Source organism: Embleya sp. NPDC059213 (assembly GCF_042754445.1).
Lineage (GTDB): Bacteria > Actinomycetota > Actinomycetes > Streptomycetales > Streptomycetaceae > Embleya.
In genome coordinates this window covers 1-56,953 of the sequence record NZ_JBHZAV010000001.1, presented here as the reverse complement: position 1 = coordinate 56,953, position 56,953 = coordinate 1, and the positions used below count along the sequence as shown (strand labels likewise).

Annotated in this window: 49 protein-coding genes, 2 pseudogenes and 1 riboswitch; of the genes and pseudogenes, 26 read left to right on the top strand and 25 right to left on the bottom strand. The window is 71.1% G+C overall.

The genetic code is table 11. The features are described 5' to 3' along the window. Positions 1-183: 183 nt before the first annotated feature. From ACFXMF_RS00255 to ACFXMF_RS00230, 6 genes are all read left to right on the top strand, one after another. On the top strand, positions 184-1,239 hold the full coding sequence (locus ACFXMF_RS00255; protein ID WP_379989009.1) for an ABC transporter substrate-binding protein: 1,056 nt from the start codon (positions 184-186) through the stop codon (positions 1,237-1,239). Beyond that, positions 1,236-2,264: an ABC transporter substrate-binding protein gene (locus tag ACFXMF_RS00250; protein WP_379989011.1), complete on the top strand. Its 1,029-nt coding sequence runs from the start codon at positions 1,236-1,238 to the stop codon at positions 2,262-2,264. The genes ACFXMF_RS00255 and ACFXMF_RS00250 overlap by 4 nt, the downstream gene beginning before the upstream one ends. 7 nt (positions 2,265-2,271) lie before the next feature. Further along, entirely contained in the window at positions 2,272-3,192 is a 921-nt protein-coding gene (locus ACFXMF_RS00245; protein ID WP_379989012.1) for a siderophore-interacting protein, read from the top strand. A 137-nt stretch (positions 3,193-3,329) separates the two neighbouring features. Next, on the top strand, positions 3,330-4,430 hold the full coding sequence (locus ACFXMF_RS00240) for a Fe(3+)-siderophore ABC transporter permease (protein WP_379989026.1): 1,101 nt from the start codon (positions 3,330-3,332) through the stop codon (positions 4,428-4,430). 170 nt (positions 4,431-4,600) lie between these two features. After that, entirely contained in the window at positions 4,601-5,644 is a 1,044-nt protein-coding gene (gene fepG / locus ACFXMF_RS00235) for an iron-enterobactin ABC transporter permease (RefSeq protein ID WP_379989027.1), read from the top strand. A gap of 112 nt (positions 5,645-5,756) precedes the next feature. Then, positions 5,757-6,626 carry an ABC transporter ATP-binding protein gene (locus ACFXMF_RS00230; RefSeq protein ID WP_379989013.1) on the top strand — a complete coding sequence of 290 codons (870 nt, stop codon included), beginning with the start codon at positions 5,757-5,759 and terminating at the stop codon, positions 6,624-6,626. A gap of 247 nt (positions 6,627-6,873) precedes the next feature. Here the strand turns inward: ACFXMF_RS00230 and metE are convergent, their stop codons facing one another. Together metE and ACFXMF_RS00220 are read right to left on the bottom strand one after the other, a co-directional pair. Beyond that, a complete protein-coding gene (gene metE / locus ACFXMF_RS00225) occupies positions 6,874-9,192 on the bottom strand; it encodes a 5-methyltetrahydropteroyltriglutamate--homocysteine S-methyltransferase (protein ID WP_379989014.1) in 2,319 nt (772 codons plus the stop codon). 175 nt (positions 9,193-9,367) lie between these two features. Then, a riboswitch (cobalamin riboswitch) is annotated at positions 9,368-9,533 on the bottom strand. An 840-nt stretch (positions 9,534-10,373) separates the two neighbouring features. Further along, on the bottom strand, positions 10,374-11,375 hold the full coding sequence (locus ACFXMF_RS00220) for a LacI family DNA-binding transcriptional regulator (protein WP_379989016.1): 1,002 nt from the start codon (positions 11,373-11,375) through the stop codon (positions 10,374-10,376). 190 nt (positions 11,376-11,565) lie between these two features. On the opposite strand from ACFXMF_RS00220, the gene ACFXMF_RS00215 reads away from it, so the two are divergent. After that, the gene (locus ACFXMF_RS00215) at positions 11,566-13,311 is read left to right on the top strand and encodes an amidase (protein ID WP_379989017.1); all 1,746 of its coding nucleotides are present in this window, start codon (positions 11,566-11,568) and stop codon (positions 13,309-13,311) included. Positions 13,312-13,872: 561 nt separating this feature from the next. On the opposite strand, the gene ACFXMF_RS00210 is transcribed toward ACFXMF_RS00215, so the two are convergent. The 4 genes from ACFXMF_RS00210 to ACFXMF_RS00195 form a co-directional block, all read right to left on the bottom strand. Beyond that, positions 13,873-14,595: a hypothetical protein gene (locus tag ACFXMF_RS00210; protein ID WP_379989018.1), complete on the bottom strand. Its 723-nt coding sequence runs from the start codon at positions 14,593-14,595 to the stop codon at positions 13,873-13,875. A gap of 373 nt (positions 14,596-14,968) precedes the next feature. Continuing rightward, on the bottom strand, positions 14,969-15,844 hold the full coding sequence (locus tag ACFXMF_RS00205; RefSeq protein WP_379989019.1) for a hypothetical protein: 876 nt from the start codon (positions 15,842-15,844) through the stop codon (positions 14,969-14,971). Between the two features lie 832 nt (positions 15,845-16,676). Beyond that, on the bottom strand, positions 16,677-17,327 hold the full coding sequence (locus tag ACFXMF_RS00200) for a hypothetical protein (RefSeq protein WP_379989020.1): 651 nt from the start codon (positions 17,325-17,327) through the stop codon (positions 16,677-16,679). 202 nt (positions 17,328-17,529) lie between these two features. After that, positions 17,530-18,453, bottom strand: coding sequence for an MBL fold metallo-hydrolase (locus ACFXMF_RS00195; RefSeq protein WP_360305829.1), 924 nt, complete (start codon positions 18,451-18,453; stop codon positions 17,530-17,532). Positions 18,454-18,693: 240 nt separating this feature from the next. On the opposite strand from ACFXMF_RS00195, the gene ACFXMF_RS00190 reads away from it, so the two are divergent. Beyond that, on the top strand, positions 18,694-19,329 hold the full coding sequence (locus ACFXMF_RS00190) for a response regulator transcription factor (RefSeq protein WP_360305831.1): 636 nt from the start codon (positions 18,694-18,696) through the stop codon (positions 19,327-19,329). On the opposite strand, the gene ACFXMF_RS00185 is transcribed toward ACFXMF_RS00190, so the two are convergent. Beyond that, the gene (locus ACFXMF_RS00185; RefSeq protein WP_379989021.1) at positions 19,304-20,401 is read right to left on the bottom strand and encodes a sensor histidine kinase; all 1,098 of its coding nucleotides are present in this window, start codon (positions 20,399-20,401) and stop codon (positions 19,304-19,306) included. The genes ACFXMF_RS00190 and ACFXMF_RS00185 overlap by 26 nt on opposite strands. Positions 20,402-20,788: 387 nt before the next feature. Here ACFXMF_RS00185 and ACFXMF_RS00180 point away from each other — a divergent pair, with 387 nt between their 5' ends. Further along, positions 20,789-21,601, top strand: coding sequence for an AfsR/SARP family transcriptional regulator (locus ACFXMF_RS00180; RefSeq protein ID WP_360305835.1), 813 nt, complete (start codon positions 20,789-20,791; stop codon positions 21,599-21,601). Positions 21,602-21,619: 18 nt separating this feature from the next. Here ACFXMF_RS00180 and ACFXMF_RS00175 read toward each other — a convergent pair whose 3' ends face one another. Beyond that, entirely contained in the window at positions 21,620-22,048 is a 429-nt protein-coding gene (locus tag ACFXMF_RS00175) for a nuclear transport factor 2 family protein (protein ID WP_360305837.1), read from the bottom strand. A gap of 227 nt (positions 22,049-22,275) precedes the next feature. Between ACFXMF_RS00175 and ACFXMF_RS00170 the strand changes: the two genes are divergently transcribed. Genes ACFXMF_RS00170 through ACFXMF_RS00160 form a run of 3 tightly spaced genes read left to right on the top strand, consistent with a single transcriptional unit; the run spans position 22,276 to position 24,890 of the window. Next, positions 22,276-23,061: an SDR family NAD(P)-dependent oxidoreductase gene (locus tag ACFXMF_RS00170; protein WP_360305839.1), complete on the top strand. Its 786-nt coding sequence runs from the start codon at positions 22,276-22,278 to the stop codon at positions 23,059-23,061. Then, a complete protein-coding gene (locus ACFXMF_RS00165) occupies positions 23,061-23,801 on the top strand; it encodes an SDR family oxidoreductase (RefSeq protein WP_360305841.1) in 741 nt (246 codons plus the stop codon). The genes ACFXMF_RS00170 and ACFXMF_RS00165 overlap by 1 nt, the downstream gene beginning before the upstream one ends. Before the next feature lie 51 nt (positions 23,802-23,852). Then, positions 23,853-24,890: an LLM class flavin-dependent oxidoreductase gene (locus tag ACFXMF_RS00160; protein WP_379989023.1), complete on the top strand. Its 1,038-nt coding sequence runs from the start codon at positions 23,853-23,855 to the stop codon at positions 24,888-24,890. 36 nt (positions 24,891-24,926) lie between these two features. On the opposite strand, the gene ACFXMF_RS00155 is transcribed toward ACFXMF_RS00160, so the two are convergent. Then, a complete protein-coding gene (locus ACFXMF_RS00155) occupies positions 24,927-25,493 on the bottom strand; it encodes a hypothetical protein (RefSeq protein WP_379989024.1) in 567 nt (188 codons plus the stop codon). Between the two features lie 9 nt (positions 25,494-25,502). Next, positions 25,503-26,354, bottom strand: coding sequence for an SAM-dependent methyltransferase (locus tag ACFXMF_RS00150; RefSeq protein WP_379989025.1), 852 nt, complete (start codon positions 26,352-26,354; stop codon positions 25,503-25,505). A gap of 175 nt (positions 26,355-26,529) precedes the next feature. On the opposite strand from ACFXMF_RS00150, the gene ACFXMF_RS00145 reads away from it, so the two are divergent. After that, positions 26,530-27,489 carry a TIGR03619 family F420-dependent LLM class oxidoreductase gene (locus ACFXMF_RS00145; protein ID WP_360305849.1) on the top strand — a complete coding sequence of 320 codons (960 nt, stop codon included), beginning with the start codon at positions 26,530-26,532 and terminating at the stop codon, positions 27,487-27,489. A gap of 48 nt (positions 27,490-27,537) precedes the next feature. Here ACFXMF_RS00145 and ACFXMF_RS00140 read toward each other — a convergent pair whose 3' ends face one another. Next, a complete protein-coding gene (locus tag ACFXMF_RS00140) occupies positions 27,538-28,281 on the bottom strand; it encodes a TetR family transcriptional regulator (RefSeq protein WP_360305851.1) in 744 nt (247 codons plus the stop codon). A gap of 66 nt (positions 28,282-28,347) precedes the next feature. Between ACFXMF_RS00140 and ACFXMF_RS00135 the strand changes: the two genes are divergently transcribed. Continuing rightward, positions 28,348-29,856, top strand: coding sequence for an MDR family MFS transporter (locus tag ACFXMF_RS00135; RefSeq protein WP_360305853.1), 1,509 nt, complete (start codon positions 28,348-28,350; stop codon positions 29,854-29,856). A 187-nt stretch (positions 29,857-30,043) separates the two neighbouring features. Here the strand turns inward: ACFXMF_RS00135 and ACFXMF_RS00130 are convergent, their stop codons facing one another. Both ACFXMF_RS00130 and ACFXMF_RS00125 read right to left on the bottom strand, forming a co-directional pair. Beyond that, positions 30,044-31,246 (bottom strand): acyltransferase family protein, encoded by a 1,203-nt coding sequence (locus tag ACFXMF_RS00130; RefSeq protein WP_379989611.1) that lies wholly within the window; start codon positions 31,244-31,246, stop codon positions 30,044-30,046. Beyond that, positions 31,243-32,136, bottom strand: coding sequence for an NmrA/HSCARG family protein (locus tag ACFXMF_RS00125; RefSeq protein WP_360305857.1), 894 nt, complete (start codon positions 32,134-32,136; stop codon positions 31,243-31,245). The genes ACFXMF_RS00130 and ACFXMF_RS00125 overlap by 4 nt, the downstream gene beginning before the upstream one ends. A 521-nt stretch (positions 32,137-32,657) precedes the next feature. Here ACFXMF_RS00125 and ACFXMF_RS00120 point away from each other — a divergent pair. From ACFXMF_RS00120 to ACFXMF_RS00100, 5 genes are all read left to right on the top strand, one after another. Further along, positions 32,658-32,813: a hypothetical protein gene (locus ACFXMF_RS00120; RefSeq protein WP_379989612.1), complete on the top strand. Its 156-nt coding sequence runs from the start codon at positions 32,658-32,660 to the stop codon at positions 32,811-32,813. A gap of 175 nt (positions 32,814-32,988) precedes the next feature. Further along, on the top strand, positions 32,989-34,416 hold the full coding sequence (locus tag ACFXMF_RS00115; RefSeq protein WP_379989624.1) for an NF041680 family putative transposase: 1,428 nt from the start codon (positions 32,989-32,991) through the stop codon (positions 34,414-34,416). Positions 34,417-34,694: 278 nt separating this feature from the next. Continuing rightward, positions 34,695-35,678, top strand: a complete 984-nt coding sequence (locus ACFXMF_RS00110; protein WP_379989613.1) for a DUF6081 family protein — start codon at positions 34,695-34,697, stop codon at positions 35,676-35,678. Between the two features lie 63 nt (positions 35,679-35,741). Next, the gene (locus ACFXMF_RS00105) at positions 35,742-36,164 is read left to right on the top strand and encodes a DoxX family protein (protein ID WP_360305861.1); all 423 of its coding nucleotides are present in this window, start codon (positions 35,742-35,744) and stop codon (positions 36,162-36,164) included. A 2-nt stretch (positions 36,165-36,166) separates the two neighbouring features. Beyond that, entirely contained in the window at positions 36,167-37,324 is a 1,158-nt protein-coding gene (locus tag ACFXMF_RS00100; protein WP_360305863.1) for an acyl-CoA dehydrogenase family protein, read from the top strand. Positions 37,325-37,421: 97 nt separating this feature from the next. Here the strand turns inward: ACFXMF_RS00100 and ACFXMF_RS00095 are convergent, their stop codons facing one another. The 4 genes from ACFXMF_RS00095 to ACFXMF_RS00080 all read right to left on the bottom strand — a co-directional run bounded on the left by ACFXMF_RS00095 (position 37,422) and on the right by ACFXMF_RS00080 (position 41,278). After that, the gene (locus ACFXMF_RS00095) at positions 37,422-38,396 is read right to left on the bottom strand and encodes an aromatase/cyclase (protein ID WP_379989614.1); all 975 of its coding nucleotides are present in this window, start codon (positions 38,394-38,396) and stop codon (positions 37,422-37,424) included. 32 nt (positions 38,397-38,428) lie between these two features. Further along, positions 38,429-38,695, bottom strand: a complete 267-nt coding sequence (locus ACFXMF_RS00090) for an acyl carrier protein (RefSeq protein WP_360305867.1) — start codon at positions 38,693-38,695, stop codon at positions 38,429-38,431. Between the two features lie 94 nt (positions 38,696-38,789). Next, the gene (locus ACFXMF_RS00085; protein ID WP_360305869.1) at positions 38,790-40,010 is read right to left on the bottom strand and encodes a ketosynthase chain-length factor; all 1,221 of its coding nucleotides are present in this window, start codon (positions 40,008-40,010) and stop codon (positions 38,790-38,792) included. Further along, positions 40,007-41,278: a beta-ketoacyl-[acyl-carrier-protein] synthase family protein gene (locus ACFXMF_RS00080; protein WP_360305871.1), complete on the bottom strand. Its 1,272-nt coding sequence runs from the start codon at positions 41,276-41,278 to the stop codon at positions 40,007-40,009. The genes ACFXMF_RS00085 and ACFXMF_RS00080 overlap by 4 nt, the downstream gene beginning before the upstream one ends. Before the next feature lie 544 nt (positions 41,279-41,822). On the opposite strand from ACFXMF_RS00080, the gene ACFXMF_RS00075 reads away from it, so the two are divergent. The 3 genes from ACFXMF_RS00075 (at position 41,823) to ACFXMF_RS00065 (ending at position 44,727) form a co-directional block, all read left to right on the top strand. After that, positions 41,823-42,344: a hypothetical protein gene (locus tag ACFXMF_RS00075; protein WP_379989615.1), complete on the top strand. Its 522-nt coding sequence runs from the start codon at positions 41,823-41,825 to the stop codon at positions 42,342-42,344. Between the two features lie 451 nt (positions 42,345-42,795). After that, positions 42,796-43,812, top strand: a complete 1,017-nt coding sequence (locus ACFXMF_RS00070) for an ATP-binding cassette domain-containing protein (RefSeq protein WP_379989616.1) — start codon at positions 42,796-42,798, stop codon at positions 43,810-43,812. Between the two features lie 186 nt (positions 43,813-43,998). Beyond that, positions 43,999-44,727, top strand: coding sequence for an ABC transporter permease subunit (locus tag ACFXMF_RS00065; RefSeq protein WP_379989617.1), 729 nt, complete (start codon positions 43,999-44,001; stop codon positions 44,725-44,727). Positions 44,728-45,509: 782 nt separating this feature from the next. Here ACFXMF_RS00065 and ACFXMF_RS00060 read toward each other — a convergent pair. Then, positions 45,510-45,878, bottom strand: a complete 369-nt coding sequence (locus ACFXMF_RS00060) for a hypothetical protein (protein WP_379989618.1) — start codon at positions 45,876-45,878, stop codon at positions 45,510-45,512. Here ACFXMF_RS00060 and ACFXMF_RS00055 point away from each other — a divergent pair. Continuing rightward, positions 45,853-47,097 carry a 2,4-dienoyl-CoA reductase gene (locus ACFXMF_RS00055; protein WP_379989625.1) on the top strand — a complete coding sequence of 415 codons (1,245 nt, stop codon included), beginning with the start codon at positions 45,853-45,855 and terminating at the stop codon, positions 47,095-47,097. The genes ACFXMF_RS00060 and ACFXMF_RS00055 overlap by 26 nt on opposite strands. 73 nt (positions 47,098-47,170) lie before the next feature. Beyond that, on the top strand, positions 47,171-47,869 hold the full coding sequence (locus ACFXMF_RS00050; RefSeq protein WP_379989619.1) for a type 1 glutamine amidotransferase domain-containing protein: 699 nt from the start codon (positions 47,171-47,173) through the stop codon (positions 47,867-47,869). 133 nt (positions 47,870-48,002) lie between these two features. On the opposite strand, the pseudogene ACFXMF_RS00045 reads toward ACFXMF_RS00050, so the two are convergent. Further along, positions 48,003-48,224 (bottom strand): annotated as a pseudogene (locus ACFXMF_RS00045) (hypothetical protein); the annotation flags it as partial. A gap of 101 nt (positions 48,225-48,325) precedes the next feature. On the opposite strand from ACFXMF_RS00045, the gene ACFXMF_RS00040 reads away from it, so the two are divergent. After that, positions 48,326-49,177 (top strand): aldo/keto reductase, encoded by an 852-nt coding sequence (locus ACFXMF_RS00040; protein ID WP_379989620.1) that lies wholly within the window; start codon positions 48,326-48,328, stop codon positions 49,175-49,177. A 46-nt stretch (positions 49,178-49,223) separates the two neighbouring features. Here ACFXMF_RS00040 and ACFXMF_RS00035 read toward each other — a convergent pair. The 6 genes and pseudogenes from ACFXMF_RS00035 to ACFXMF_RS00010 all read right to left on the bottom strand — a co-directional run. After that, positions 49,224-49,795: pseudogene (locus ACFXMF_RS00035) on the bottom strand (Tn3 family transposase); the annotation flags it as partial. A 119-nt stretch (positions 49,796-49,914) separates the two neighbouring features. Further along, the gene (locus ACFXMF_RS00030) at positions 49,915-50,889 is read right to left on the bottom strand and encodes an alpha/beta hydrolase (protein ID WP_360305883.1); all 975 of its coding nucleotides are present in this window, start codon (positions 50,887-50,889) and stop codon (positions 49,915-49,917) included. 327 nt (positions 50,890-51,216) lie between these two features. Then, entirely contained in the window at positions 51,217-51,678 is a 462-nt protein-coding gene (locus tag ACFXMF_RS00025) for a zinc-binding dehydrogenase (RefSeq protein WP_379989621.1), read from the bottom strand. Positions 51,679-51,936: 258 nt separating this feature from the next. After that, the gene (locus tag ACFXMF_RS00020; RefSeq protein ID WP_360305885.1) at positions 51,937-53,352 is read right to left on the bottom strand and encodes an amidase; all 1,416 of its coding nucleotides are present in this window, start codon (positions 53,350-53,352) and stop codon (positions 51,937-51,939) included. Next, on the bottom strand, positions 53,349-54,740 hold the full coding sequence (locus ACFXMF_RS00015; RefSeq protein ID WP_379989622.1) for an MFS transporter: 1,392 nt from the start codon (positions 54,738-54,740) through the stop codon (positions 53,349-53,351). The genes ACFXMF_RS00020 and ACFXMF_RS00015 overlap by 4 nt, the downstream gene beginning before the upstream one ends. Positions 54,741-54,793: 53 nt before the next feature. Next, a complete protein-coding gene (locus tag ACFXMF_RS00010; protein ID WP_379989623.1) occupies positions 54,794-55,984 on the bottom strand; it encodes a CaiB/BaiF CoA transferase family protein in 1,191 nt (396 codons plus the stop codon). Between the two features lie 130 nt (positions 55,985-56,114). Between ACFXMF_RS00010 and ACFXMF_RS00005 the strand changes: the two genes are divergently transcribed. Next, complete coding sequence (locus ACFXMF_RS00005) at positions 56,115-56,804, top strand: TetR/AcrR family transcriptional regulator (RefSeq protein WP_360305891.1); 690 nt, start codon at positions 56,115-56,117, stop codon at positions 56,802-56,804. The last annotated feature ends 149 nt before the right edge of the window (positions 56,805-56,953 follow it).

Sequence of the window (56,953 nt, the reverse complement as noted above, 5' to 3'; positions counted from 1 at the left end):
TGCCGGTTGCGCGTGAATCGGACGGACCTTGGCTCGAATCGGCCGGCGCGGCGTTCGGTGTCCGATTCACGACAAGGTTTGGCGTGTGCCCGACATCGGGTGTTGCGGGATGAGATCACCTCGCGTATTCATAGGCAAGGCTTACCTAACCTTCCCTGTGGTTCCTGTCCTCCGGAGACGCCGATGCCAACGACCGCACCCGCGCTGCGCCGCACCCCGCCCCGACCGCCCGACGCCCTCGTCGGCGACCCGGAACGGGCGCGCGTCACCCATGAACCGACCCGGCGTCGGTTCGGCTTCGGGGCGGGCGCGCTGACCCTGGCGGGGCTGCTCGCCGCGTGCGGCGGCACCACCGAGGGCGCCGCCGAGCCGACCGGCACGGCCGGCGACACGATCCGCTACACCTACGGCGGCGCCGACCGCGTGTTGCCCCGCACGCCCCGACGGGTGGTCACCATCCAGGGCCGCATGGACCTCGAACTCGCCCTGCTCGCGGGCTACCCGGTGATCGGTTCGGGCAACGCGTGGATGCCCGGCGCCCGCGTGGGCTCGCAGTTCCAAGGCATCACGGTGCCCGACATCGCCACCGTCGGCCTCGGCGACGGTCTTCAGGTCGACTACGAACAGATCCTGCGACTGGACCCCGACCTGATCGTGATGCCGCAATACGGCTACGAGGTGGACTGGTACGGCAACAAGCGGCTGGAGCAGATGGCGCCGATCCTGGGCGTGTCCGAGGACCCGGTGGACTGGCGGCGGGCGAGCACCGAGCAGTTGACCCTGCTCGGGCGCGGTGAACAGGCGCGCACCCACGTCGCGGCCTACGACGAGAAACTCGCCCGACTGCGACCACGGCTGACCGACCGGCTCGGCGGCCGCAGGATCGTGTTCGGCGTCGTCGCCGGCGGCGCGTTCTCGGTGTGGACCCGCTCGATCACCATGTCGGTGGCGCGCGAGGTCGGGTTGGAACCGATGTTCTGGAACGCGGCCGACGAGAACAACAGCTTCGAGCTGTCCCTGGAGCGGTTCGACCGCCTGGCCGCCGCCGACGTGATCATCCGCCAGGCGGTCGAGCCGGCCGAGGCCGCCGCACTCGACGCGCAACCCACCTGGCAGCGCATACCGGCGGTCGCGAACCGCAAGGTCGTGACCATGGACGGCCGCTACAACGCCGGGCTGGTGCTGACCGCCACCGGCTTCCTCGACGTGCTCGCCCGCGCCGCGGATCTGTACGCATGAGCGCGACCGTCACCGCGACCCCCACTCGCCCGACGCCCGCCCGCCCCGGGGCGAGCGACACGCGACGGACACGCGTCACCGGCGAGTCGACCCGACGTCGATTCGCGCTGGGCGCCGGGACGTTGTCGCTGAGCGCACTGCTCGCCGCGTGCGGCGGCACCGAGGAGACGAAGGACGCGCCACCGGCCGCGACCACCCTCGACTTCTCCTACGAGGGCCGCAGCACGCGTATCCCGGCCGATCCGGGGCGCGTGGTCGTGCTGGATCCGCGCACCGGTGTCGAGTTCGCCGCCATGGCCGGATACCCGATGATCGGCGGCTACCGCATCGACGGCCGCAACCACCTCTCCGACCGGCTGCCCGCGAACTTCCAGGTGTTGCAGGGCAATGTCCGCGAGCCCAACGCCGAGGCGATCCTGGCGCAGCGGCCGGATCTGCTGGTGGTCGGCGCCGACTGGTGGAAGTTCTACCAGGACAAGAAGCTGTTGACCCAGGACATCGCCCCCGTGCTCGTGGTCAGCGGCGGCTTCAGCCCGTTCTGGCGCCGCTACAGCCAGGAGCAGTTGACCCTGCTCGGGCGCGGCGACCTCGCCCGCCGACTGCTCGCCGACTACGACGCGCGCCTGGCCCGAGCCCGCGCCGAGGTCGGTCCCCTGTTGGCGGGCCGCAAGGTGCTCATCGGCGGGGCCGACGACACCAACTTCTGGGTGCAAAGGCGCAGCTTCTACCTGAGCGTCGCACTGGAGCTGGGCATGGACGTGATGTTCCATCAGCCCGACCGCGACCCGAACAAGCCGTTCAACGACTTCTACGGTCCCGAGCAGATCGACGTCTTCGCCCCGGCGGACCTGATCATCTGGAAGGACCCCGACGCGCCGGCGACGCAGGCCAAGACGTGGCAGCGGCTGCCCGCCGTGCGGGCCGGGCGGGTCGTACCGCTGAACTACGACACCACCGCCGGCCTCGTCCTGACCGCGACGGCCCTGCTCGACGAACTCGTATCCGCCGCGAAGGTGTTGGGGTGACCACGTGATGAACGACCCGCTGTACCGGGGAACGGTGCTGGAACACACCCACCTCACGCCCGGCATGATCCGGATCGTGTTCGGCGGCGAGGGACTGCGCGCCTTCGAGAGCACCGGCGTCGGCGACGAATACCTGCGCCTGCACTTCCCGTTCCCCGACACCGGCGAACCGGCACTGCCGGACGTGAACCCGGGCGGGAGTCGCGGGGAGGCCGGGCCCGGCGCCGACGAGGCCGACCGGTACGCGCAGACCCGGCGCTACACGGTGCGGCGCTTCGACGCGGAACGCGGCGAGGTCACCATCGACTTCGTCGTCCACGACGGGGGTGTGGCAAGTGCGTGGGCACTCGCCGCCCGGCCGGGGGACCACGTGGGCATCGGCACACCGCGCGGCCTGTACGCCCCGCCGGCCGAGACCGTCTGGCAGATCCTCGCCTGCGACGCCGCCGGCCTGCCCGCACTGGGCCGACTCGTCGAACAACTCCCGGCCCGAACGCGGGCCCGGGTGATCGTCGAGGTCGCGGACGCCGGCCACGAGCAGGTTTTCGACAGCGCCGCCGACGTCGAGTACGTATGGCTGCACGGCAGCGGCAACGGCGCCGCACCCAGTCGGCTGGCCCAGGCGCTGCGCGCGATGACGCTGCCCGAGGGCCCCGGCTACGTGTGGGCCGCGGGCGAGACCCGTGCACTGCGCGAGATCCGCCGCCACGTGCGGCACGAACTGGGGCTGCCCGCCCGGATGTACAAGGTGATCGGCTACTGGACGCACAACGCGGAGGAGTGGGACGAGCGGTACGCCGGCCTCGACCCCGAGGTGAAGCGGCGCTTGGAGACGGCCTTCGACGCCGTGCACGAGGAGCAGCCCGAGGAGGAGATCGAGAACATTCTCGACGAGGTCGAGGCCACGTTGGAGGGTGTCGGGCTGTGAACGCACCACGGGGCGCGCGGATCGCGCCCGCGGGGTCCGGCGGGCCGGTCGAGACGGTCGACGCCGCCGAGCCGGTCGGACCGGTCGGACCCGTTGAACCCGTCGGACCGGTCGAACCCGTCGAACCGGTCCGGGACATGGCCCCGGGCGAGGCGGCTTCGGCGGGCCGGGATACCGCTACGGCCTCGGCGGCGCCGGCCGCGCCCACGCGCGCCGGAGCGGAGCGCGGGCCCGTGGCGGGCTCGCCCGTGCGCCGCGGCCTGTGGCTGATCGTGGCCACCGCCGCACTCGTACTCGTGATCCTGATGAGCGTCGCGATCGGGTCGAAGAACATCCCGCTCCCGACCGTGTGGGACGCGCTGTTCCACTACGACGGCTCCAACGACCACGTGATCGTCCGTGACCTGCGGCTGCCTCGCACCCTGCTGGGGGTGCTCGTCGGCACCGCGCTGGGCGTCGCCGGCGCGGTGATCCAGGCGGTCGGCCGCAATCCGCTCGCCGACCCCGGCATCCTCGGTGTCAACGCCGGTGCCGGCTTCGCGGCGGTCCTGGCGATCGCCGTGTTCGACATCACCGACCTGCGCGGCTACATCTGGTTCGCGTTCCTGGGCGCGATCGCGACCACCGTCGCGGTGTACACGATCGGCTCGCGCGGTCGCGGCGGCGCCACCCCGGTGCGGCTGACCCTGGCGGGCGTGGCGCTGGGCGCGGTACTGGGCGGGATCAGCTCCGGGATCACGCTGCTGGATCCGAGCACGTTCGACCGCATGCGCTTCTGGTCGGCGGGCTCCATCGGCGGACGACAGTGGGACACCATCGAACAGGTCGCCCCCTTCCTGCTGGTCGGACTCGTGGTGGCGGCGAGCGTGGCCCGCGCGCTCAACGCGGTCGCCCTGGGCGGCGACACCGCCCGCGCGCTCGGGGTGAACATCACCCGTACCCGCGTGTTGTCGGTGATCGCGATCACCCTGCTGTGTGGCGGCGCGACCGCGGTCGCCGGACCCATCGGCTTCGTGGGCCTGATGGTGCCGCACGTGGCGCGCTGGATCACCGGCCCCGATCAGCGCTGGATCCTGGCCTACACCCTGGTCCTGTCGCCGACCCTGTTGTTGGTCGCCGACGTCCTGGGCCGCCTGGTGGTGAGCCCGGGCGAACTCCAGGTCGGCATCGTGACGGCGTTCGTCGGCGTCCCCGTGCTCATCGCCCTGGTGCGTCGACAGAAGGTGAGCGGACTGTGAAGTCGTCGAATTCGTCGCCGGCTTCGCCCATCGCGCCGTTGCCCGGCTCCGCGTCGTCCACGTCCACTCCCGCGTCGCCGCCCACCGCGCCGGGCCGCGGCTCGGCCGGCTCGGACGCCGGCGGCAAGGGTGCGCAACGACCGCGCGTACGCCCCAAAACGCGCACGACGATCGACTTCGGGCGCGCGGTCCGGGTGATCCGGCTCCCCGGCGGACACGTGTCGCTGCGCCTGGACGTCCGGGCCGGCGTCGTGTGTCTGATGCTGCTCGTCGCCACGACCGCCGTCGCCGTCCTGGCACTGGGCACCGGGGAGTACTCGCTCTCGCCCGTCCAGGTGACCGAGGCACTGTTCACGGACGTACCCGCCAAGGTGCACATGGTCGTGATCGAATGGCGACTGCCTCGCGTCCTGCTGGCCGTGCTCGCCGGTGCCGCGCTCGGTGTCAGCGGTGCCATCTTCCAGTCGTTGACCCGCAATCCGCTCGGCAGCCCGGACGTCATCGGCTTCAACACCGGCGCCAACACCGGTGCGCTCATGGTGATCATGCTCGCCCACGGCGGCTACTACCAGGTCGCCGCGGGAGCCCTCGCAGGCGGCGTGGCAACTGCCGCGCTGGTCTACCTGCTGGCCTACCGGCAAGGGATCCAGGGTTTTCGGCTGATCATCGTCGGTATCGGCATCAGCGCGCTGCTCGCCTCGGTCAACACCTGGGTCATCGTCAAGGCCGACCTGGAGACCGCGATGGCGGCGGCGGTGTGGGGAGCCGGCTCGCTCAACGGCCTGGGCTGGCAGCAAGTACGCCCGGTGACCGTCGTGTTCGCGATCCTGCTGCCGGTCGCCCTGATCCTCGGCCGGCGCATGCGGGTGCTGGAGATGGGCGACGATGCCGCCCGCGCCCTGGGGGTACGCACCGAGCCGACCCGCATCGCCCTCGTGGTCACCGGGGTCGCGCTGACCGCCATGGTCACCGCCGCGGCCGGACCGATCTCGTTCGTCGCGCTCGCCGCACCGCAACTGGCCCGCCGCCTCGCCCGCAGCCCGGGGGTGACGATATTGCCGTCGGCCGCGATGGGAGCGGCGCTGCTGACCACGAGCGACTGGCTCGCCCAACGCCTGTTCGCGCCGACCCAATTGCCGGTGGGGGTGGTCACGGTCAGCATCGGCGGCGCCTACCTGATTCGGCTGCTGGTCGGCGAGGCACGGCGGCAGTGACGACCCCGGGCGACGCCGGCGGTGGGCCGCCCGGCGCCCGCCTCGGTTCGCGGCGACTGCGCCCGAGCCCACCGCACCCCAACCCCTCCTTCGCAGAACGGACTTCGCCACGATGAACATCGCCGTCGACCCCCGCGCGCACCCCGCCGCGCCGGCTACCGCGCCCCGGCTGTGGGCACAGGGGCTGACCGTCGGGTACGACGACCGCGTCGTGGCCCGAGACCTCACCGTGCACATCCCCGACGGAGCGGTCACCGCGATCATCGGCCCCAACGCGTGCGGCAAGTCCACGCTCCTGCGCGCCCTGTCCCGCCTGCTCACCCCGGCCGCCGGCACGGTGCACCTGGACGGCAAGGCCATCTCGTCCTACCCGGCCAAGGAGGTGGCCCGGCGGATGGGTCTGCTCCCACAGACCTCGGTCGCCCCCGACGGCATCACCGTGGCCGACCTCGTCGCCCGAGGCCGCTATCCCCACCAGAAGCTCCTGCGCCAATGGTCGGACGAGGACGAGACGGCCGTGCTGAACGCCCTGGCCGCGACCGGGACCACCGACCTGTCGCCGCGCCCGGTGGACGCGCTGTCGGGGGGCCAGCGCCAACGCGTCTGGGTGGCCATGGTGCTCGCCCAGCAAACCCCGCTCCTGCTCCTGGACGAGCCCACCACGTTCCTCGACATCGCCCACCAGATCGAACTCCTCGAACTCCTGCGCGACCTCAACGAACGTGACGGCCACACCCTCGTCGCGGTCCTGCACGACCTCAACCACGCCTGCCGCTACGCCGACCACATCATCGCCATGCGCGAGGGCACGGTCCTCGCCGTCGGACCACCCCGCGACATCGTGACGCCGGAACTGGTCGAGGACGTCTTCGGCCTCCCCTGCCAAATCATCGACGACCCCGTCTCGGGCACCCCTCTGGTCATCCCCCTGGGCCGCCGCCGGCGCCCACCGGGGCACTCACGACACCCGGAAGCCCCGTAAGGAACACACGGAAGGGTCCGTAAGAACAGCCGGAACGTCCGTAAAGACAAAGGACCTTCCCGGGCGGGACGGCCCGGCGGCCGACTGCCTTCGATTCCGCGCCGAGGTCCCGGCACCCGGACCGAAGGGTGCACCGAGCCGAGACTGAACGCCGCTCCGCCGCTCGCGGCGCCTTGGGTGCGGCCTCGGCCCGGATCGTCGACGGCTGCCGGGGTAGGACCGTGAGGTCCTGCCCCGGCGAGCTTGATCAGGAGGGCGGCAGCGTCGTGCGCACCTCCCGGGCCGCCGCGACCAGGTTTTCCAGCGAGGCGCGGACCTCGGGCCAACCGCGGGTCTTGAGGCCGCAGTCCGGGTTGACCCACAGGCGCTCGGCAGGGATGGCGGCCAGGCCCTTGCGCAGCAGGCCCACCACCTCATCCGTGTCGGGGACGCGCGGGGAGTGGATGTCGTACACGCCGGGTCCGGCCTCGCGCGGGTAGCCGTGGGTGGCCAGTTCTCCGGCGACCTGCATGTGGGAGCGGGCCGCCTCCAGGCTGATCACGTCGGCGTCGAGATCGTCGATGGCCTGCACGATGTCGCCGAACTCGGCGTAGCACATGTGCGTGTGGATCTGGGTCGCCGCGCGTACGCCCGAGGTGCTCAGCCGAAATGCCTCGGTGGCCCAGGCCAGGTACGCGGCATGGTCCACGGCCCGCAGCGGCAACGTCTCGCGCAGGGCCGGCTCGTCCACCTGGATGACCGAACTCCCGGCCGCCTCCAGGTCGTCGACTTCGTCTCGAAGCGCGAGCGCGACCTGCCTGGCGGTTTCTCCCAGCGGCTGGTCGTCGCGAACGAACGACCACGCGAGCATGGTTACCGGTCCGGTCAGCATGCCCTTGACCGGGCGGTCGGACAACGACTGGGCGAACGAGGTCCAGCGCACGGTCATCGCTTCCGGGCGGGAGATGTCGCCGGCCAGGATCGGCGGGCGCACGTAGCGGGTGCCGTACGACTGGACCCAACCGTGTCGGGTGGCCACGTAGCCGGCGAGCTGTTCGGCGAAGTACTGGACCATGTCGTTGCGTTCGGCCTCGCCGTGCACCAGGACGTCGATGCCCGCCTTCTCCTGGAAGGCGACGACATCGCGGATCTCGGATTCGATGCGTTCCTCGTAACCGGCACTGTCGATGCGTCCCGCGCGCAGATCGGCGCGGGCGGTGCGCAGTTCGGCGGTCTGCGGGAAGGAGCCGATGGTGGTCGTGGGCAACAACGGCAGGCCCAGGTGGGCGCGTTGGGCCGCGGCTCGCTCGGGATAGGGCTTGCTGCGGCGCGCGTCCGTGTCGGTGACCGCGGCGGCGCGGGCGCGTACGGCGGGGTCGTGGGTGAGCGCGGAGGTCCTGCGGGCGGCCAGGTCGGCCCGGTTGGCGGCGAGGTGGGGCGCGATGGTGTCGGTGCCCCGGCCGAGGCCGCGCGTCAGGGTGACGATCTCGTCGGTCTTCTGCCGGGCGAAGGCGAGCCAGCGGGCGATCTGCGGGTCGACGTCGCGTTCGGCGTCGGCGTCCAGCGGCACGTGCAACAACGAGCAGGAGGCGGCGACGTCGACCCGGTCGGCCAGGCCCAGCAGTATGCCGAGCGTGGTCAGCGACTTGCCGAGATCGTTGATCCATACGTTGCGGCCGTCCACGACACCGGCGACCAGACGTTTTCCGGGCAGCCCGCCGACCGCGGCCAGCGCGTCGAGGTTGGCGGCGGCGGCCCCGGTGAAGTCCAGCGCCAGGCCCTCGATCGGCGCCCGGGCCAGGATCGGCAGCGCCTCGCCGAGGCGGTCGAAGTACGAGGCCACCAACAGCTTGGGCCGGTCGGTGCGGCCGCCGAGATCGCGGTAGACCCGCTTGGCGGCGTTCAGTTCGGCGAAGCTGCGGTCCTGGACCAGGGCGGGCTCGTCGAGCTGCACCCACTCGGCGCCGGCGGCACGCAGGTCGGCGAGCAGCCGGGCGTACACCGGCAACAGCCGGTCCAACAGGGTCAGCGGCTCGAAGTCGGCCGCGACCCCCGGCGCGGGCTTGGCAAGCAGGAGGTAGGTGAGCGGGCCCACCAACACCGGGCGGGCGGTCAGGCCGAGCGCGACGGCCTCCTCGAACTCGGCCACCTGTTTGGCGGAGTTCGCCTCGAAGACGGTGTCCGGCCCGAGTTCGGGCACGAGGTAGTGGTAGTTCGTGTCGAACCACTTGGTCATCTCGAGCGGCGCCACGTCCTGCGTGCCACGCGCCATCGCGAAGTAGCCGTCCAGGGCGTCGACTTCGACGGCGGCGCGATGACGGGCCGGGATCGCACCCACGGCCACGCTGGTGTCGAGGACGTGGTCGTACAGCGAGAAGTCGCCGGTGGGTACCTCGTGGATGCCCGCCTGGGCGAGGCGTTCCCAGTTGGCGCGGCGCAGTTCGGCCGAGGCGTCCCGAAGCGCCTGCGCATCGATGCGGCCGGCCCAGTAGCCCTCGACGGCCTTCTTCAGTTCCCGATTCGGGCCCTGACGGGGATAGCCGTACACGGTGGCACGGGCCGCCGCGGCTGCGGACTTGGTGGTCACGGAACTCTCCTTCGCGAGCCTGTCGACAAGATCCCGGGACGGATCGCAGGCACGAAGGGAATGGCAAACCACACGGGTCACGTCGGTGTACTCCCGCACGTGTCCCACCGGTTGTCCGCCGACCCGCCCACGAGGTCACCGAGATCACCGTGCGCATCGGCGGCGCACGGGCAGTGGCAGGTCTTCGGACTCGCGGGCACATCCGCCAAGGGCGGACACCTACTGGCCGTCGCTTCCCGGACCCGAGTCGGGTCCAGTGCTGGTTGACGGCGGTCGTTCCCACTCACCGCTGCGGGGCAGTCCCGGATTCACACCGGGTTCCCTCTTACGACGCGCCTACCCGGATGGCAGGGCGAACCGACTGCGTGCGACAGCTTAGCCGGCCGAGGGCGCCCCGGGGAGCCACCGCACGAGCCGGATGGGGCGAGCACGCGCCGAAGACGCGGACAACGGCCGGCGACGCATCGGTGGGGCCGGTGTTCGCGATCCGGTGTCGTGTTCGTTCCGACCGGTGGGGAGGACCCGGCGCGGCGGTGACCCTTCGCCGCGGTGCCGAAGTGCCTGGGCCGGCCGGTTTCCACCACAGGGGGAGCCCCACACTCGGGGCTCCCCGCCTGCGGCCGGCACCGGGGCCGGGTCAGGGGACGCACGGGGGAGGGGGAGCGGAGTGGTGAAGGAGGGGTTCAGCGGGAACGGGGTTCCGGCCGCGCCCCATACGGACTGCCGGGTGGCGAGCGGGTCGGGGGCGCCGCAGCCTTGAGCCGGTCCACTGTGTCCTCGAAGGTGGCCTCCTCGACGCCGGCCGCGGCCAGGGCGAGTGCGGACTGCATCGTGTTGGGCGGTTCGGGCGTCGTCGAGCTGCCGGTGGCCGGGATGAACTTGCCGCCGCTGCCGTCGCCGGCGGACCGGGAGGCCGGCCGGCGGGCACCGTAATCGGCGGCCGTGGTGGGGACGTTGGTGGCGGGGTGGCGGGGTGCCGTGGGCTGTGAGCAACCAGGCCGTCATGACCAGGGCGAGCCCGGGGGCTGCCGCCGCAATGCGAGATTTGGCGCCAATACGTGAGATATCAAGGCAAGTCGTAGTGCGCGGAGGGCTTGACGCGACGCAGCACGTTCCGCAGTCGGCGCCTGCCGGCATCGGCCTTGGGCGGGAAGCACTCGAACGGGCGGCACGCGGTCGGTTCAGTGGCCACCCTGGGTCGAGGCCCGGGTGCGCAGTTTCCATGGGTGGAGGCGGACGGTGTCGGGTGGGGTGCGGTCGGCCAGAATGTCGCACAGGAGTTCGGCGCAGGCCTGCCCATAGTCGGCGGGGCGCAAGTCCACGGCGGTGATCGGCGGGTTGCCGGTGCGGGTGGCGGTGCCGTCGACGCAGGAGGCGACGAGCAGGTCCGCGCCGGGAGTTCGACCGAGGGCGCGGGCGCCGTGCAGGACGCCGGGAGCGGCTCCGTCGGGGCCGCACACCACCGCGTCGATGTCCGGTTCCGCGGTGAGCAGGTCCCTGGCGGCTTCGGCCGCCTGCGCGGGGGTCGCCGCGAACGGGATGGTGCGTACGGTGACCGGGACGCCGTGCGGCGTTCCCCACGCGTCGGCGCTCACTCGCAGGGTTTGGGCCCACGCCGAGTCGCCCCCCGGGGCGAGCAGCGCCGGTCGCCGCGCGCCGCGTTCGCGCAGGTGGTCCAGGACCGCGGCGAGCGAGGCGGCGTTGTCGCACACCACGGCACCGATCGGGGCGCGGCTGGGGCCGAGGTAGCGCTCGCCGGTGACGACCGGGACGCCCGCGTCGAGGAGTTTCGGGACGGCCGGGTCGGAGCCGTCGGGGTCGATGACGAGGAGACCGTCGACTCGGGAGGCGACCGGTCCGGAGCTGCCCGTGGGCCCGCCGAGCAGGACGACGTCGAGCCCGTCGTGCTGGGCGCGCTCGACGGCTCCGAAGGCGAGGTCCAGGTAGTAGTCGAGCCGGGTCGCGGTCCGTGGGAGGTAGAGGCCGAGCGCCCCCGCGTCGGCGCGGCGCAGACGGCGGGCGGCGCTGTTGGGGCGGTAGCCGAGCGCCTCCGCCGTCTCGCGGACCCGGGCGCGGGTGGCCTCGGCCACGCGTCCGGAGCCTTGCAGGGCGTCCGAGGCGGTGCTCCGGGACACGCCGGCGGCGCGTGCCACGTCGATCAGGGTCACGATGCGGGCGTTCACAACCACGGAGTCTAGATGTCCGGCCCAGGGATTGCCGGATCGATCCGGCAGCACCTAGGCTCGCCCTGTGCCGGATCGATCCGGCACGGACGTGGGATGCCGTTCGCCCGCCCGGGTTCGGGGCACGGCTTCGACCCCGCGTACCGGTTTAACGAGGCCGCCGAACCGAACCAGCCAGGAGGCACCCCGCATGACCCGCGGATTCGACGTCGTGGAGACCGGCATCGCCGACCTGCGGGTGGCGCTGGAGAAAGGCGAGACCACGGCGGTCGACCTGCTCGACGCCTATCTCGCGCGGATCGCGGCCTATGACCGGCCCGGCACCGCCACCGCGCTCAACGCGGTCGTCGTGACCAACCCGAACGCCCACGCCGACGCCGCGGCCTCCGACGCCCGCCGGGCGCGTGGCGAGAGCCTCGGCCCGCTGGACGGCATCCCGTACACGGCGAAGGACAGCTACCTCGCGAAGGGACTGACGGCGGCGGCCGGTTCGCCGGCGTTCGAACGCCTGGTCGCCCGGTGCGACGCGTTCGCCATCGAGCGACTGCGGGCCGCCGGGGCCGTGCTCATCGGGCTGACCAACATGCCGCCCATGGCCAACGGCGGCATGCAGCGCGGCGTGTACGGCCGCGCCGAAAGCCCCTACAACGCCGACTGGCTGACCAGCGCCTACGGCTCCGGATCGTCGAACGGATCGGGCACCGCGACGGCGGCGTCCTTCGGCGCGTTCAGCCTCGGGGAGGAGACCTGGTCGTCGGGCCGCGCCCCTGCCTCCAACAACGCGCTGTGCGCCTACACACCCAGCCGCGGCGTCATCTCGGTACGCGGCAACTGGCCGCTCGTACCGACCATGGACGTCGTGGTCCCGCACACCCGCACCATGGCCGACCTCCTCGAACTCCTCGACGTCGTCGTCGCCGACGACCCGCAGACCCGCGGGGACCTGTGGCGTTCCCAGCCGTGGATACCGCTGCCCGCGGCGTCCCGGATACGCCCGCTCTCCTACCCGGCCCTGGCGCCGGCGGATGCGACCGCGGCCCGCACCGCGCTCGCCGGCCGGCGGATCGGCGTGCCCCGCATGTACATCAACGCCGACCCCGACGCCGGGACGAACCCCCGCGGCGGCATCGGCGGCCCGACCGGGCAACGCATCCGGACACGCGCGTCGGTCATCACCCTGTGGGAGGCCGCGCGCCGCGACCTGGAGGCCGCGGGCGCCGAGGTGGTCGACGTCGACTTCCCCGCCGTGACCAACTACGAGGCCGACCGCCCCGGCGCGCCGTCGCTGCCCACCAGGGGCCTCGTCGACCCCGCGTTCCTCACCGTCGAGATCGAGGACCTTTCGGCGTGGGCGTGGGACGACTTCCTGCGCGCCAACGGCGACCCGGCACTGGCCACCCTCGCCGACGTCGACCCGGCCCGGATCTGGCCCAAGCACCCCGACGAACTGCCCGACCGCTACGTCGGGTTCGACGACACCATCGCCGACTACCCGAGGCTGGTGCGCGAGCGCCCGTACGCGTCGTTCACCGACATCCCACACCTCGAAGCGGGCCTGCGCGGCCTCGAGGAGACACGCAGGGTCGATCTCGAGGCGTGGATGGACGAACTGCGCTTGGACGCGGTGGTGTTCCCCGCCGTCGCAGATGTGGGCCCGGCGGACATGGACGTCGAGGAGGCGTCCGCCGACCTCGGTTGGCGCAACGGCGTGTGGGTCGCGAACGGCAACCTGGTGCCCCGGCACCTCGGCATCCCGACCGTCACCGTGCCGATGGGCGCCATGGCGGACATCGGCATGCCCGTGGGGCTGACCTTCGCCGGCCGCGCGTACGACGACAACGCCCTGCTCGGTCTGGCCGCTGCCTTCGAGGCGACCGGGAATCGCCGCACCGAACCGCCGCGTACGCCACGCCTGGCGACCGAAATCCCGCAGTGACAGCCCGGCTTCGGTGAACCGGGATGAGCAACATCCCACGATCGGCGAGCCGGGCCCCCGAAGTTGGGGCGGCGGGAGCTGCACGTCCTCGCGACGGCTCAGGACCTTCCCGAGGCCGGCATCGACCACCACGGTCCCGAGGAGGTCTCCACCCGTTACGTGAGTCACGGCCGAGAGTCGGTCGTCGGGCGGCCGGCCCAGCCCGCCCTTCGCGGACAGCGCACCCTTGCGTCGACCAAATGCGCCTCCTGGAGCTTGCGTTGATGTCGGTGCTCGTCGCGGTGAGTGAATCGCACGGGTGAGCCGTTCGATCAGCTCCGGGTCGGTGCTGTTGTCTGGGCCTCCGAGGGGCGGCCCGTGTCCCGGGCAGGCAACGCGACTTGGCCCGAGAGCGGGTCCGTGGTGTGCGGACCGCCCGGCACCACGACGGCCGCGACGGCCGACACGTATGCGGAAGCCGGTTCCGACACCAGGCAGCACGTGACTTGGAACCCCGCCATCACCTACCCGGGCATCAAGGTCCCTGCCGGCCCGAAGGGGAATGCGGCCCGGCAGGGGCTCTCAGGAGGGATCGGAGTCGACTTCGATGTCGTAGGACGGCGTTGTGTTGGAGCGTAGGGGGGAGTCGAGTTTGTCGACGCGGAGTATGTAGGTGCCCGGAGACAGATCGGCGATGATCTGGTAGCGGCCGGTGAAGCCGGGTTCGGTCCCGGTCCAGTAGCCGGAGCCCAGGCTGTGCTTGAGGATCCATCCGTTGGGCTGGACGATCGCCGGGTAGACCGGGCTGATCGCGCCCCTGACCAGGGCGAAGGACGCCCCGGCATGCGCTTTCGCGCCCGGTGTGGCGGTCAGCCTGAAGGAGAAGTATCGAACGTTGAACGGGGAGCCGGAGGTCAGCGGCTCGCAGCCTCTGGCGGCCACGGGACCGTCGACGACGCCGAGCCGGTGGGGGTCGGTGAAGGTGCCGCTGCCGAGGAGCCTGCCGCAGTCCAGACCCTTGGTTCCGGTGGGCCGGGTGTCGCCGCCGCCGGCCGGAGTACTGCTCCTCCTGGAGGGCGTGGTTGCGACCGGCGACGGGTCGGTCTTGCGGGTGGGTGACGCGGAGGTGGTGGTCGGCGACGCGGGCAGGCCGGGGGTGGGGGACAGTGTGGGTGCGCTCGGCTGCGGCACGAAGGTCACGCTCGCGGTGGGCGTTTCGGCCGCGGTCGTTTTCTCCGGCGACGAATTGTCGCACCCGCCGGCGATCGGTAACGCGCAGAGCAGCAGTATGAGCTTTCGGTGCATGGCCTTCCCCGGGAATGCTTGGCGGTCCGGGAGGACCGGCTATGGCTGATGGTCTTCTACCGTCGTTGGCTCGGAAGGAATGGCCGCCCGGCCCTTGGGGACGCTCCGACCACTGATCGAGGACTGTGGTCACCGCTGCTCAGGGGCCTGTCGGCGGAGTATTTCTTCGGGCCGCGCAAGAGTTGGTCACCGTGAAACGGAGCGACGGGCTTGATCACGCCACACGAGCGGATATGGGTCGGCGTCGACGCCGGCAAGGGGCACCAAGGTGATCCATCCGTTTTCTCGACTCGTGGGCGCTGCGGGAATCCGCAGCGGATTCCCGTCGGCCCGTCGAGTGGGCGGCGGGCGTTCGCCGCAATGCCGCGGGATGCTACTCCCAGATTGCACCGGATTTTGTTAAGGTGGGGTATTCCGTGGAATTATTGCTCCCGGTGCGAAACGGAGCGCCTTGATCGTCGATGATCAATGTTCCCTGTTTGCCCTGATATGTCCAGTCAAGTGCGAGCTTCCAGGTGATAACGCAATCGCATGTCCGCCATTCTTTTACAGGGCTTTGTGCGTCGATTCCGAATCTTTGAGTGTCGTTCCCGGCGACTTTATAACTGAATTCTCCGCCGTCCTCTTGTTCGACGCGTGGATTTTCAGCAGCCAAGTCGATTACCATCCGGGGGCCGATAGGTAATCCGGAACCACAGCCGAGCCGGAGGGTCACGTTGGTGCCCGGGGCCAGTTTGCTCTCCTGTCGTTCGATCACGCGCATGGCTCGAAGCGTGACGTTGTAGTCGTGTTTCCCCTCGACGGTCACCACGATGGGCGTGGTGTCGCGATCGATGCCACCGAGTCCGTGGGCCCATTCGGCTGTCGGCTCGCCCGGGGGAACCGGGATGTCTCGAGGGCTTTTGCCGGGGAACAACCAGCCGTGGCACTTGTTCGGGTCCGGTGCGTAGTCCACGCTCGCGGTCAGCGGTGGTGTGTCCGCGACGCTCGCACTCGGCGGGCTCGTGGTGGAGGGTTGCATACCCGGACCGCCATTACTCGGCGGGATCGTGGCGGGACGCGGCTTCTCTGGGCCGGAGGCGACCGGTCCTGCCCCTTGGGTCCGGTTGCCCGAGCCGGTGTCGTTCTCCCGTACGGCCATGAAGACGACGACACCGACAAGTCCCATGGCCCCCAGGGCCGCCATGGCCACCAGTACAGGCGAATACACGTGCATGACGTTGTGGTTTCCGGTGACGACCGTTTTCACGTTGTTCCCCGCCGCCACGCTTCCGCCGCTCGCGTGAATGCTCGGCCGCGCGGGTGCGACCTCTGTCGGTGGGACCGAGGCCAACGCCCGATCGGGCGTTCCACCTTCTCCATCGACGCCGGCGGACTCATCGTTACGACGGGGCCGAACACTGGACCGTGTAAAGCGAAAGGTCATGCGCGGGTTTCATTCTCGAGGATATTCAAGCCGTCGCGTTTAGCCGCAGTCGCGTGACGCCGCCCCTGCTTCCCGCGACGAATGGTTGGACCGATGGGTCGGTCGTATGCGGGATCGAGATGGTGATCATGCCCGCCTCTTGCGGTCGAAGATGCTTCCCGACGAGCGCATGAAATCATACTCCGAACGGGCGCGCTTTTCAGCGCGTCGACTTGTCCGGAAGGGCGACGAACGAGAGGAGCATCTTCGCCCACACCGACGCCTGCCCAAAGCCTCTCGATCCTCGGACGCGACGTGATCATTTTCCACAAGACGTGGCGATCGATCCTGCGTCGCCTTGGATCACTACTCGCCGGAACACCCGGCACCTGGGCTATTCCTCGCCCCCTTTCACGCACCTGTGATCAATTTCGGCAACGTCGCCGGCATTCACGATCACGTGCGATGTGTTGATGCCTACCGACCGACGTGGGAGTCCTGCACGTCCTTCCCGGCGGCGATCGAGCCGCTCCTCGCGGTGATGCCCCGCCCCACCCTCGCCCCTGGCGACCGGGCAGGGCCGGCTGTTCCCGGCCACCGTCATCGACGTCGCCACCCGCAAGGTCGTCGGCCGGGCCACCGGCGCCCCGTGTTCACGACGCGCAGGGCCCCATGCTCAGTGAATCGGTGTCCAGTGCGCGAAGGCATCCAGCATTCCGGGACGCTCGGGGTTGCCCCGGATCAGGCAACCCCATACGAGTCCGGGCACATCGTCGCGCATCAGGTTCGCGGGGCCGTCCGTCAGGGCGCGCAGGGTGGCTTCGAGGTAGGCGGAGATCGACGGGTGGACCGCCTCCGTCACCGGCTGCTCCACGATCCACCAGTCCCCGACGCCGACGTCGCCGGCATAGCGACCCTGCTCGGGTCCGGCTTCGTCCCGGGTGAGCCACGGGAGTACCCGGGCTCCGCCCCACATGTCGCCCGGCGCGCCCCACCCGAGCATGGCGAGCCTCAACTCCACCGCCCGCGCCAGGGAGCACATCACCCCGTGGGGCAGGAAAGCCCCGGAGCCGACCTCACCCTGCTCGTCATTCTCGATGTACTGGTGCTCCGCACCACCGCACAGTCGCCAAAGCGCGTCCAGTTCCACGGGCAGGCCGAACCCGAAATGCTGCTTCAGCCGGGAGTTCGCGGTGGCGATCTCCTCGTTTGTCGCGGGTGGCAGGATCGAGGCATACGAGAGGGGAGCATGCTCGGCCGGCCACGCGGTAAGGGCCCGCCAAGCCGCTGTGACCCGCTCGGCTTCGTCATTTGCTCGAACCGACATTCGGCGACGCTACAAGGCGTCATTTCGGCTTCACCACCGCCGAGGCTGGAGCCGCGGGGAAAGGAGCGAAGTGGCGCCCGGTGAAACCGGCCCTGCCTCGGCTGCGCGTCGTGCCGCTTACCGCGTTCGGCCCGCCGGCCGCCCGTGGGCGATCGGCTCGGGGTCCATGCCCGGTACGAAGTCGCCGCACGGGTGGACGCGTTCAGGCGTCGCAGGCGGGCAGTCGGCCGTGGAATTCCACCATCTCCGCGAAAACCGCGCCGATGTCGAGCGCGGCGCCCGGGGCCGCACCCTGCTCCTCGGCGAAGGCGCGATGCAGGTTGGGTACGAGCCGTTCGGAGTCGAGCAGGTGCGCGAAGGCGGTGCGGTCGCTCTCTCGGGCGACCTGGAGGGGGGTGAGGCCGGCGGCTATTCCCTCCCGCGCCAGATCCCGAATCCAGTGCAGGTAGTTCGCTGTGACGTCGAACACTTCGGGGCCGGTCGGCGGACCGTGGCCGGTGATGATCGTCCGGGCGCCCAGTGCGCGCATCCGTTCGAGGGCCGCCAGTGTTCCGGACACCGAACCCATCGGCACGAAGGGCGTCACGCCGGACATCACCAGGTCGCCGGTGATCAGCACCTCCCGCTCGGGCAACCATACGACGGTGTCGTTCGTGGTGTGTGCCGGGCCGAAATGAATCAACTCCGCCCGGATGTCGCCCACATGCAGGGTGATTCGGTCCCGATAGGTGATCACCGGAAGCGCGAGGTCGAGGTCGCCCCACGCGACGTCGGGCCACAACCGGGTGAGGTGCAGGCCGGCCGCCGCCATCTCGGTCCGGGCATCCGCGTGCCCGACGACCACGGCCTCGGGGAACACGAAGTTGCCGAACGTGTGGTCGCCGTGGAAGTGCGTGTTCACCAGGATCCGCGGCGCGGCGGGAGCCACTTCGAGGATCGCGGCCCGTAGCCGCCGGGCCCTGGCCTCGGTGGCGGCGGTGTCCACGAGCACCGACCCGTCGCGGGACACCACCAGGGCCGCGTTGTTGACGCACCACCCGCCGTGGGGTTGTACATAGGCGAAGACGCCGTCGGCGACCTCGGTGAGTCGGGCTGTCGACGGCTGTTGCCGGGTCGCTTCGGACACAACGTGCCTCCTGGCGGTCTCGGACCGATGATCGGATCGGCGGCCATGCTCGCGCCCGGGGATCGAGGATGGCTGGAGCGGCGGCCGACCACGGCCGAGGGCGTGACTGGAAAACGCCGAAAGCGGGCGGGGCGGCGGCGATCGCCGAAGGGTCGACGAATGGCGGCGGCGCAGATCTGTAATAGTGCCAACTGTTGGTACAGAGAGCAGATCGAGCAGGAGCCGACACGGGGGGGACCGGTGATTCGGATCTTACTGGCCGAGGACATGCACATGATCCGAGGAGCGTTGGTGGCGCTGCTCGGGCTGGAGGCGGATCTGTCCGTCGTGGCGGAGATCGCGGATGGTAGGGCGATTCTGCCGGCGGCGATCGAGTTGCAACCCGACGTCGCGGTCATCGACATCAACCTTCCCGGCGCCAACGGGCTGGACGCCGCGAGCCTGCTGCACGAGATGGTGCCGACTTGTCGGGTCATCGTGCTGACCGCGCTGGACCAACCGGGCACGGTGCGCAGGGCGATGGACGCGCACGTCTGGGGCTTCCTGCCCAAGATCGCCCCGCCCTCCGAACTCGCCGCCGCCATCCGCCTGGTGGCCTCGGGGCAACGGGTGATCGACTCCCGGATTCCGCCCGGCGCGTGGGAGGCGGAGGAGCGCCCGGCCGGCAGGCGCGGCGGGGGCAGCCCGCTGACCCCACGGGAGAGCGACGTGCTGCAGATGGCCGCCGAGGGCATGAACGCGACGGAGATCGCGGGGGCGATGCATCTGTCGACGGGGACGGTGCGCAACTACCTGACCGCCACCGTCACCAAGCTCAACGCCCGCAATCGGGTGGACGCCGTGCGGATCGCTAGAGCGCGGGCTTGGATAAGCTGAGGGCCCGCAGCGGTTCGACCGGGTGTTCGGCGGTGAGCCGGAACCAGCCGTCGCCGTCGGCACCCGCGCGGAACGTGCCGCCGACCTCGTCGAGCCGGCGGCCCAGGTTGTCCAACCCGCCACCGAGGCGATGCGGCGCCCGGGCGCCCCCGTTCGTGGGGACGCCGTCGTTGGCCATCTCCAGCACGAGCCGACCCCCGGTCCGGGAGATGGTGATCCGGCAACTCCGGGCCATGCTGTGCCGCAGCACGTTGGTGACCCCCTCGCGGACCACCGTGGCCAGGACGCTGCCGGTGTCCTCGTGCAGGGGAACGCGCTCGTCGTGGATGGCCAGGTCGATGCCGGCGGTGCTCAACACCCGTCGGGCGGCGGACAGTTCCACGGCCAGGGACAACTGTCGATAGCCGTGCGCGACACAGCGCAGGTCGGCGAAGGCCTGGCGGGAGATCGCCAACACCTCCTGGAGTTCCGCGTGCGCGCCTTTGGCCTCTTTGTCGATGAGCCGGGTCACCAACTCGCACTTGAGTGTGATGGCGGCCAGGTTGTACCCCAGCAGATCGTGCAAGTCCCTTGCCACTCGCAATCGTTCGCCCTCCACCGCCAGCCGCGAGAACTCCTCTCGGGCACGCCGGACCACGACGCTCCAGGCGGCGATGCGGGTGACCCCGTACACCATCAGCGCGTTCACGGTGCACGAGAGTATGCCGATGGAGACCCCGAGCGGCCGGGGGTCGATCATCATCACCCAGCCCCCGGTGAGCGCGGTGGCGCAGCCGAAGGCGGTGACGGACCACGGTGGATTGAGCACGAGCAGCACGGCGCCGGCGAGGAAGCCCGACATGCCGGCCCAGGCGAGTCCGAGCACGCACAGCGGGCCGTAGGTGAGCAGCGCCTGGGCGGCGAGGGTCCACGCGCCGTACCGAGCACGGAGGCGGGAGCCCCACAGGGCGCAGTGCAGGCTTTGCAGCGCGAACACCAGGACGAAGGCGGTGACGTACAGCGCGATCCGGCCGGATGTGGGATGTCCGGCGAGGAGGTTCAGGAAGCCGAGGAGGCCCACCGCGGACTGCACGGTCAAAACGATGCACGCCGCGAGCCAAGGGGGTGGCTCATCCTTCGGTAAGTCGACCATGCCGTCCGCCCGATCGAATATGGATCCGAGGGGCGCAGTCAATCAGTAATCCGATCGCGTGGGATGCGGTTGTCGCGCGGGTCACAGGGCGTCCGCCGATATCGGGCCATGATCGAATCGACGGGCGGCCGGTCCCGATGGAGCCGGCGCCGCGATCGAACGGGTCCGTCAGGTCCCGCGGATGGCCTCCGGAAATAGAAGTGTGAATTCCTCATGGGTACGTGTCGAATTCACCCCCGGGAACGTGACCACGTCACTGGGCGGCGGACGTCGGTCGATGCGAGTGTCGGATCGACGTTGCCGAGACACCTCGATCGGAGGACGCCCATGGATGTCGAAGTATTGGGAGAGTTGCTGGTCCGCGAGCACGGTCAATCCATCGTGCCGAGCGCGGGCAAGCCCCGACAGATCCTCGCGCTGCTCACTCTGCACGCGGGTCGGATCGTACCCGTGGCGACGCTGATGGAGGAATTATGGGGAGATGCGGTACCGCGCAGTTCGGCCACGACGCTGCAGACATACATCATGCAACTGCGCCGGCGAATTTCCAAGGCGTTACAAAATTTCCCCGAGCGTTCCCCGAAGGATTTCCTGGCGACTTCCTTCGGCGGCTACCGAATAACGGTGCCCGCGGAGAACTGTGACTGGTCGAGATTCCGACGCTCCGCAGCCGAGGGCAGTATCGCGTTGGCGGCCGGTGATCCCCGCTCGGCGTCGGCACTTCTCACCGACGCCCTCGCCCTGTGGCGAGGGCCCGCTCTGGTCGACGTCCCGGTGGGGCGGGTACTGGGTCTGGAGATCATCCATATGGAGGAAACGCGTAGGCAAGCGCTGGAGGAACGCATAGAGGCCGATATGCAACTCGGCTACCACGCGGCCCTTCTCGGCGAGTTGCGCACGCTCGTCGTCCGGTACCCGCTGAACGAGAACCTGTGTGCCCAACTGATGATCGCGCTCTGCCGTTCGGGGAGTCCCTCGCGCGCGCTCCAGGAGTTCCGCCACCTCCGCGAGCGCCTGTATCGGGAACTCGCCGTGGAGCCGTCGGCACGGCTCCAGCGGCTGCACCAGGCCGTGCTCTGCGGCGCGCCCGAACTCGACCGCTGGGAGGCGGCCGTGCCCGCCCGGCTACCGGCGTACTGACGGTTCGCCATCGCGGTGTCAGCCGAGCTGGTCGTGGGTGATCCGACGGGAGCGGGTGTACACCCCGTCCTCCCCCACCTCCAGGACGTCGTGCACCACGCAGCTCGGGGCGATCTCCGGCTTGCCGCCCGGGCGGACGGTGACCACCAAGGCGTACACCGTGGCGGCGATGCCGCCGTCGGCCCGCAAGACCAGCGCGATGTGGTTGAACCAGTGCCTGCGCTGGACCGGGTCGCCGTCGAACCGCTTGTGGAATTCCACCAGTTCGGCGACGATCCCGGCCCGCGTGCGAGCCGGCTCGGCGGCCGGCGAGTGCTGGAAGGTGCCGTCCGGGGTGAAGGTCGCGGCGTAGTCCTCGAACCGGCCGGCGTCGAGGGCCTGCATCTGGTGCGCGTAGAAGTGCTGGACCCGCGCGTAGAGATCGGTGCGGACGGAGGTTTGGGTCATCGGGCTCTCCTTCGGTGGTTTCGGTATGTCGGGGGTGTCCCGGGACACCCCACGGCCGGTGCCGAAGGCCGGCGTCGGCCAGCCTGACCGGCCCACCTCGAAATCGGCTGGAAAGCGGGCCGTCCCGCGCTCCAGCCGGCTTCCACCTCGCCTCAAGTCGCCCGTCCCACGCTTCCCCGGGACGGCGGGACGCGTCGTGTCCCCTACGACAGCGGGATCGGAGACCCATGAGCGAGACAGGCAGCCCCGTGGCCCTGGTGACCGGCGCCACGAGCGGAATCGGCAAGGAGGTCGCGCACCGGCTGGCCGGGCTCGGCGCGCGGGTCTACCTCTGCGCCCGGGGCAAGGCCGAACTGGACGCCACGCTGGGGGAGTTGCGGAGCGCGGGCTTCGAGGCGGACGGCTCGGTGTGCGACGTCGCGCGGCCGGAGCAGATCAGGGAGTACGTGCGCGCGGCCGTCGAACGATTCGGCCCGGTCGACATCCTGGTCAACAACGCGGGCCGAAGCGGCGGCGGCGCCACCGCGGAGATCCCGGACGAGTTGTGGTTCGACGTCATCGCCACGAACCTCAACAGCGTCTTCCTGATGACCAAGGAAGTACTGACCACCGGTGGAATGCTGGCCAAGGGCCGCGGCCGGATCGTCAACATCGCCTCGACCGGCGGCAAGCAGGGTGTGGTGCACGCCGCGCCGTACTCCGCGTCCAAGCACGGCGTGGTGGGCTTCACCAAGGCACTGGGCCTGGAACTCGCCCGGTCCGGGATCACGGTCAACGCCGTGTGCCCGGGCTTCGTCGAGACGCCGATGGCCCAGGGCGTCCGCGAGCACTACGCCGGCATCTGGGGCGTCACCGAGCAGGAGGCGCACGACCGCATCACCACTCGGGTGCCGATGGGTCGCTACGTGGAGACTCGCGAGGTGGCCGCGATGGTCGAGTACCTCGTCGGCGACGACGCCGCCGCGGTGACCGCGCAGGCGCTGAACGTCTGCGGCGGGTTGGGCAACTACTGATGTCCGCCGAAACGCGAGTGGCGCTGGTGACGGGTTCCTCCTCCGGGATCGGGGCGGCGATCGCGCGGCGGCTGGGCGCCGAGGGCATCCGGGTCGTGGTCAACTCCGCGCGTTCGGTGGAGGCCGGCGAGAAGGTCGCGGCCGCCCTGCCGGACGCGGTGTACATCCGGGCGGACGTGTCCGTCCCGGCGCAGGCGCGGGAGTTGGTGGAGGCGTCCGTGGCGCACTTCGGCCGACTCGACCTGCTGGTCAACAACGCCGGGGTCACGCGGGTGATCCCGCACGCCGACTTGGCGGCGGTGACCCCCGAGGTGTGGCGGGAGATCCTCGGGCTCAACGTGCTCGGCACCTGGCAGACCACCGTGGCCGCCGTACCGCATCTCATCGCGTCGGGTGACGGGGCGGTGATCAACATCTCCTCCGTCGCCGGCCGCCGGGCCGTGGGCAGTTCGATCCCGTACGCGGTGAGCAAGGCGGCGATCGAGCACATGACCGTGCTGCTCGCCGGGGCGGTCGGCCCGCACGTGCGCGTGAACGCGGTGGCTCCCGGGCTGATCGCCACGCCGTGGACGCGGGACAGCGACTTCTTCGCGCCGATTGCCGAGAAGGTCCGCCAGAGCACCCCGCTGGGCCGGGTCGGCCTGCCGGAGGACGTCGCCGAGGCGGTGATCGGTCTGGCCAATGCCGCGTACACGACCGGCCATGTGCTGTCCGTGGACGGCGGCGCCCACCTGATCTGACCTGCTCCGACCCGACCTGACCGATCCTTCGACCGACCTGAGGAGACGGCCGTGCGACTCGGCGCGAATCTGGTGTACCAGGGAGCGGGCGAGTTGGCCCGTGCGGCGGAACTGCTCGACTACGACGTGGTGTTGGCGCCCGAGGGGTACCGCTCGGACGCGGTGAGCGTGCTCGGCCTGGCGGCCGGCGCGACCGAGCGGATCGGCCTGGTCTCGGCGGTGATGCAGATCCCGGCCCGGCCGCCGGGCACGGCCGCACTCACTGCGGCGACGCTGGACGCGCTCAGCGGCGGCCGGTTCCGGCTCGGCCTGGGGGTGTCCAATCCCGATGTGTCGCAGGGCTGGTACGGCGTGCCGTTCGACCGGCCGCTGGGCCGCACCCGCGAGTACGTGGACATCGTCCGGCGGGCGTTGGCCGGGGAGTCGGTCACGTATACGGGAGAGCACTTTCGGCTTCCCGCTCCCGGCGCCGGCGCCGACGCGCCCCTGCGGCTGACCACCGAACGGCCGCACGCCCGGCTGCCGGTGTATCTGGCGGCGGTCGGCCCGCACGCGCTGCGGCTGGCCGGAGAGATCGCCGACGGCTGGCTCGGGGTGTTCACCTCGCCCGAGTCGGTCGCGAAGGCCGTGGTCGAGCTCCGGGCGGGTCGGACCCGGGCGGGGCTCGGCATGGACGGGTTCGAGGTGCTGCCGAGCCTGCCCACGTCGGTGGCCGACGACGTGCCGACCGCGGTGGACGCGCTGCGCGAGCAGTACGTGTACCTGCTCGGCATCGGCGACCCGGCCCGGAACTTCTACTGCTCGATGGCCCGGCAGCTGGGCTACGAACGCGAGGTCGCGCTGCTGCGGCGGCGGTTGGCGGCGGGCGATCGGGCCGGCGCGGCCGCCGCGCTCCCGGTGGACTTCATCGACCGCACCGCCTTGGTGGGCCCCGTGCCCAGGCTCGCCGAGCGGATGCGCGCGTACGCCGACGCGGGCGTCACCACGCTCGGCGTGATGGTCTCGGCGGCGGCCACCGACCTGGCGGGTCGGGTGCGGATCCTGCGTGCCGCGGCCCGGGCCCGCGACCTGGCGGCCGGCGCGCGCTGACGGTCGAAGCCCGGGGCGGTCACGGCGCGGGTGGGGTCACAGCATGGGGACCGTCCGGCCGAGGGTGCCGGATGGATCCACGACAGGGTCCGGGAAGCCCGTGACGTCGCCGCTCACCGCGTCGGCGGCGCGGGCCCAGCGGTAGCTCCAGGCCGGGTCGGCGAAGTCGGTCCCGGCCAGGCCGGTCTCCACCGGGCCGCTCCCGTCGGCGCACACGCGCCAGCTCAAGGCCGGGAGGGTGAACGGCACTTCGGGCCGGAACGGCCCCGGGGCACGCAGGACCAGGCGGCCCCCGGGAAGTGGTTCGGTGTACGGAGACGCTTCGCCGAGCGCCTCGCCGCCGGTCAGTGTGTGCCGCACGACCCGCGCGTGCGTGGGGATCCGAAAGCACAGGGCGATGTCGTCGATGCCGCTGCTGAGCTTGGCGGAGAAGGTGATCGGTGCGGGCACGAGGACGATCTCGAACTCCTCTCCCACCCGCGCCGTTCGGGGCGCGGTCACGTTGAAGCGCAGGGTGTAGGCGATGGTGTGGTCGTCGCCGTGCGGCTCGGTGTGGACCCGGCAGGTCAGGGCGAGCGCACGCTCGACCGTCGCGATTCGCATGCCCACGGTTCAGCCCTTCCGGACCGCGGCGGCCAGCCCGCTGGGCCGGGCCCCGGCTTCGGCGGCCAGGGCGGCACCCCGCCCGTAGCGGCCGGCCAGGGCGGCGATGGTCGGCGCGTCCGTCACCTGCCAGCCGTGGCCGCTCAGCCACCCCGCCGGATCGTCGAGGGTGGACTTCCAGGTCGCCCCCAGGTCGTCGAGGGTGTCGGAGACCCGGGCCAGCCGGTGCCGTTTGGTGGCCGAGTCGATGTGGTCCATCGCGAACTCGCTGCCGGGCGCGGACAACCTCCCCACGGTGTCGAGGAGTTCGTCGTTGCCGGCCCGGTCCAGGTAGGGCAGCAATCCCTCGACCAGCCAGGCGGTCGGCTCCTTCGGCTCGAACCCGGCGGAGCGCAGCGTGGCGGGCCAGTCGTCCCGCAGGTCGACCGGCAACACCGTGCGCGCGCACGCGGGTGCCGCCTGTCGCTCGGCCAGCACACGCTCCTTGAAGGCGAGCAGATCCGGCAGGTCCAGCTCGAACACCCTGGTCCCGACGGGCCAGTCCAGGCGGAACGCCCTGGTGTCCAGGCCCGCGGCCAGGATCACCACCTGGCGGCAGCCGCGGTCCGCCGCGCCGCCCAGACAGTCGTCGAAGAAGCGGGTGCGCACGGCGACGTAACCCGCGAAGTCCCGCATCCCGTCCACGGCGCTCGCCCCGACCGCCTCGACGAAGGCCCGTGCGTACGGGTCGTGGAACAACCGCTCCTCGCGCTCACTCTCCGCGGCCCGCCCGGCGGCGATGCCCACCGCCGTCAGGCTGACGCCCGAAGGCAACCGCACTCCCTCGCCCGATGCGGGTGTCCTTGCCTCGTGCTCGCTCATTCGTGCTCCTTTCGTGGCGCGGATCAGGGTCGTGGGTGGGGGTGGAGGGGGGCTCGAAGCCGGCTGGAACGCGGACATCGGGGCGGCGTTCGAGGGATGCGGTAGCCGGGCTCCAGGCAGTGGTGCCAAGGTGGACGGTACGTAATCGGGTCAGCACACTCACGGAGGTTCGCGCGTGACCAGCTCTCAGGAACGCCCGGTCGGTCCCGTAGGGTTCGCCGAACCGGATGTCTCCGGGCTCGGGTCGCCTCGCCCGTTGCGGATCGGCGGCGACCTGCCCTACTTCGATACCCGGCACGAACTTCGAGACTACGTACAGGCGTTCGAGGATCTCGGCTACGACCATCTGGGCTTCGGCGAGCACGTGCTGCCGGCCCGGGCGCCGAACTGGCCGTCGAGCATGTCCCCGTGTGAGCCGTGGCACGAGGCGTTCACCCAGGCCGCGTTCGTTGCGGCGCTCACCTCGCGGATCGAGATCGCCCCCTCGGTTCTGCTCCCGCTGCGCTCCGCCGGCCTCGCGGCCAAGCAGGCGGCCGAGATCGATCTGTTCTCGGAGGGGCGGCTTCGACTCTGCGTCAGCGTGGGCTGGAACCGGGAGGAGGTACAGGCGTTCGGTGTCGACCCGAGCACTCGCGGGCAGCTCGTCGAGGAGCAGGTCGAGGTGATGCGCCTGTTGTGGACCGAGCCGTCGGTCACCCATCGAGGCAAGCTGATCCAGCTGGTCGACGTGGCCCTGAACCCGCGCCCGGAGCGGCGGGTGCCGGTGTGGATGGGCGGCGGCGACTTCGACGGCGGCGGTGTGCCCAAGCCCGTGGTCCTGGACCGGATGGCCCGGATCGCCGACGGCTACAAGATGTTCGGCCCGCTGATGCGCGACGTGCGGGCGGGGGTGGACGTCGTTCGACGGTTGCGCGAGCTCGTGGTCGCGCACGGTCGGGACGTGGACACCTTCGGCGTCGAGGCGCGGATCGCGCTCCAGCTGGTTCCGGAGGACGCGTGGGCGACGAGCCTGGAGACCTGGCGGCAGGCGGGCGCCACGCATCTCACCCTCTCCAATCGGCGGGGGGCCGGCGGCGCGGACGCCGAGATCTCCCGCCTCGCCCGCTTCCGCGAGTTGACCGAGGGGCTCTGGTAGTCGGGGCAGGTGGGCGGCACCTGTCGGGGGCGCGCCGCGCCGACGATTTCACGTCGCCGAGGGTTCGGCCCGGTTCGGGGGATCCTGCTCCGGCACCGGTCCGCCCAGATGCCGGACCAGTCGGCGGATCTGCTCGCCGTATCGTTCCCGGAACTCGGCGGATCGCGGATCGAGCCCCGCTGCCCGCCCGGCGATCTGCGGCATCACGATCGGCGCCATGATCATCCCCATCACGGCCAGCCGTAGGAAGGCCGGGTCCAGGTCGTCGGCGATCTCGCCCCGCTCGCGCGCTCGCCGCAGGCCGGCCACGTCCTCGTCGAGCGCCGCCGCCTCCTCCTCCGGAACCTCCCGGACCTCATCCGAGAGCCCCCGCCAGAGCATCAGCCTGGCCGGCCTCGGGTCGGCGAGCCCCCGCTCCAGGTAGCGGACCGCGACCTCGGCCAAGGGCGTGTCCTCCTCGGCGAAGAGCGCCTCGCTCTCGGCCCAACCGCGGTGCAGTTCGCGGTAGAGGCCGTCCTTCCCGCCGAAGTAGTAGTTGATCAACTGCTTGTTGACGCCCGCCCGTTCGGCGATCTCCTGCACCCGGGCGCCGGCCGGGCCGCGGGACGCGAACTCGTCGAGCGCGGCGTCCAGCAACAGCCGCCGGGACCGCTCCGCGTCGCGTTGCCGCTCCTCGGCTTTGGGCGCCCGCCGGGGCCGCCGGCGATCGTGGCCGTCGTCGGCCTGCGTCGCGTCGGCTCCGCGCTCGCCGGCACCGGCGCCCGCGCCGGGGTTGATCTTCTTGACTGTCATCCGGCCATCCTAACTAATCATCCATCTGTTTGACAGTGACAGCCCTATGGATGAGAAGCTGGAGACATGACTGCATACGATGACCCAGCGGACCCGCCGGCCACGTCGGAGCGCCCCGGTCTCACCCGCGAAGCGCGGCAAGCCGTGCTGGTCGTGCTGATGGGCGCGATCCTCGCCTTCCTGGATTCGACCGTCGTCAACGTCGCCCTGCGGCATCTCTCGGTGGACTTCGACGCATCCCTCGACACCGTGCAATGGGTGGTGACGAGCTACCTGCTGGCCCTGGCCGCGGTGACCCCCGTGTCCGCGTGGGCCGCCCGACGCTTCGGCCCGCGCCGGCTGTACGCGTGGGCGCTCGCGATCTTTACGGTGGCCTCGGCGTTGTGCGGGCTCGCGTCGTCGGCCGAGACGCTCATCCTCTTCCGCACGCTCCAAGGCGTGGGCGGCGGGCTGATGATGCCCGTCGGCCAGATGATCCTGGTCCGGGCGGCCGGGCCGCAGGGCCTGGCCCGGGTGATGAGCGCGATCGGCGTGCCGATGGTGCTCACCCCGGTGCTCGGCCCCACCATCGGGGGGTTGCTCCTGGATCACGCGGGCTGGGAGTGGATCTTCTGGATCAATGTGCCGGTGGGCGTCCTGGCGATGTACCTCACCGTGCGGCTGCTGCCGCGTGACGACGCGGGCGAGGCGGCCGGGCCGCTCGATGTGCCCGGACTGCTCCTGGTTTCGGTGGGCGTGGTGGGCGTCACCTACGGATTGGCCCGGGCCGGGCTGGAGGGCACGGCGGTCTCCGCCGAGGTGCTGCTGCCGTTCCTGGTGGGCCTGGCCCTGACCACCGTGTTCGTGCTGCGGTCGCTGCGGGTCGAACACCCGCTGCTGGACCTGCGGTTGTACCGGAACCGGATGTTCGGCGCGGCGTCCTTCGCGACGTTCGTCATGGGCACCGCCATTTTCGGCGGCATGATCCTGATGCCGCTGTACTTCCAGGTGGTCCGGCACGAGGACGCGTTCCATACCGGCATGCTGCTGGCTCCGCAGGGACTCGGCGCCGCGGTGGGCATGTTCCTGGCCGGGCGCCTCTTCGAGCGGATCGGCAGCCTGACCGCCGTCATCGGCGGGGTCGTCTGTGTCGCGGCCACGTTGCCGTTCGTCCTGATCTCGGCCGGGAGTTCGTACTGGCTGCTGGGGGTGGCGATGGTCGCCCGCGGGTTCGGGATCGGGATGTCCGGCATGCCCGCCATGACGGCGGCGTTCCGGGCGTTGGCCCCATCCCAGGTCAACGACGCCACCCCGCAGCTCAACATGCTGCAACGGATCGGCGGTTCGATGGGGACCGCCCTGTTCGTCGTGGTGCTCCAACAGCACCTCGACGACGCCGGCGGGCGGGCCTCCGAGCAGGCATCCGGCTTCGGTGTGACCTTCGTGTGGGTGCTGGCGGCGTCGGCGCTCGCCATCCTCCCCGCCGTGTTGATGACCGCCTTGGAGCGCGGGGCGAAGCCGTCCGACGACGCGTCGACGGACGCGGATCCGGCGCCCGACACCGATACGCACAGCCGCAGCGCCCCCGCCGTGTAGGAGACCGGCGCGAGCGCCGCGAACGGGAAAGGGAGCCGACTGCCGCGGCATGGCAGTCGGCTCCCCGTGCCCGGTGTTCGGCACCGGTTCGCCACCGGTTGTTCGGTACAGGGCGCTCGGTGCCCGCAGTTCGGTGCCCGCAGTTCGGTACCGGCCGTTCGGTACCGGGCGCTCGGGTGCTCGCCGGTCAGTGCACCGATCGCCGCGGATCCTCGGCCACCGCCGCGCCCTCGCCCGACACCACGCCGGGATCGGGCCGGCCGGCGGGTACCGGCTTGCGGGCGCGACTCCACCGGCGCATGACCGGCCGCTCGACGAGCGAGTTCAGCAGCCAGGCCAACACGAGCGCGCCGCCCAGGGTGGGCAGCGCCAGGCCGGCGGCCTGCCAGGGGGTCAGGCTGTCCGCGGTGGTGATGTCCAGCTCGTACGCGACTCGGTCGATGAACAGTTCGTGCACCATGTACAGCGCGAACGAGACCTCGCCGAGCCACAACATCGTCCGGCCGCGCAGTGCGGACGGCCGCCGGTCGAGGTCGGCCCGAGCGCCGGCCCCGATCAGCAGGGCCAGCGGGACCACGGTCACCGCGACCGTGCCGTACTGCCCGGGGATGTACAACGCCCCGAAGTACGCGCCCACCACCAGCGCCCCCGCCGGCAGCAGGCCGATCCGCGGCCACCTGCCCTGGGCGACGAGCTGCGCCAGGAACATGCCGAGGACGAACTCCAGGGCCCGGGTCACGGGGAAGAAGTACACGAACCACAGCTGGGTCACCGAATAGGGCAACCGCGCGGAGAGCGGCGTGCCCGAGTCCAGGAACACGTGGGACACCAGCGGCACGCACCACACGGCGGCCGCGACACCCGCTCCCCACCACCACAACCATCGCCCGGGCACCCGCAGCACCAGCCGCAGCAGGAACGGGAACGACAGGTAGAAGAACGCCTCGCAACCCAGCGACCAGCTCACCGTGTTGACGCTGTTCAGGATGTCCAGGCGCGGGAGCCAGGTGTGCACGAGCGCGAGGTTCGGCAACACCTGACGGGTTGTCATCGTCTCGTCGAGGGACAGCGCGAGCAGGATCGCGGCGGCCGCGGTGACCAGGTGGTTCGGGTAGATCTTGCAGGCCCGGGCGCGCCAGAAGGACCGGGCACGCTCACCCGGTCGGGCCGACCAGGTCAGCACGAAACCGCTCAGGATGAAGAAGAACGACACTCCGGTGGAGCCGGCCTTGCTCCACAGGAACGACACGCCCTTGTCCGCGGATCCCCAACTGGTGGGCACGAACCGGAAGAAGGCGTGCGAGAAGAACACCATGGCGGCGGCCAGGAAGCGCATGCCGGTGAGCGAGGGCAGCGCTCTGCGGCGGCCGGCCGGATCGTCCGGGCTCATCCCGGACCCTGCGGCGGAACCCATCCCGAATCACGCAGGAACGCCTCGAAGGTGCGCAGTTCCGGATGCGCGGCCCGATGCGCGGGAATGTCCGCGGTGTAGCCGACCTCGTTGAACCACACGAAGGTCTTGGCCATCCACTCGTTCTGTCGGGCGATCTCCTCGATGGGCACCGACTCGAATCGGCTCGGCATCCCGGTGTACCGCTCGAAGGCCGCGGCGATCTCCGGTCCGGTCAGCTCCTCGCCGGCGATCTCCACGTTGCGGTCGACGAATTGCGCCGGGTCGTCGAAGGCGTCGGCGACGAACCAGCCGATGTCCTGTGACGCGATCATCTGCAGGGTGGTATCGGGCAGCAGACCGCGGCTGAGCACCAGGCCGCCGTTGCCGTCCGACACCGGCGGAAGGTCGAGGAAGTTCTCCATGTAGTAGACCGCGCGCAGGAAGGTCGTGGGCCGTCCGGAGGTACGCATGGTCTGTTCGACCCGCAGTTTGGTCTCCCGCCAGCCGACGCCGCCGGGATTCTCCACCCCGCCGACCGAGCTGTGCACCACGTGCGCCACGCCGGCCTTGCGGACCGCCTCGGCGATCAGGGCCGCGTGCCGTTCCTCGCCGTCGAGGCCGTTGCCGTGCGTCGGCGTGAAGACGCTGAACACCCCGTACGCACCGGTCGTCGCGGCGTACACGGAGTCCGCGTCGTCGAGCGATCCCGGCACCAACTCGGCGCCCTTGGCCGCCAGTTCGCGAGCCTGCGGATGGTCCGGGTTGCGAACGAACGCGTGCACCGCCCAGCCGCGATCGAGCAGGTGTCGGGCGGCCGTACCGCCCTGCCTGCCGGTGGCTCCGATGACCAGCACCCAGCGCTCGGCGTCGTTCTCTCCGCCTGTCATGGACTGTCCTTCCTGAATCGGTCGTCCGGCGGATCACAGTCGCGGCCCCGGCTGGAATCCCGCTGGAAGCGGGCTCAAGCGGGCAAGACTCGCCGGTCACGGCAGGCGCAGGACACCAGCTTGTCTTTTAACCTGTAGGGGCCTTCATTGCTCAACTCGGATACTGGTCCGATGAGTCCGATCTCCGCACACCATCGGTTTCGGGATCCACGGAGCACGAAGTACGACTTCCTCACGTCCGTCCTCGTGCGCTGCCCCAACTGCGACAAGGCCGCGCACGTCGTACCGGGACCGGAGTTGGTCGGAGTACTCGATCCGGACCTCGTTGCGCCAAGACGTCTGGTCTGCCGGAACTGCGGGACTGCGATGAAGCGGGGCCCCGGATCCGTGGCCTTGCACCGGGACCCGAACGAACCGGCGACCGACCCTATTTCGGCGTCCGCCTGTGGCTGCAGACCGAAACCCGGCACGGGTGGATATGGGCCTACGACCTGGAACACCTGGACCTGATCAAACGATTCGTGCAGGCGTCGCTGCGCGAGGGAATTCCCTGGCGCGATCACGGCCGGAAGATGACCGTAGTGGCCCGCCTGCCTGCATGGATGCAGCAGGCCAGGAACCGCGAGGAGGTGCTGCGGGCCATCGCCCGCATCCACGCCTCACTGCTCCGGAGCTGACCCGGGAACGCTGAGGAAGCCGTCACGCTCTACCGTGCCCTGAGCTTGTTCTCTATCCCCGGAAAGGTCGTTCGTGCCGGGGTTTGTGCGTTCGGCGGACAGCAGCGCGGCCGCCCTGGAAGCTTCGAAATGTCGAGTAACGAAGCAAACAGGAACGGCCGCTGTGACAAGTCTTCTGCAGGATCCCGCCCGCGTCGAGTCCCTGAACGTGTTGTCCCGCTTCAGGACGGACTTCCACGACTGCCTCACCACCCGCGCGGACGCGTTGTTCGAACTGACGGACGCGCTCTCGTGCGCCGACGGCGCCGTGACATCCCTGGTCGACCTCACCCTCACACCCGAACACCGGCGCGGCCACGGCGCCCTCTACGACGGATTGAACAGCGGCCGGATCGACGAGGAACGCCTGCGGACCGTCCTGGCCGGCCTACCGCTGCCCAGGTGCGCCGACGGCCGGATCGTGCTCGCCGTCGACGTCAGTCCGTGGCTTCGCTCGGACGCTCCCACCAGCGCGGAACGCCTGTTCTGCCACGTCTACGGCCGGGCGAGGAGCAAATCCGAACTCATCCCCGGTTGGCCGTACTCGTTCGTCGCCGCGTTGGAATCCGGACGCACCTCCTGGACCGCGATCCTGGACGTCGTCCGCCTGGGACCCGCACACGACGCCACGGCGGTGACCGCGAACCAACTCCGCTCCGTCGTCGGCAGGTTGACCAAGGCGGGTCACTGGAACGAGGGCGACCCGGACATCGTGGTCGTCATGGACGCCAGCTACGACGCCACCCGCCTGGCGTTCGTCCTGGCCGACCTACCCGTCGAGGTCGTGGGCCGCATCCGCTCGGACCGCGTGATGCTCCACCCGAGACCGCCCCGCCTGCCGGGCACCAACGGCCGCCCGCCCCAACACGGACCCGCGTTCGCCCTCGACAGACCCGACACCTGGTCCGAGCCGAACCACACGACCCTCACCGAGACCACCCGCTACGGCACCGCCCGAGCCGACGACTGGGACCGAATGCACCCACGACTGACCCATCGCACGAGTTGGCTCGACCACGACGGAGAACTACCCGTCGTCGAAGGCACTCTGATCCGCCTGCGCGTCGACCACCTGCCCGGCGACCGCGACCCCAAGCCGGTCTGGCTGTGGTCGTCCAAAACCGGTGCGACCGCGACCGACGTCGACCGCCACTGGCGGTCCTACCTCCGCCGATTCGACCTCGAACACACCTTCCGCCTCTTCAAGCAGACCCTGGGATGGACCCGTCCGAGAATCCGCACACCCCAGGCGGCCGACCGCTGGACGTGGCTCGTCATCGCCTGCCACACCCACCTCAGGCTCGCCCGAACCCTCACCGCGGACCTGCGTCGCCCCTGGGAGAAACCCGCCGAACCGGGACGACTGACCCCGGCCCGCGTCCGTCGCGGGTTCAGGAACATCCGCCCGAACCTCGCCCAGCCGGCCGGCGCACCCAAACCCGGAAAACCCGGCCCGGGACGCCCTCCCGGCTCCAGGAACCTTCGACCCGCACCCCGCTACAACGTCGGAAAGACCGTCAAACGCGAACGCACCCTCACCGCCCACCACGAACGCACAGGATAAAGAACAAGACCAGGGCGTGTCTTCGATCCCCCGTCGGGCTCCGCGACGTGCGGCACCGCACCTCGCCGCCCCGGAGAAACACCGGAACAGAACCACTATGCGGGCGCTTCTCCGGCACGCCGATGCACGGCATCCGCCCTTCGGGCTTCTCGCTGCGCTTACGCCGCAGAGCCCGACGGGGGATTGAAGACACGCCCTAGCGGGTGTCGAGTCGCGTTCGAGCCCGGGCCGAAACGCTCGGTTCCCGCAGCCGTCACGGTGAAGGGAGCCCGGCCGTCATGCCCGACAGCCAGCGCACGGAGCAGGACACGGCCATTCGCCGGTCGCTGTTCGACCGGCCCGGATCCGCCGGTCTCCGCACCACCGGACCCCGCCCCGATTGGCAGATCAGACCGGTCGGGACACTGCCGCTGGGCGACGCGAGAGTCCGTACCGGCGACGCCGGGTCGGTGGTCGAACCCCCGGAGACGACCGCCGGCGGTGCGCCGGCGTTCGGCTACGCGACCGGGCCCGGCGGCGCGGACGACCACCTGAAGTGGTGCGCCCTGGTGGCCCACACCGCCTCGTCCGGACTGCCGGGCTTCGACGCGCCCGGCGGCGGGGAGCTGGTGGGCGCGGCGGAACTGGCCGTGCGCGTGTTCGGCGCGGAGCGCCATCCCTTCGGCGACGCGGTCGCCGAACCGCAGGCCGACCCGCGGCTCGGCGCCGGCGCGCTGCTCGCGCTGGACCGCGAAACCGGCCTGGTCTTCGATTTCTTCGTCAGCAATCGGCACATCCACGCGGTGTACGAGCGGCTGCCCCGGCCAGGGACCGGGTGGGCCGCGTTCACCTACCTGGTGCCGGTCGCCGAACGCACCCCCGACCTGGTCCGGCGGCTGGAAATCGGCCTCGATCGCGACGCGGGCACGGTCCGCTGGAGCGTGGATGGCGAACAGGTGCTCTCTGTCGAACGGTTGGGGCACCTGTCGCTGCCCCGGACGCACCTGGTGATCGACCACGGTGGCACCGAGGAGTCGGCCGTGCCGAGACAACTCGCTTTCGGACTCGGCCTGTTCACCCTGTTGGATGCCGCCGGGCCGGACGGACGCGGCCTGCTCCGGCTCTCCGCCGAGCGGTATTACGATCCCGCGCGCGGAGCGCCCGCGCCGCAGCGGTTTCGCGACGAACTCGGGCTGCGCGCCAATCGGTTGTGGGGCCAGGGCGTGCGACTGACCGTGCGCCGGGTGACCGTCACGACGGGGCCGGCGCCCGGCTCGCCCTGATGCCGCGGCCACGGCCGCGAGCAAGCATCCGTCATCGAGGCATGAGCAGGAGATGGGATATCCATGGAGACCGCGCACAAGACCCTACGGAGGCTGGCCAGGCCGCTGTTGGCCACCGGATTCGTCACCGGTGGCTACAGCGTGCTGCGCGACCCCGGTCCGCTGCCGGCGTTGGCCGAGCGGCACGGGGTTCCGCTGCCGCGGGTGGCAACCCGCGGTACGGCGGCGGGCATGCTCATCGGCGGGGTCGCGCTGGGTGCCGGGTTTCGGCCGTCGCTCAGCATCGGCCTGTTGGCGGTGTGCCTGGTGCCGACGACCGTGACCGTGCACGACTTCTGGCGCCAGCAGGATCCGGTGCGCCGGATCGCCCAGCGCAACGAGTTCTTCAAGAATCTCAGCCTACTCGGCGGGTTGGCGATCGCCGCGGCCGACGCGTTCGCCACCGGTGCGGCCGGCCGGGCCGCGACGCGGGCCGGTGGGGAGTAGCCATGATGCGGACGGCAGGAGAACTCGACAGTGTCACCCCTTTGCTCGCCCGCGCCCGGGACGTCGCGCGCACGGCGGCCCGGCACGCCGTCGACGCCGATCAGGAGCGGCGGTTGCGTCCCGACGTCGTGCGCGAGGTCGTCGACGCCGGCTTCGCCCGTCACTTCGTCCCCACCCGCTACGGCGGCGCCGCCGCCGGCTTCACCGAACTCCTCGACGCCGTCGCGATCGTCGGCCGAGCGTGCGCCGCCACCGCCTGGGTGGCCTCGCTCGGCGCCACCGTGGCCCGGATGGCGGTCCACCTGCCCGAAGAGGGGCAGCGTGAACTGTGGGCGGACGGCCCCGACACCTTGCTGGTCGGGGCGTTGATGCCGGTCGGCCGGGCCGAGAAGGTGCCCGGCGGGTGGCGGTTGTCCGGGAAGTGGTCGTACATCAGTGCGGTGGACTTCTCCCAGTGGGCACTACTGTGCGCGATGGCTCCGGCGGACGGGCACAACGGCGACGGATCCCCGCAGGCTCGATACTTCGCGGTTCCCCGCGCCACATACACCGTGCTGGACACCTGGTTCTCGGTGGGGATGCGCGGGACCGGCAGCAACACGCTCGTGCTGGACGGGGCGTACGTGCCCGAACACCTCTCGTTCGCGCGCGCACAGGTCCTCGACGGCGCCGGCTCCACCTCGCCGGCGACCTGCCATCGGGTGCCGCTGCGGGCGGTCAACGGCTTGTCGTTCGTGACCCCCGTCCTGGGGGCGGCGCGCGGAATGCTCAGCGAGTGGACCCGGTGGAACGCGGCCAAGGCCGCTACGGGCACCGGCGGTTCGGCCGCGGACGACGTCGCCTTCCGGGACGTGCTCGCCCGGACCGCGGGCGAGGTGGACGCGGCGGAGCTGTTGCTGCGCCGCGCCGCCGCCGTGGCCGACGAGGGTGTTTTCACCGACCTGTTGACGGCACGCGGCGCGCGGGACTGCTCGTTGGCGTCCGAGACCCTGTTGACCGCCGTCAACCGCATGTTCCGCGCGATGGGGACCTCCGGTCAGACCTCGGGCAGCCCCTTCGAGCGCCACTGGCGGGACGTCAACTCGGCGACCAGTCACATCGTGCTGCGTTTCGACACCGCCGCGGAGTCCTACGCGCGGCAGGTACTGGCCGGCGGCTGAGCCGCCCGACGTACCCGGCCGCTTTGCCGCAGCCGGGCACGCGCGAGGCCCGCCGGGTTTTGCCCGGCGGGCCTCTTTCGTGCGTTCGTGTCCGGACTCAGCGCGGCACCGTCCCGGGCAAGCCGGCCGCCAGGGCCAGCGTGGCCCGGCTGTTGTCCCCGAGCGCCCTGCGGATGTAGGTCCGCGCGTCGGCGAGCGTGGCGTCGGCACCGAGCACCGCGGGCACCGCCTCGGGGTCGATCACGACGGTGTGCCGGGCCGAGGCCACCGCCCCGGTGCCGGCGTCGTCGAACGTCCACAGACCGCTGTGGCCGAGCAGCAGCTTCGGGGGCGTCCGCTGCTTGTACGCGATCCACCCGGGCCGCGAACACACCCGGATCGACCGGGTGGTGTGCGCGGACCCGTCGGCGGTGACGGTGTCCATCTCCAGTTCCTGGATGCCGGGGACGGTCTCGGTCAACTCGGTCCTGGCCACGTGCGGCAGACGCTCGGCCCACAGGTCCGCGCGGTTCACGAATTCGTACGCTTCCTCGGCCGGGCAGGCCAGCGCGATCGTGTCGCTGAAGGTGAGGACCAGCCCCCCGGTCGCCGGACCGACTTCGGCGATCCGGGCGAGGGCGCCCAGTTCGGCCGCGCTGTTGCGGTCGAGCGCCCGGGACACCTCGGCCGCCGCGGTCGGGTCGTGATCGACGATGGTGAAGCGGTGCCGCAGCACCACCTCGGTATGCCCGTCCGGCAACTCGCGCAGCAGCCAACCGCCGCTCATCGAGGCGACCGGCGGACTGCCGTGCTCCTGCCGAAAGGCGACGTAGCGCCGCTCGGGGTCCAGGGTGCGCCGCGAAGTCCATTGCGCCACGCGGCCATTCACATCCGCCCAGATCTCGAAGCGCTCGGCGCGCGGGTTGTGGTCGAGGTGTCGTACATGGACGCACGGGCCGAAGACGGCCGGCCACGACGCGGCGTTCGCGATCAGGTCGTAGACGACGCTCGCGGGCGCCGCGACGACGAGCGAGTGTTCCGCGCGATGTATTCGAGGTGTTGTCGGGGATGCCGTCCGCGGTGACTTGCGCACCGAATTCACGGGGCTCGTGCCCTCCCGTCCGCTCATGACTGCCGGCCGGCCGCCGGCACCCCGTTGACGAGGTCGAGCAGCGCTCGCGGGGTCCTGAGGTCGACCAGCGCGTCGTCGGGGATCTCCACGCCGTGGAGCTGCTTGATCCTGGCAGCGCACTCGATCAGCGCGAGCGAGTCGTAGGCCAACTCCTCGAAGGAGCGGTCGAGCACGTCGCCGTCGAGGTTGACCGCTTCGTCTTCACCCGCACAGGCCACGAGGATCTCGCGGAGTGCGTCGATGTCCATCACTGCTGCCATGGTGTGCCGTGCCTCCTGCTGTTGCCGATGGGTGGGTGGTCGGTGAGGGGTGCGTCTCGAAGAACCGGGGGTCCGGGTGGCCCCGTGAGGGATCTCAGAAGTCCGGATGGGTCAGTACGACGGCCGAGTTGAAACCGCGCCGGCCGCGCGCGAGGACCAGCGCCGAGCGCACCTGTGCCACACGCGGCTCGTCCAGGACGAGGTCCAGGCCGTAGTCCTCGGGCACGTGCCTGGTGTGCGCGGTGTGCGGCACGAGTCCGTCCCGCATGGACAGCAGCGCGGCGACAAGATCCACCGGACCGCCCCCGGCGGCCATCCGGCCGGTGAGCGACTTCGGCGCGGTGACCGGTACGCCGTAGGCGCCGAACAGGCCTCGAAGGGCCTCGGCCTCGACCCGGTCGAGGTCCGCGCCCCCGGCGCCGTCGGCGAACACCACGTCGATGTCCGAGGCGGCCAATCCGGCGTCGGCCAGCGCGAGTTCGGCGGCCCGGCGCAGCCCGGCGGGCCGATCCGAGCCCGGCTTGGGGTCGAAGGTCGAAGCGTAGCCGGCGACGCTGCCGTACACCTGCCGCGCACCGCGCTCGCGCGCCGAGTCGGCGTCCTCGATCACCAGCAACGCGCCGCCCTCGCCGGGCACATGGCCGGCGGCGTCCCGGTCGAAGGGCAGATAGGCGCGCGCCGGGTCGGCAACCGTGCTGACCCGACCGCCCGCCAGTTGGGCGGCCCAGCCCCACGGGTCGAACGCCGAGTCGACGCCGCCGCCGAGCACCAGCTTGGTGCCCAGGCGCACGGTCCGACGGGCGTGCCCGATCGCGTCCAGGCCGCCCGCCTGTTCGGCCACCAGGGCGGCGCCGGGGCCGCGCATCTTGTGTCGGATCGAGATCTGGCCGGTGTTGACGGCGTAGAACCAGGCGAAGGACTCGTAGACGCTGACGTACTCGGGGCCCTGGCTCCAGAGCTTGTGGAACTCCCGGTGGGTGAAGTCGAAGCCGCCCTGGGCACTGGAGACCACCACGCCCATGTCGTAGTCGGCCAGGGTGTCCGGGCCCACCTCGGCGTCCGCCAGGGCCCACTCGGCCACGGCCAGCGCATATCGCGTGGACACGTCGGTCTGCGGAAGCAACCGGCCGGAGAGGTGTTCCGCCGCGTCGAAGTCCCGGATCTGGCCCGCGAAGCGGGCCGGATACCCGGAGGCGTCGAAGCGGTCCAAGGGGCCGATGCCGGCGCGGCCGGCGACGACGGACCGCCAGAAGTCCTCCGTACCGAGCCCGATGGGCGCGGCCACCGACATGCCGGTGATTACCGTCCCGGTCATCCGGTGCGCACCTCCGCCTCGTGCAGGACCATCGCGGTCTGGAAGCCGCCGAACCCGCTGCCCACCGACAGCACGGTGTCCACCCGCTGCTCCCGGGCGGTCAACGGCACGTAGTCGAGGTCGCATTCGGGGTCGGGCGTGTGCAGGTTCGCCGTGGGGGGCACGACGCCGTGCCTGATCGCCAGCGCGCAGGCGGCGATCTCGATGGAGCCGATCGCGCCGAGCGAGTGCCCGACCATCGACTTGATCGAGCTGACCGGGACCCGGTACGCGTGCTCACCGAGGCTGCGCTTGTAGGCGGCTGTCTCGTGCCGGTCGTTCTGTTTGGTGCCGGAGCCGTGCGCGTTGACGTAGTCCACGGCGGTAGGGTCCAGCCGGGCCTCGTCGAGGGCGACCCGGATCGCCTCGGCCATCTCGCGGCCATCCGTCTTGAGTCCGGTCATGTGGTAGGCGTTGCAGCGGGAGGCGTAGCCGCCGACCTCCGCGTAGATCGGTGCCCGGCGGGCCCGTGCCGCCTCGTACTCCTCCAGGACGAACATGGCGGCGCCCTCGGCGATCACGAAGCCGTTGCGGGATCCGTCGAAGGGCCGGGAGGCCCCGGCCGGGTCGTCGTCGCGCGGGGTGGTCGCCTTGATGGCGTCGAAGCACGCGACGACGATCGGCGTGATGGGAGTGTCGGTGGCCCCGGCGACGGCCGCGTCGACGGTGCCCTCACGGATGAGTCGGACCGCGTGCCCGACCGCGTCCAGGCCGGAGGTGCAGCCGTCGGACACCATCGTGACCGGCCCCTCCGCCCCGACCGCCCAGGCGACTTCGGCGGGCATCGCCCCGGGGCTGAGGTAGTCGAACATGTACGGGGACAGGTGGTCGTGGTCGACCAGCCACTCCCGCCCGCTGTCCGACATCACGAGGTATTCGCGTTCGAGGCTGGTCGCCGAGGCGACCGCGGAGCCCAGCACGACCGCGACACGCTCCGGCGGCAGTGTTTCCCTGGGTAGGCCGCTGTCGGCGAGCGCGTCCCGGGCGCAGGCGACGGCGAACTGCGTGGCCCGGTCCATCCGCCGGATCTCGCGCGGGCCGAAGCCCTCGGCACGCGCGTCGAAGTCGACCTCGCCGGCCACGCGCGAGCGAAAGGGCGACGCGTCGAAGAACGAGATTCCGCGCGTGGCCGTTCGGCCGTTGGTCAACAGCTCCCAGAAGTCCTTGGTGCCGTTTCCGCCCGGGGCGCGCACCCCGATGCCGGTGATCACTACGCGCCGTTTTCCCACGGTGATTCCCTTCGCCTGTGCCAAGCCCGGGCGTGACCGGTGTTCCCGGCCGAGCCGGTCCCCGGGACCGTCAACAGAGTCGACGTGCCGGCTCGACCAGCTCTGGAGCCACGCTCGGGTCGGGCTCGCCCCGGCCGCGCCGGATTCGGATGGGGGCGCGGGCGCGGGTACCGCGCAGGGGCGGTGGTGATCGGATGTGGTGATTTCGCCGTGGTGGTTGGTGTGGGCGGTGACGCGAGCCGGAGTGTCGCGGGTGGTTGGGAACGATTTGTGGCCGTCCGGGGGAGGGCCGTGGGGTTTGACCCGGGGGTGTCGCGGTTTCGTTGAGACTTCGCGGGTGTGTTGCACGTAGCCCTGCGCGCCTGAAGAACCGGGTCGTGTTTGTGCCGGCCACGGGGTTTTGGCCTGGGTCGCAGGGCCGGGCTGGGCTACCGCTTGGGTGTACCGCCCGGGGTGTGCGGCCCGGGGTGTGCCGGGACGGTGGTGTGTTTCGGCGAGGTGGTCGAGACGAACCGCGTCGAGGCCGGCTTCGGTGATGCGTTCGGTGCCGTCGACGATCGCGGTGGTCGCGGTGGTCGCGGTGATCGCGGCTTGGCGGATCAGGCGGGTGAGGCTGCCGACCTGCGGTGGTCCGCCGATGGAGGAGGGCGGCGAGGCGGGGGAGTGTCCCGGCCCGGTGCGCGTTCGGGTCGAGGGCAACTTCCCACCCGGCGATCACCTCCGTGAACGGTTCGCCTTTCCCGAGCCGCGCGGGAACACCCCAGTCGATCAGTGCGGCCCGTCCGACGAGTTGCGCCCCGTATGCCCCACCGAACAACGGTGGGGCGGCCACGTCGATGCCCGCGGACACGAACGTCGCCCCCACGCGTTCGGTGAGGTCTTTCAACAGGTCGGCGGTCTCGGCGCCGGTGTGCTGCCGGTCGGGGTGAGGGTGTCGGCCGACATCGAATTCATCGAGGGGCTGCCGAAGCCGTATCGGGCCCGGGTGCGGTGGAGCGATGCCGCTGCGCGCAAGCGCCCCTCGGTGTCGCTGAGTTGGGTCACGGGGGAGGAGAGCCGAGATTGATCCCGGCGCTCGTACGCGTGGCCGAGCGAAACCCCAGAGGGTGGGCAGGACACACCCTGTGGCCGGCGTAGGGGTCGACCCTGGCGCCTGCTCAGGGTGAAACCGGGGGTCGACCAGGGGTGAACCCGATGGGAATCCGGTTGCGCGGGCACCACGATGGTCCTGGGCATCGAGAGGGCGGTGGACTCGAGTCGGGCGTGCCGGACGACGACTGAACGGTCCCGGCGGAACACGGCGAACTCGGTGGTCACGGGGCCGTCGATCGCCGGGGCTCCGTACCGGTCTCGCTTTTATGGAGGCCCCGCAGGAAAGGTTCAGCGAGCCCTCCTCGGACCCGTGACTCGATGTCCGCGGCACGAGCGGAGACCGACGACAAGGGCAAAGCGGCCCCGAGTTCGAGGTCCCGACCCGTTGAACCGACCAGCGAACATACCCTGGAGCGCTGCAACAGATGATCGAAGCAAGAAGGCTCACCAAACGCTACGGGACCAAGGTGGCGGTGGATCAGCTTTCCTTTCGGGTGCGTCCGGGCTCGGTGACCGGCTTCCTCGGCCCCAACGGCGCCGGCAAGTCGACCACCATGCGGATGATCCTCGGCCTGGACACGCCGACCGGGGGCGACGTCACGGTCAACGGTCGCCCGTACAACCATGTCCAGGCCCCGCTGCGGGAGATGGGCGCGCTGCTGGACGCCAAGGCGATGCACGGCGGCCGGACCGCGTACAACCACCTGCTGTGCCTGGCGCAGAGCAACGGCATCCCCAACCGCCGGGTGGACGAGGTGCTCGGGATGGTCGGCCTGACCCAGGTGGCGAGGAAGCGCGCGAACGGCTTCTCGCTCGGCATGGGGCAGCGGCTTGGGATCGCCTCGGCGCTGCTCGGTGACCCGGGCATCGTGATGTTCGACGAGCCGGTCAACGGGCTCGACCCCGAGGGCATCCTGTGGATCCGCAACCTGATGAAGCAGTTGGCCTCGGAGGGTCGCACCGTCTTCGTCTCCAGCCACCTGATGAGCGAGATGGAGGTGACCGCGGACCACCTGATCGTGATCGGTCAGGGCCGGATGATCGCCGACACCTCGATGCGCGACTTCATCGAGACGAACTCCCAGGCGTTCACCGTGGTGCGCTCGCCCCGGGTCGAGCAGCTCAGGGCGCTGATCGAGGGCAAGGGCGCGAGCATGAGCCCCGAGCCCGGCGTCGAGGGCTCGTTCCGGGTGCACGACCTGCCGCCGACGGTGATCGGCGACCTCGCGGTCGAACACGGCATCGCGCTGCACGAGTTGTCGCCGCGCTTCGACTCGCTCGAAGAGGTCTACATGCGGATGACCCGGGACAGCGTGGAGTACCGCGCCGGTGTCCCGGACGGCTCGCCCCCGGGCGACGGCGCGTCTCCGGGTCGCCCGCACTCCGGTGCCGCGTCGGTCGGTTCACGGTCCATGCCCCGGTCCGCCGGAAGCGAGGGCTGAGCGATGGCACGGAACACGCCACCCCCCATGCCCCAGGGCGCTTCGCACCCGACGTACGGAGAGCAGCAGCCCATGCCTGGACAGCGACGGTTCCGCCGGCACCCCGGAAGGCAGGGCCCTCACCCGTCGACCGGGCAGGGGCGAGCGCCCGGACGACTCGGCGATGGCAATGCGGGCTTCGGCCGGGTGCTGCTGTCCGAGTGGACCAAGATCCGCACGGTGCGCTCCACGGTGTGGACGTTGCTGGTGATGGACGTGCTGATCCTGGGCCTGGGGGTGCTGCTCGGCGGCGTCGCCGACCCGAAGGTCAAGGACGACTACGTCTCGATCTCGCTGATCGGCGTGATGATCGCGCAGATCGCGGCGGCCACGTTGGGCGTGCTGACCATTGCCGCCGAGTACACCACCGGCATGATCCGCACCACGCTGACCGCCCATCCACGCAGGGTCCGGGTTCTGGTCGCCAAGGGTCTGGTGTTCGCCGGCCTGATCCTGGTGGTCGCCCTGGTCGCCAACACCCTTGCGGCGGTGATCGGCGACGCGATGCTGACCTCGCGGATCGGCGACTCCGCCGCAAAGGACTCCGACTTCTTCCGCAGCGTCGTGGGCAGTTCGCTCTACCTCGCGGTGATCGGCCTGTTCGGGCTCGGGCTCGGCACGTTGCTGCGGCACTCGGCGGGCGCGATCACCGCACTGCTGGGCATCATCCTGCTGCCGATGATCATCGGTCCGATGTTGCCGTCCGGCGGCGACAAGCTGATGCAGTACTCGCCGATGTTCGCGCTGATCAAGCTGATCGACGGCGGCGGCGACACCGGTGGGCCCAGCCCCTGGGGATCGCTGTTGCTGATCGCGGTCTACGCGGGAATCGCGTTGATCGCCGGCGGCGTGCGGTTGAAGACCCGCGACGTGTGACCGGCGCAGGGCGGGGTCGTCGCGTCCGGTGGGGTTCCCGTCGGGGTCGATCGGGACCAGGAGTGCCCATCGCCGAGCCCGCGTGCGGAGTTCCCGCAGGACCCGCAACGGGCGGCGGTAGGCGGTGAGGCATGGTCCGACGGGGTGGTTGTGGATGCCCGCTGAGCCATCCGCGGCCGGGTCTCCCCCTTCGGGGGGTTGTGTCGGGGTTGTCGTCGGTGAAGGCGGGCACGCCGACCTGTGTGTTCGGCGCCCCGCCTGGCGCGGGCACCGCCGCCTCGGCCCGAGCCGAGGTCTCGACCGTCGACTCGCGGCCGTAGCCCTACTCGTCGTCGCGTTTCGAGCCGTCGCCCCGGTCGTCGTCTCGGGCCGTGGAACGCGCGGAGGCGGGCTTCTTCAGCGCCGTACCCCGCGTCCGGGACGACTACGTCACGAGGGGGTCCCAGGTGCCCGGGACGATCGGCCGCGTCGGACGGCCGACCGCAGCGGTGACACCCCGGCGACGGGGGGACGCCGGACCGGCGTCGGGCCCGGGAGCCGGCCCGTTCCCGGGTGACGCGAACGGCGTCCGGCCCGTGGGGTCGGGTCCCGTTCGCGGGTTTCGCCGCGGTCTCGACCGTCTACCCCGCGGTCGTAGCCGTCATCGCCGGCGCATTGCACGCGGTATTCCCGGTCGCGGTCGTCGTGGGTGGGGCGCCTTGCCCGGGTCCGTGCCGGCGGTGGGCGGGCGATGCCCTCGTGGCCGGACCTGCGAGGCGCCGAGGCGTTCCGCGTCGGGACGGCTACTCGTCGTCCTCGAAGTAGTAGTCCTCCATGGTGTCGGCGAAGCTGCCGAGGGCCAGGGACGCGATGAAGGCTTGGGCGAGGACCTTCTCGTCGGCGGCCCGCGTGGCCTTGTCGCCGTCGGTCTCGGGCAGATGGAGGTGGTGGCGCAGGGCGAGTTCCCCGTCGACGACGACGGCCGCGGGCCTGGTCCAGTCCTCGCCGAGGAACGCGAGGAACCCGGAAAGGTCCGCGTCGTCGACGGGGCCGATGAAGGACGTGACGGCGATCCGGCTCGTGTCCTTGCCGTCGTACTCGAAGTGCAGCTTCTGGCGGCGCTCCTTCGTGGTGCCGTCCTTGAGCGTGACGGTCTGCTCGAAGGCGGCCATGGAGGAGAACCTGGCCGGACCCGGCCAGGTTCCCGGCGCCGGGCTGATCGCGTTGTACCGGCGCTGGGCGGCCGGCGGAGCCGGGCTGCTGATCACCGGCAACGTGATGGTCCACGCAGAGGCGCTCACCGGCCCCGGCGGCGTGGTGCTCGACGAGGCCGCGCCGTTGGAGCCGTTCGCGGAGTGGGCCGAGGCGGCCAAGTCCGGTGGCGGGGCGGTCCGGATGCAGATCAACCACCCCGGCCGCCAGGTTCAGGCCGCGATGCCCGGCGTCGTGTGGGGACCGTCCGACGTGGGCGTCGACCTCGGCCGGCACAGCAACCGCTTCGGCCGCCCCACCGCCATGACCTCCGGGCGGATCGAGGCGACCGTCGCCCGGTTCGCGGCCACCGCCCGGCGTGCCGAGGAGGCGGGGTTCGACGGCGTGGAGGTCCACGCGGCGCACGGCTACCTGCTGTCGCAGTTCCTGTCCCCGCTGGTCAACCGTCGCACCGACGCGTGGGGCGGTCCGCTGGAGCATCGGGCCAGGATGTTGCTGGACGTCGTCGCCGCCGTCCGCGCGGTGGTGTCGCCGTCGTTCGCGGTCGGGGTGAAGCTCAACTCCGCCGACTTCCAGCGCGGCGGTTTCGGCGTCGACGACGCCCGCCGGGTGATCGCGATGCTCGAACCGCTCGACGTGGACCCGGTCGAACTGTCCGGCGGCAGCTACGAGAGCCCGGCGATGACCGGCCGCCCCGCGGACACTCGCACCCGGTCCCGCGAGGCCTACTTCCTGGACCTGGCCAGGGACCTGGTCACGACCAGTCCCCTCCCGCTGATGCTGACCGGCGGCATCACCCGACGCGACACCGCCGACCCGGTCCTCGACAGCGGGGTCGCCCAGATCGGGATGGGCACCGCCCTGGCCGTCACCCCGGACCTGCCCGAACGCCGGCGCAACGGCCGCGAGGCCGACCGGCAGCTGCGCCCGGTGACCTGGACCGACAAGGCCCTCGCCTCGGCCGAGCATGGCGCAGGTCCGCCACCGGATGCGCCGCATCGCCCGCGGCGGCGCCCCTCGGCCCGGAACCCACCCGGCGCGCGCCCTGCTCTGCGAGCAACGCCTGCAGCGGCGGGCACTGCGCCACTACCGCGCCCGGCTGCCCACCGCCGAAACCTCACGCCGCCTGGACCACGACGAGTAGCGGCCGATCGCCCACGGCCGCACATGGGCGGATGACGATCAGGGGTATCCGTGCCGGGTGCACGCGGACGGCGGCACCGTCCGAGCCCCGAACGTGAGGGAGAACGACATGACCAAGGTCCTCATCGTGGTGTCCGCGGCGGATCGCTGGACCCTTCGGAACGGCGTCGTGCACCCCTCCGGCTTCTGGGGCGAGGAACTGGCGATGCCGCACAAGATCTTCACCGAGGCCGGTTGGGAGACCACGATCGCCACCCCCGGCGGGAAGCCGCCCACACTCGACCGGCTCAGCATGTCCTGGACCGCCGGCCGACCGTCCAGACTGCGCGAGGTCGCCCGCTACCTGGACAGCATCAAGACCCAGACGGCCGCGCCCCGGTCGCTGGACGACGTCGACCCGGACGCGTTCGACGTGGTGTTCTACCCCGGCGGCCACGGACCGATGGAAGACCTCGCGGTCGACCCGGTCTCCGGCGCACTGCTCACCCGCGTACTGGCCTCCGGCAAACCCCTCGCGCTCCTGTGCCACGCACCCGCCGCCGCCTTCGCGGCACACGACGCCGACGGATCGTGGCCGTTCACCGGATACCGGATGACCGGCCTGTCCAACTTCGAGGAGAGGTTCAACAGCTTCGGCCGCAAGGCCCGATGGTTGCTGGAGGACCGCCTGCGCGACAGCGGCGCCCACTACACCAAGTCCCGCGTACCGCTGCGCCCGTTCGTCGTCGTCGACCGCAACCTCTACACCGGCCAGAACCCGGCCTCGTCCGAACCACTCGCCAAGCGGCTCGTCGCCGACGTGGGCTGACCCGACCGACCGGCCTGGACCGAGCGTTCGGCCGTCGCGGGGACCGCTGTCTCCGCGCGCCCGTGTATGCGCCCGGTCGGCGTCGCTGCGGCGGCCGGCGTGTTCCTCGACTTGCTCACCAACCCGAACCGGGAACGCTGACGCCGGAGAGCTGGGCGACTTCCTCGCGGCGCAGGCCGGGGACACGGCGGGTGCCGGAGAACGGGGAGGGGGTGAGGCCGGCCTGCTCGGGGGTGACGCGAGCCCGGCGGGTGGTGAGGCACTCGCGGATCTCGGGGGCACGGGTGTGGGGGTCCTTGTCAGGGTCTGCCTGAGTGCCCCGCCGGGTGCGGGGCACTGGTTGTCTGGGGGGCATGGCCGGCCATCCCCTCTCGGGATGCCCCCCGATGCCCGCCACTGTCCCCGGCACCGGCGGCCGAGGCGCCACCCGTACCCGAACCGCTAAGGAAGAACACCGTGCAGACCGTCACCCTGAACAACGGCGTCGAGATGCCGATCCTCGGCTTCGGCGTCTACCAGATCCCCGCCGACCGGACGGAACGCGCCGTCACCCAGGCTCTGGCGGCCGGCTACCGGCTGCTGGACACCGCTGCCGCCTACGGCAACGAGGAAGCCGTCGGCGATGCCATCAAGAACAGCGGCGTCCGGCGCGAGGACCTGTTCGTCACCACCAAGCTGTGGGTCCAGGATGCCCCCGCCCAGGACAACACCCGCCGCGCCCTGGAAGCCTCCCTGGCCAAGCTCGGCCTCGACCACGTCGACCTGTACCTGATGCACCAGCCCTACGGCGACGTCTACGGGCAGTGGCGCGCCATGGAGACCGCCCAGGCCGAGGGTCTGACCAGGGCGATCGGCGTCGCCAACTTCCACCCCGACCGCCTGCTGGACCTGATTTTCAACAACGACACCGCCCCGCAGGTCAACCAGATCGAGACCCACCCCTTCTTCCAGCGCGACCTGGATCACGCGCTGATGCGCGAGCACCGGGTGCAGCACCAGGCGTGGGGCGGCTTCGCCGAAGGCAAGAACGACCTGTTCACCCACCCGGTCCTCGGCAAGGTGGGTGAGGCGCACGGCAAGTCGGTGGCGCAGGTCGTGCTGCGCTGGTTGATCCAGCGCGACATCGTCACCATCCCCAAGTCCGTCAGCCCCGACCGGATGGCGCAGAACATCGACGTCTTCGACTTCCGGCTCACAGACGACCAGATGGCCGCCATCGCGGCCCTCGACATCGGCACGACCCTGTTCTTCGACCACCACGACCCCGAGATGGTGGCCTGGCTCAGCAAGCGTCGCATCGACAACTGACCCACCCCGCAGGCCCCGCCCGGTGGCCAGGTGTGGTGCCGTGCGTTCAGCCCCGATCGGCCTGCACCGGGTCGCGCAGCGGGCGCAGGCCGTCGGGCATCCGGGGCAGCAGGAACGAGTACCGGCCGAGCATGTCGACGTGGTTCCGGACGAACGGTGATAGCCGGGCGACGTCTTGCTCGCGCACGTCGAAGCCGTCGGCGCGCAGCCGGTCGAGGGCGGCGCCCATGTAGCGGGTGAAAAGCACCAGGGCATTGAGGACCGGGCCGAGCGCGCCGATCCGGTCTTCCATGCCTTCCTGGTAGTGCTGGTAGAGCGGGCCGGCGCGGTCGTAGGGGACGTCCAGGACGTACAGGGAGTCGCGCGGGGTGCGGGCCACCACCTTCCCACCCGGCCCGGCGGCCTGGTCGTTGATCAGGTTCAGCCACGTCGCTCGGCCACGGCGCCCGAAGTACTTCGGATTCGGCCTGGCGTACACGCTGGGCACCGGTACGACGAAGCGCATGCCGTCCACGGAGGTGACCAGGCCGCCGCCCCGCGCGCGCGGGCGAGCGGGATCGACGCCTGGGGGCCGATCAACGCCGCGTTCGCGGCCCGGTAGGTCTCCATCCGCAGGTACAAATGCGCCGGGCCCGGAACCCTCCGTCGCCGGCCGAGAACGCGAAAGGACCGGGTCCGCCCGCGCCACGTGGGCGCCGGCGGGCCCGGCCCGGCTGCGCGAGGAGCCCCGAGGCCCGTCAGCCGCCGTGCAGCGCGGTGCGCAGGGCGTCGGTGGCGAGTTTGCGGGCGATGTTCGCGGCGCGGGTGTCGCGCAGGCTGTCCAGGAGCAGGAAGTCGTGGACCATGCCGGCCACGCGCACGGAGGTGACGTCCACGCCGGCCTCGCGCAGCCTGTTCGCGTACTGCTCGCCCTCGTCGCGCAGCACGTCGGCCTCGTCGGTGATCACCAGGGTGGTCGGGAGGCCCTTGAGCTGGTCGAGGCTCGCCCGCAGCGGGGAGGCGTGGTGCTCGGCGCGTTGGGCGGGGTCGGTGGTGTAGGCGTCCCAGAACCACTTCATGCCGTCGCGGGTGAGGAAGTAGCCCTCGGCGAACTGCAGGTACGACGGGGTGTCGAAGTCGGCGTCGGTCACCGGATAGAGCAGGACCTGCGCCTTGAGGTCGATGCCGCCGCGTTCCTTGTTCATCAGCGCGAACACCGTCGACATGCAGCCGCCGACCGACTCGCCGGTCACCGCCACCCGCGAGGTGTCCAGGCCGTGTTCCGCGCCGTGTTCCATGACCCACCGGCCCACGGCGTAGTTCTGTTCGACCTGGGTGGGGTACTGCGCCTCGGGCGCCCGGTCGTAGACGGGGAAGACGCCTGCGGCGCCCGCACCGACGGTGAGTTCGCGGAAGATGCGGTCGTGGGTCTTGTCGTCGCCGAAGACCCAGCCTGCACCGTGGATGTAGAACACCACCGGCAGCGGGCCGGTGGTTCCCTTGGCCCGGATGATGCGGGTGCGGACGGTGCCCCACTCGCCGGTGTCCACCTCGACCCACTCCTCGTCGACGTCCGGGCGCGGCACGCTCGGGTCGCTCTGCAGGCCCAGCAGGATCTCGCGCCCCTTCTCCGGGGGCACCTCGTAGATCCGTGGATGCGGGTCGGTCGCCTCGCACAACTCCCGCGCGGCGGGTTCGAGGTAAGGCGTGATCGGCGGGGGAAGCGGGGTCATCTCGGCTCCAATCACGGGCACCTGCGTGCCCTTGGAAGGTGCGGCCCGCCCGCACGGCTGCGGTCGGCGGCTCGCGGGACGAGGCACTCTCGACCAATCCTGGCGCGCGGCCCGCGCGCCGCAACCCGACGCGAAGGCACCACGCCGCCGACCGTCCCGTTCCCCGTTGCGGCGTGCACCCATTCGGCCGCCCGGGCCCGCGCCGCGGGCCACCGGGGCGGCCACGCCGCCACGGGATCGGGCCGCCGGGCCGGCACCGGACGGGGGCGCGGTCCGCGCCTCCGTCTCGGCGCTGGTCCCGACGCACCCCCGTCGGCACGGCGTACGTCAGGCGTTCGCCGGCACGATCCTGCCGGTGTGCCCACCGGACTCCATCACCCGATGCGCCTCGGCGGCCTCGGACATCGGCAGCGTCCGGTCGACGACCAGCCGCACGGCCCCGCTCTCGATCATCGGCCAGACGTGGCGCTGCACGTCCGCGACGATGGCCGCCTTCTGCGCCGCGGACCGGGTGCGCAACGTGGTGCCGAACACCGACACCCGCTTGAACACCAGCTCCGCAAGGTTCAGTCGACCCTCCAGACCGTCCTGAAGACCGATGACGACCAAGCGCCCGTCCGCGGCCGGCGAACGCACGTTGCGTTCGAGGTAGCCGCCGCCGATCACATCGAGGATCACGTCGTAGGGACCGTGCTCGCCGAAGTCCTCCGTGCGGTGGTCGATCGTTGCATCGGCGCCCAACTCCCGCGCCCGCGCCGCCTTCTCGGGCCCGCCGACCGTGGTCACCACACCGGCCCCGAGCGCCTTGGCGATCTGGATTGCGAAGGCGCCGATGCCCCGCCCCCGCCGTGCACGAGGAGCGTCCGCAACCGTGCCACATGCCAGGGAGCCATTCGAGGACGGGATTCATCTTCCGGGTTTCCCGACCGGCGACCCTCGGAGCCGACCGCGGTTCAGCCGGTGCCGAGGCTTGTACACACCGGGATCGGCGGCTGGGTGGTCAAGCTCTCGTCTGGAGCACCGGACGGCCCCGTGGGGAACGTCTGCTCAGAGGAGAGGCGGGCGTTGGGTGCCCAGCGAGGCTTCGAGGGTGTGGGCTGCGGAGAGGGCGAGGTCGTCTCGGTGGTGGGGGGCGATGAGTTGGACGGCGAGTGGAAGGCCGTCCGGTGCGATGCCGGCGGGGATACTGACGGCCGGATGACCTGTGTCGTTGAAGACGGCGGTGTACGAGATGGGCAGGGCCCGCTCGCGGAGGGCCACAGCCAGGTTCGGCCCCTCGGCCGGCCACGCGGTGGTGGGGGTGGTCGGCATGAGAAGCAGGTCGTACCGATCGAACAGGGCAGCCGCCCAGCGGTCGAGCTGTGTGCGGTGAGCCCAGTAGGAGGCCATGTCGGCCGTGGTGAGGGAGCGGCCGGCGTCGAGGGCGTCGGCGAACCACGGCTCGAATGCGTGGCGGCGGATCGTGAAGTCGTCGAGCACGGTGAGGAGCCGCGCGTAGGCCAGGACGTTCTGCCGCAGCTGGAACGGGGCGGGGAAATCGTCCGCGCCGGGCAGGGGCGCTTCGTCGTCCCGGACTTCGTGGCCTTGCTCGCGGAGCAGGTGGGCGGCACGGTCGAGGGCGTGCAGGATTTCGGGGCGAGGCGCGGCGATGCCGAGGGTGCGCAGGACGCCGACGCGTAGGGCGGGGAGCGGTTCGTCGAGGGCCGCGCGATAGGACAGGGCGGGCGCGGGCAGCGAGTTGGGGTCGGCGGGGTGGTGGCCGGCGGCGACGTCGAGATGCAGTGCGGTGTCCCGGACGGTCCGAGCCATGCCGGAGAGGCACATGTGCTGGGTCCACGCCGGCATGCGGGCGGGACCACGGGGGATGCGTCCACGGGACGGTTTGAGGCCGACGACCCCGCACAACGCGGCGGGGATCCGGGTGGACCCGCCGCCGTCACCTGCGGTGGCCAAGGAGACGAGTCCGGCGGCGACGGCTGCCGCCGCGCCGCCGCTGGAGCCGCCGGGTGTGCGTTCGGGGTTCCAGGGGTTGCGGGTGACGCCGAAGGCGTTGTTGGCGGTGTGCACCGCGGCACCGAGCGGCGGGGTGTTCGTCTTGCCGACCACCAGGGCGCCGGCGGCGCGCAGCCGGGCGACGTGGATGCTGTCGCGGGTTGCGGGCGGGCGACCGGCGTAGGCGCTGGTGCCGCGGCTGGTAGGCAGGCCTTCCGCGTCTTCGAGGTCCTTCACGAGGATCGGCAGGCCGGCCAGCGGCCCTGCTTCCTCGCCGCGGGCGAGGCGTTGTTCGAGCGCGGTGGCCTCGGCGAGGGCCCGCTCGGGGGCGAGGGCTACGACGGAGTTGACGGCGGAGTCCACGGTGTCGATCCGGTCGAGGGTGTACCGCATGAGCTCGGTCGGTGACAGCTCCCGTCGGCGGATCAGAGCGGTGAGTTCGGTTGCCGAGGCGAAGGACAGGTCGGTCATGGTGTGACGGCTTCCTTGGGGTGTCGGGTTTGATCCGCCGCGGTGGCTTCGAGGCTGACGCCGGTGGTACGCGGGCCGAAGCGGGCGGCGACCAGGCCGCCCACGGCACTGAGGACGGCGAGGAGAACGAAGACGGCGGTATAGCCGGCTCCGGCGTAGAGGCCGGCGATGAGCATGGGGGCGGCGAAGTTGAAGATGCGGGACAGGGCGTTGGCGGTGCCGGAGCCGAGCGCGCGGATCCGAGTGGGGAAGGTCTCGGCCGAGTAGACCTGGAGGAACGGCACGGCCATCTGGAACGTCAGGCTGATCAGGCAGCCGAGCGCCAGGATGGCCGCAGGGGCACGGACGAGCGAGAACAACAGCAGCAGCGTGGCGGTCAGTGTGCCGAGGGCGAGCTGCATGTGGCGCCGGTCCCAGCGGTCGATCAACGGTACGGCGACGAGCGCTCCCAGGGGCGCGGCCGTGCCCAGGGCCGCGGACAGGAGCAGCGTGTCGTCGAGGTCGAGCCCGTTCTCGGCGAGGAGCGTGGGCGTCCAGGTGTTGAAGGCGGAGTAGGCGAGAAGTCCGGTCACCCACATCGTGCTGATGATCAGGAAGTTGCGGCGGTTCGCCGCGGCCCACAGGTCGGCCAACCGCGGCGGCTCCCCCGTACCGACTGGGGCCGGTGCGACCGACGGGCGGTCTTTTGCCGGGGAGTGGACACCGCACTGCGCCTCGATGGACCGGACGATGTCCTCGGCCTCGTCGGTCCGGCCTCGGGAGGCGAGCCAGCGGGGGCTCTCCGGGACCCAGCGGTGGATCAGCCAGGCGAAGACCGCGCCGAACAGGCCGAGACCGAAGACGAGGCGCCAGCCCCAGGTCCAGTGGGGCGCCAGGCAGTAGCCGGACCAGGCCGCGATCGGGATACCGAGCGAGCCGACCGCCACCTTGTAGGTCTGCAACCGCCCCCGCGCCGCGGCGGGCACGAATTCGGTGAGCACGACGATGGCCACTACCGCCATGCCCTGGGCACCGAAGTGCGCCGCCGTCCGCGCGGCGATCAATTGCCATGGGTTCTGGACGAGTACGCAGCCGACGGTGGCCGCGCAGTAGAGGGTGACGAAGGCCAGCATGGTGCGGCGGCGGCCGAGACGGTCTGCGAGGTAGCCACCGAGCACGCCTCCCCCGAAAGCGCCGAGTTGGCCGATGCCGGCCACAACCGCGACGGTGGACAGCGACATGCCCCATTGCTCGCGCAGTACGGGCGCGACGAACGCGAAGGCGTAGGTCTCCACCCACTCGAACAGGATCATCCCGGCCAGGGCGATGACCAGGCGGCGATGGAACCGGCTCAGGGGGAGCCGGTCGAGACGCGGCCCCAGCGCGGCAGCGTTCAAGGTGACAGCCATGGGCGCGTGACCTCCCGGAATGCAGAAGCGGCAGATGGGCAAAGCAGGAGGGGTCAGATCACGCCGTTCGCACGCAACTCGGCGAGCTCGTCCGGGCGGAGGCCGAGCACATCCTGGTACACCTCGGCGTTGTGCTCGCCGAGCGCCGGGCCGGTGGAGCGGATGCTGCCCGGGGTCTTCGACATTCTCGGCAACGGTGCGACCATCGGCAGCTGCCCGAACTCGGGATCGTCGACGGTGACGAGTGTGCCCCGCTCCCGGTAGTGGGGGTCGGTGGCGATATCCGCGATGCTCATCAGCGGCGCAGCCGGGATACCGGCGTCGCTCAGCAGCTTGGTGAGGTCGTCCGCCGCGTATCCGGCCACCCAGTCGGTGATGACCGCGTACAGGGCGTCGGCGTGCGCCACGCGCGCCGACCGCGTCGCGTACGCGGGGTCTGCGGCGAGTTCCGGGCTGCCCATCACGGCGGCCAGCCGACCGAAGAGGGCGTCCGTCCCGGCGTGGATCGACACGCGGCGCCCGTCGCAGGCGGTGAAGTCGCTGGCGGGCACGATCTGCGGGTTCCGGTTGCCCAGGCGCTCACGGACCTTCCCCGTGGCCGCGTAGGAGGCGAGCGCATCCTCGGAGGCTCGGAACCCCGCCTCGTACAAGGCCAGGTCGACTACTTGGCCGCCGCCGCCTGCGGTGTCGCGATGGTAGAGCGCGGTCACTACGGAGAAGGCGCCCAGATAGGCGGCCATGTAGTCGATCGTCGAGTAGCCGCTGCGCACCGGCGGACGGTCCTCGTCGCCGGTGACGTAGGTCAGGCCGGCGAATGCGCTCGCGATCCGGTCGAAGGAGCCGCGGTCGCGGTACGGCCCGGTCAGGCCGTACCCGGTGACGTAGACGAGCACGGTATCCGGCGCGAGTGCGCGAAGGGTGTCCGGGTCCAGACCCCAGGCTTCGAGGGTCGGGGGGCGGTAGTTGGTGATGACGACGTCGAAGTGCGGCACGAGTCGCCGCACCAGCCGCTGCCCGTCCAGGGTCCGCAGGTCGAGGGTGACGGACTTCTTGTTGCGTGCTTCCTGGGCCCAGTACGGGGACCGGACGCCCGGCGTCGTGCCGCGGGTGAAGTCGCCGCGACCAGGGTCCTCGACCTTGATCACCTCGGCGCCGAAGTCGCCGAGGAACGTGGCGGTGACCGGCGCGGCCAGCACGGTGGACAGGTCGAGGACGCGTATGCCCGCCAGTGGGAGTGTCGACATGGGTGCCCCTTCACGCGCTATTCACGGTTCGTTATTAACGAAACGTTGATAGCGTGACCTTAAAGTGGTGCCCACGACTCGGCAAGGGTTGGAGCGAGAAGATTTGTCCGGCACGGACGGGGAGCGGCACATGAGCGACAGCGACACCGGCGCGGCGGGCGGGCCCGGGCCGACGGAGGCTCGGCCTGCGGCCACGGGCGGGCAGCCCGAGCCCCGGAAGAAGCGGCGACGTCGCAGTCGCGAGGAGACGGAGGCGGACCTGCTGGCCGCCGCGCGAACGCTGCTTGAACGCGACGGCGTGCTCGCCGGAGTGAACCTCCGGGAGATCGCCGGCGAGGCGGGTGTCAACCACGGGCAGATCTACCAATACTTCGGCAGCCGCCAGTCCCTGTTGCGCGCAGCGGCCGCCGATCTGGTCGAGCACCAAGCCGAACACCGTGACGACCACTGGGAGCGACCGTTCGTCGAACGGCGGCTGGAGATGTTCCGCCACCGCCTCGACGAACCGGAGCTCGTCAAGCTCGAAGCACTCCTCGCGCTCGACCGCGACGACAGCTTCAGCCCGCTGCCGCGCTTCCCCCGGACGCTCCAGAGCCTGGAACGAGACAAGGCCGACGGCGCGCTGCCCGAAGACGCCGATGTCGTCGCCGCACACGTCATGACCGCTGCGGCGCAGATGGGGTACGTCATCTTCCGCGAGGCGTACGCCCGCGACACCGGCATCCCCGTCGACGAACTCGATGAACGCGCGGCCCGGGTGTTCGGTCTCATGCTCGCGGGTATCGCCGCGTCATCATCGCCGCAGGCCCCGGGAGTGTGAGAGAACGGTTCCGTCGGCGGTCTTCGTGCTGCCACGCCACGAGGTGGGCGTCCGGCGCCTGCCGCCCAGGCACATAGCCGGGCGCGGAATGGCGGGGCCCCCCTGCCCACCCGGTTGGTGGCCCGCCCGCCGGGCGGGGGGGGGTGTTC

Excerpts from the sequence above, each read along its gene's own strand:
- ACFXMF_RS00015 (WP_379989622.1), bottom strand. The coding sequence starts at position 54,740 with ATGGCTGTCACCTTGAACGCTGCCGCGCTGGGGCCGCGTCTCGACCGG.
- ACFXMF_RS00150 (WP_379989025.1), bottom strand. The coding sequence starts at position 26,354 with ATGAGCGAGCACGAGGCAAGGACACCCGCATCGGGCGAGGGAGTGCGG.
- ACFXMF_RS00020 (WP_360305885.1), bottom strand. The coding sequence starts at position 53,352 with ATGACCGACCTGTCCTTCGCCTCGGCAACCGAACTCACCGCTCTGATC.
- ACFXMF_RS00130 (WP_379989611.1), bottom strand. The coding sequence starts at position 31,246 with ATGAGCCCGGACGATCCGGCCGGCCGCCGCAGAGCGCTGCCCTCGCTC.
- ACFXMF_RS00085 (WP_360305869.1), bottom strand. The coding sequence starts at position 40,010 with ATGACCGGGACGGTAATCACCGGCATGTCGGTGGCCGCGCCCATCGGG.
- ACFXMF_RS00255 (WP_379989009.1), top strand. The coding sequence starts at position 184 with ATGCCAACGACCGCACCCGCGCTGCGCCGCACCCCGCCCCGACCGCCC.
- ACFXMF_RS00245 (WP_379989012.1), top strand. The coding sequence starts at position 2,272 with ATGAACGACCCGCTGTACCGGGGAACGGTGCTGGAACACACCCACCTC.
- ACFXMF_RS00230 (WP_379989013.1), top strand. The coding sequence starts at position 5,757 with ATGAACATCGCCGTCGACCCCCGCGCGCACCCCGCCGCGCCGGCTACC.
- ACFXMF_RS00100 (WP_360305863.1), top strand. The coding sequence starts at position 36,167 with ATGATGCGGACGGCAGGAGAACTCGACAGTGTCACCCCTTTGCTCGCC.
- ACFXMF_RS00200 (WP_379989020.1), bottom strand. The coding sequence starts at position 17,327 with ATGTCGGTTCGAGCAAATGACGAAGCCGAGCGGGTCACAGCGGCTTGG.
- ACFXMF_RS00155 (WP_379989024.1), bottom strand. The coding sequence starts at position 25,493 with ATGCGAATCGCGACGGTCGAGCGTGCGCTCGCCCTGACCTGCCGGGTC.
- ACFXMF_RS00175 (WP_360305837.1), bottom strand. The coding sequence starts at position 22,048 with ATGACCCAAACCTCCGTCCGCACCGATCTCTACGCGCGGGTCCAGCAC.
- ACFXMF_RS00135 (WP_360305853.1), top strand. The coding sequence starts at position 28,348 with ATGACTGCATACGATGACCCAGCGGACCCGCCGGCCACGTCGGAGCGC.
- ACFXMF_RS00180 (WP_360305835.1), top strand. The coding sequence starts at position 20,789 with ATGGATGTCGAAGTATTGGGAGAGTTGCTGGTCCGCGAGCACGGTCAA.
- ACFXMF_RS00005 (WP_360305891.1), top strand. The coding sequence starts at position 56,115 with ATGAGCGACAGCGACACCGGCGCGGCGGGCGGGCCCGGGCCGACGGAG.
- ACFXMF_RS00060 (WP_379989618.1), bottom strand. The coding sequence starts at position 45,878 with ATGGCCGCCTTCGAGCAGACCGTCACGCTCAAGGACGGCACCACGAAG.
- ACFXMF_RS00070 (WP_379989616.1), top strand. The coding sequence starts at position 42,796 with ATGATCGAAGCAAGAAGGCTCACCAAACGCTACGGGACCAAGGTGGCG.
- ACFXMF_RS00030 (WP_360305883.1), bottom strand. The coding sequence starts at position 50,889 with ATGACCCCGCTTCCCCCGCCGATCACGCCTTACCTCGAACCCGCCGCG.
- ACFXMF_RS00110 (WP_379989613.1), top strand. The coding sequence starts at position 34,695 with ATGCCCGACAGCCAGCGCACGGAGCAGGACACGGCCATTCGCCGGTCG.
- ACFXMF_RS00215 (WP_379989017.1), top strand. The coding sequence starts at position 11,566 with ATGACCCGCGGATTCGACGTCGTGGAGACCGGCATCGCCGACCTGCGG.
- ACFXMF_RS00050 (WP_379989619.1), top strand. The coding sequence starts at position 47,171 with ATGACCAAGGTCCTCATCGTGGTGTCCGCGGCGGATCGCTGGACCCTT.
- ACFXMF_RS00165 (WP_360305841.1), top strand. The coding sequence starts at position 23,061 with ATGTCCGCCGAAACGCGAGTGGCGCTGGTGACGGGTTCCTCCTCCGGG.
- ACFXMF_RS00250 (WP_379989011.1), top strand. The coding sequence starts at position 1,236 with ATGAGCGCGACCGTCACCGCGACCCCCACTCGCCCGACGCCCGCCCGC.
- ACFXMF_RS00240 (WP_379989026.1), top strand. The coding sequence starts at position 3,330 with ATGGCCCCGGGCGAGGCGGCTTCGGCGGGCCGGGATACCGCTACGGCC.
- ACFXMF_RS00090 (WP_360305867.1), bottom strand. The coding sequence starts at position 38,695 with ATGGCAGCAGTGATGGACATCGACGCACTCCGCGAGATCCTCGTGGCC.
- ACFXMF_RS00010 (WP_379989623.1), bottom strand. The coding sequence starts at position 55,984 with ATGTCGACACTCCCACTGGCGGGCATACGCGTCCTCGACCTGTCCACC.
- ACFXMF_RS00140 (WP_360305851.1), bottom strand. The coding sequence starts at position 28,281 with ATGACAGTCAAGAAGATCAACCCCGGCGCGGGCGCCGGTGCCGGCGAG.
- ACFXMF_RS00210 (WP_379989018.1), bottom strand. The coding sequence starts at position 14,595 with ATGCACCGAAAGCTCATACTGCTGCTCTGCGCGTTACCGATCGCCGGC.
- ACFXMF_RS00105 (WP_360305861.1), top strand. The coding sequence starts at position 35,742 with ATGGAGACCGCGCACAAGACCCTACGGAGGCTGGCCAGGCCGCTGTTG.
- ACFXMF_RS00170 (WP_360305839.1), top strand. The coding sequence starts at position 22,276 with ATGAGCGAGACAGGCAGCCCCGTGGCCCTGGTGACCGGCGCCACGAGC.
- ACFXMF_RS00125 (WP_360305857.1), bottom strand. The coding sequence starts at position 32,136 with ATGACAGGCGGAGAGAACGACGCCGAGCGCTGGGTGCTGGTCATCGGA.